This window comes from Hoeflea sp. (assembly GCF_984452065.1).
Genome location: NZ_CFHWAF010000014.1, coordinates 1 through 48,301, shown reverse-complemented (window position 1 = coordinate 48,301; position 48,301 = coordinate 1). Strand labels below are relative to the sequence as shown.

The window sequence follows — 48,301 nt, the reverse complement described above, 5'->3', positions numbered from 1 at the left end:
GCAAAGCAAAAGAAAGCTCGATTGGCCCGCGAACTGGCCGCACGGCCGTTCATTGATCGTGCATACCCTCCGTTTAGGCAAGCGCTTTCCCCCGCTGACGAGACAATTATCTGCCGCTGCGAGGAAGTGACTGCTGGCGACATACGTCGGTATGCCCAAATTGGCTGTCTAGGTCCTAACCAAACAAAGGCCTTCGGGCGTTGTGGCATGGGACCTTGCCAAGGTCGTTACTGTGGCCTTTCGGTGACTGAGCTCCTTGCGGAAGCAAATCAAACCGACCATGATGCAGTTGGATATTATCGCATCCGCGCTCCCCTCAAACCAGTTTCCCTGGGTGAACTCGCTTCACTCACCGAAACAAAAAAGGACTCGGTCTCATGATTGAACGCATGGAAATCAAACGCCGCATGAGCAAGATCGTAAAACACAATGGTGTCGTCTATCTATGCGGCCAGGTCGGTGATGGGGAGACTGTCACGGAACAAACCGAAGACTGTCTGTCGCGCATTGATCAGTTACTACAACAGGCCGGATCATCCCGGAAAAGTATCCTGCAGGCTATCGTTTGGCTCGCCGACATGGGCGATTTCGAAGAAATGAACGCGGTATGGGACGAGTGGATACCGGAGGGTTTTGCTCCAGCAAGAGCGTGTGGCGAGGCAAAAATCGCTCGCCCTGAATTGAAGGTTGAGATCATCATAACTGCCGCGGTCGAATAAGCGGTTTCCTCCCCGACTTGCCGCCAGATCGAATTGATCTGGCGGTTCTTCTTTTTGGTGCTTTCATGTTCGCGCGGGAGCTGGAGCGAGATGAGGTTCGCTTGAAACATTTGATGGCGGAAAATCGGTTCATTCGGCAAGGCGCGTCGCGCGCCGTACAGGATGGTGCGGCCGTGTCGATTCTTGCCGAGACGCGGCGGCCGATTTTCGCTACCATGAGTTCCGCATTGAGCGAATTGGCAGCAAAATATGCGCGAGGAGGCCGCCCAGGTAACACCCGTCGGGTGAAACGGTACGAAGGGAGGCAGCAGATGGGCAAAGACCAAGGAGAAAGTGCACGCGGCAGAGAAACCGGGCCCCGGTGCATAGCAATCGTCGGACCTTTTGGAAGCGGCAAGACAACGCTTCTGGAGGCCATATTGGCGCGCACGGGGGCCGTAGCGAGGCAGGGCAGTGTCGATCAGGGCAATACGGTCGGAGACAGCGTGCCCGAAGCACGCGCCCATGCCATGAGCGTTGAGGCCAATGTCGCCTCGACCGATTATCTGGGCGATCGCTATACATTCATTGATTGTCCGGGATCGGTGGAGTTTCTCAGCGAGGCGAACGGAGTGCTCGCCGGCGCGGATCTGGCGATTGTCGTCGCCGAGGCCGATGAAAAGAAACTTCCGGCCCTGCAGATCATCTTGAAGTCGCTTGAGGACCGTTCGGTCCCGCATTGTCTTTTCATCAACAAGATCGACAAATTCCAGGGCAGCATCCGCAGCCTTCTGAAGTCCGTCCAGCCGGCCTCCGGGGTGCCGCTGGTTGTCCGGCAGATACCCATCTGGAAGGGAGGGATCGCCACCGGATTTATCGATCTCGCTCTCGAGAGGGCCTATGTCTACAAGGAACACGCGACCAGCGAGGTCATTGACATACCGGGCGAGGAGCAGGCGCGCGAGGTGGAAGCCCGCTTTGAAATGCTCGAGCGGATCGCCGACTATGACGATGTGCTGATGGAACAATTGCTCGAGGACATCAATCCGGAGCAGGAGCTGGTGTTTGCCGATCTGGTCAATGAACTGCAGTTGGGCGAAATCTGCCCGGTTTTCATCGGATCGGCACAGCATGCAAACGGCATCTGGCGGCTGCTGAAGGCTTTGCGGCACGAAGCGCCCGGGATTGCGAGCACGCGTGAACGGCTTGGCCTCGACGGGGATGACAAGGGCCGGTCCCGTCTGCAGATACTCAAGACCTACTATACCGCCCATGGCGGCAAGCTCTCCGTGGCGCGCGTCCTGTCGGGACAGGTCGCCGAGGGCGATACCGTCATCCGTCCGGACGGCTCGCAGGCGCGTGTATCGGGCATGTCCGACCTTCTTGGATTGCAGGCCTCCAAACGCGGCCCCGCCGGGCCGGGAGAGACCGTCGCGCTTGCCAAGCTTGAGGGTGTGCTGACCGGCGAGACCGTCACCTCCGATGCCAAGCCGGCGGAAAACCTTATCGCACTGGATGCGCCGCAGCCGGTCATCGCCTTCCGGGTCGCGCCGAAGGAGCGCAAGGACGAAGTCAAGCTTTCAGCAGCCTTGCAAAGGGCTGTCGAGGAAGACCCTTCGCTGCATTTCACGCATAACCAGGACACGGGCGAGACTTTATTGGAAGGGCAGGGCGAGATGCACCTGCGCGTGGTGCTGGAGCGCCTTGAGGGAAAATACGGCATAGCGGCCGAGGCCGGCACGCCGACATTGCCCTATAAGGAGACGATCCGGCAACCCACCAGCGTGCGCGGCCGCCACAAGAAGCAGAGCGGCGGCCATGGCCAGTTCGGCGACGTTGTGGTCGAGATCAGGCCCTTGTCGCGCGGCGAAGGCTTCGTCTTCACCGACACGATCACCGGCGGCGTGGTGCCGAAGCAGTACATCCCGTCGGTTCGCGAGGGCATTCGCGACTATCTGCGCCAAGGTCCGCTGGGCTTCCCGGTCGTCGATGTCGCGGTCAACCTTTCAGACGGATCCTTCCATTCGGTGGACTCCTCCGATCAGGCCTTTCGCACTGCCGGTCAGATCGCCATGCGCGAGGGAATGCCGGCCTGCAAGCCGGTTCTGTTGGAGCCGATGTGCCGGGTGGACATTTTCTGCCCCAACGACACGACGGCGCGGATCAACGCCATTGTTTCGGGCCGGCGCGGCCAGTTGCTCGGCTTTGATGCCCGTCCCGGCTGGGACGGCTGGGATGTCGTCAATGCGGTGATGCCGGAAGCCGAGATGCAGGATCTCATCATCGAGCTGCGTTCGGCGACCGCGGGCGTAGCGACATTCAGCAAGGCCTTTGATCATCTCGCCGAGGTCACCGGCAAACAGGCCGATATGGTGCTGCGCAAGCACGGCTCCCAGGCTGCTTGACCGGTCGTGCGCTACAGCCTTGCAACGGCGTCACTGTGCCGCTTAACGCCAATTTAAGGCGGGATGCGGCAGAATATCCTTTTGCCTTGGCGCCGCATGGTGGGGATGAACCGACCGGTATGAGCATGTCCGAAGAAAAGCCCGGGCCCGATACGGGCATCCGGCCGCTTGAGCCGGACGATATCCCGGCAGTCGCGTCAATGTTTCAGAAGATCATGCTCGGCTCAAGGAAGCCGGCGCCCGCTTCGCTGGGTCAATGTCTTCGCGAAACCTTCCTTGATCACCCGGGGTTCGATCCGGAGCTGCCGTCGCGGGTCTATGTCGATACGACAGGCCGGATTGGCGGCTTTATCGGCGTGCTCGCGTCGCCCATGACCTTCCGGGGCGAACGCTTGCGCGCCGCCATCGCCGGTTCCCTGATGGTCGAAGACCCGGTGCAGAACCCGCTTGCCGGTGCGCGGCTGCTTCGCTCGGTCCGCTCGGGCTCTCAGGACCTGTCCATCAGCGAAACCGCCAATGACGTGTCCATGGGCATGTGGGAGCGGATGGGGGACAGCGCGGTCGCCGGATACAGCCTGCAATGGGTCCGGGTTTTTCGCCCCGCCGCCTTCGCGACGGCCATGGCATCGGACCGCATGGGCGCTGCGCGCCTGCTCGGTCCGGTCGCCGCCGTGACCGATCTCTCCGTGGGCCGCTTTATCGGCATGTCATCGGATAGTGCGCAGGCCAAACCAACGCGCCATAAGACATCGGTTATCAGCGGCAGCGCGCTTGCGGGCCTGATTGCGGAACTGGCGCAGGATTACGCACTGCGTCCCCAGTGGGACGACGACACGCTTGAATGGATGCTCGATCAGGCCGCGACAAAGCCACGCTATGGCGCCATGCGCAGCCACATCGTGCATACGCAAAGCGGCAGGGCGCTCGGATGCTATATCTATTATCTGCGTCCGGGCGGCGTTGCCTGGGTATTGCAGATCCTCGCACGCCCGAAAGCCCACGCGGCCGTGGTGGAAAGCCTGCTGGAGAACGCACGCGAAGCCGGAGCGGCCGCCATCAGGGGGCGCGTGCAGCCCGACACGATCGTTCCATTGATGCGGCGCAAGGCTTTTTTCGTCTGCAACGCATCGATGGTCGTCCACACCGCGCGATCCGACCTGCTTGATGCCGTCCATGCGGGTGACGCGCTGATAACCGGTCTCGCGGGCGAATCCTGGATCCGCCTGATCGGAAACCGGTTTACGTGAACCCGGCCATTCAGGTGAACAGATTGGCAACCTTTTTATGACATGATTTTCAAGGGGCTTCACCGCCGTGCCGTTCTCCCGTCCGGCCGGTGTGTTGTATTGCGTTTTACGGGGCTTGGAGGCGTATATGTGTGGCATAGCCGGGTATTTCGGTACCCCGGACACGCCTGTACCCGCTGAGGCGTTGCTGAAAGACATGATCGGCGCGGTCGCGCATCGCGGCCCGGACGAGCACGCGATCGTCGTCAAGCCCGGCATCGGTTTCGCGCATGCGCGTTTGAGCATCATAGACATTGCCGGCGGCAAGCAGCCCATGTCGAACGCCGACGGCACCGTCTGGCTGATATTCAACGGCGAGATTTTCAACCATATCGAATTGCGCCGGACGCTTGAGGCGCGGGGGCGTCGTTTCCGCACCAGGTCGGACACGGAAGTCATCCTGCATCTCTATGAGGAAAAGGGTCTGGACTGCGTCGACGATCTGAACGGCGATTTCAGTTTTGCGATCTTCGACAGCCGTCGCAACCGTCTGATGCTTGCCCGCGACCGAATGGGTGTGCGGCCGCTCTTCTACACCGGGCACAAGGGCTGTTTCTATTTTGCCTCCGAGGTCAAGGCGCTGCTCAAAGTGCCCGGCGTCAAGGCCGAACTCGACCCCTATGCCCTTGACGAGATTTTCACGCTGTGGTTTCCGCTTTCACCGCGCACGGCCTTCGGGAATGTTCGCGAACTGCCGCCCGGACATGTGCTCACGGCAACGCCTGACGGACAGTGCATCAGACCTTACTGGACGCTCAATTTCCCCGATGCCGACGGTGACGGCCCCCTTGGCGGACGCAGCGAAGCCGACATCGCCGAAGAATTGCGGGCGCTGCTCTTTGACGCGTCCCGCATCCGGTTGCGATCCGATGTGCCGGTCGGCGCTTATCTCAGCGGCGGCCTCGATTCCTCGATCATTACCGCTGCGGTCAAGCAGATTACGCCCGACGCGCTGCGAACCTTTTCCGTGACCTTCGAAAGCGATGAATTCGACGAGCGCGACGAGCAGCAGGAAATGGTGCGCGCGCTCGGAACGCGCCACGAGGAACTGGCGAGCAGCCTTGCCGATATCGGCCGGGATTTTCCCGCCGTCATCGCCCACACCGAAACACCTTTGCTGCGGACCGGCCCGGCGCCGCTCTTCGCGCTGTCCGGACTGGTGAACCGGGCGGGCTTCAAGGTGGTGCTGACCGGCGAGGGCGCCGACGAGGTGTTCGCCGGCTACGACATCTTCAAGGAGGCCAAGCTGCGCCGCTTCTGTGCCGCGCAGCCCGGTTCACGTTTCCGCACATTGCTTTATCGCCGGCTCTATCCCTATCTGCCGCAGTTGCAGAGCCAGTCGCAGTCCTCGCTCGCGGCATTTTTCAGCGCCGGTGGCGCAAGCCTCGACGATCCGCTCTATTCCCACCTGCCGCGTTTTCGCACGACCGCCGGAACGAAGCTCTTTCTGTCCCGTGACATGCGCGACCGGCTGGGCGACTATGACGCGCTGGCGGCGCTGCGCGAGAGCCTGCCGGCCGACTTCAGCCGCTGGCATCCCCTGTCACAGGCGCAATATCTCGAGTCCTCCTATCTTCTCCCGGGCTATATCCTTTCGTCTCAAGGCGACCGGATGTCGATGGCGCACTCGGTTGAAGGGCGCTACCCGTTCCTCGATCACAGGCTGGTGGAGTTCGCGGCGAACATCCCGCCGAAAATGAAGATCCGCGCATTGCGCGAGAAACATATTCTGCGCGAGGCGGTGCGCGATCTGCTGCCGGAAACCATAGCCGACCGTCCGAAGCAGCCCTACCGGGCGCCCGAAAGCCAGTCCTTCGCCGGTCCGCAGGCACCAGCCTATGTGGGCGCGCAATTGAGCCGGACCGCCATTGACGAAAACGGTTATTTCGATGCCGGTGCGGTGGAGAAGCTGCTTGCCAAGTGCCGCAAGCGCCCGCGTGTCGGAACACGGGACAATATGGCGCTTGTCGGCATCGTTTCGACCCAGCTTTGGCACAGCGAGTTTGTTGACGGCGGCAGGGCAAAGGTCGGGCGCGACCCGTCCCGTGCCGCCGCATAAGCACAGGAGCATTAACCATGCAGAACGATGTAACGTCCGAAATTCGCGAATTTGTCGTAGATAACTTCCTGTTTCGGGAAGATATGGACAGCGTGTCGGATTCTGAATCGTTGCTGGAAAACGGCCTGATGGACTCCACCGGGGTCCTCGAACTGGTCGCTTTTCTTGAATCGGATATCGGCATTGACATCCAGGACGATGAAATCGTGCCGGACAATTTCGATTCCATCGAGAAAATCTCCCGATATGCGAACGCCAAACTGGCAAAAAATAGCGGCTGATTGCAGCCGCAGACCGAGAACGAAAGCCCGATGATGCGTGTTGAGCAATATCTGAGGTCAAGCGCCGAGCATGACGAACACAAGGAAGCCGTCATTGCCGGCGCCGTTCGCATGACCTATGGCGAGGTCGATCGCGCCTCCGACCGGCTCGCCGCTGAGATGGCCCGCGCGGGCGTCAAGCGCCACGATCGCGTTCTCGTTTTCATGGACAACAGCTGGGAAGCCGTCGTCGCTTTGTTCGCGGTGTTCAAGGCGGGTGCGGTCCTGTCACCGATCAATCCGTCCACCAAGGCGGACAAGCTGGCCTATATCCTCAACAATTCCGGCGCCACGGCAATCGTCACGCAACGCCGGCTGACCGGCGTGACGGACGAGGCCGCGGAGCAGGCCCCCGCGCTGGCCGTCAGGATCGTGGCCGGTTGCGAGGATGCGGTTCCCGCGGGCTATCTCGGGTTTGAGGGGCTGATCGCGCGCCGGTCGGGCGTCGACCTGCCGTTTGCGGGCATCGTAACCGATCTCGCAATGCTGATTTACACATCCGGGTCGACCGGCTTCCCGAAGGGCGTGATGATGACCCATCAAAACGTCGATGCAGCCGCCGCTTCCATCACGACCTATCTGGAAAACACCGCCGACGACATCATCCTCAACGTGCTGCCGATCTCGTTCGACTATGGCCTCTATCAGGTGCTGATGGCTTTCAGGACAGGCGCGACGCTGGTGCTGGAAAAATCGTTCGCCTTTCCGCACGTGATCCTGAACCGGCTGAACGAAGAAAAGGTGACCGGCTTTCCCATCGTGCCGACCATGGCGGCGCTGATCCTGCGGATGAAGAGCCTCGAACCCGGCATGTTTCCGCATCTGCGCTACATTTCGAGCACCGGCGCGGCGCTTGCGCCGGCCGTCATTGAGAGGCTGCGCGCGCTTTTTCCCGCCGCGAGCATCTATTCGATGTATGGCCTGACCGAGTGCAAACGCTGCACCTGGCTGCCGCCGGACGAACTCGACCGGCGCGCCGGATCGGTGGGCATCGCCATTCCGGGGACCGAAGCCTATGTGGTTGACGACGACGGAGTGCCGCTTCCCGCCGGCAAGGTTGGCGAACTGGTCATTCGCGGCCCGCACGTCATGAAGGGCTACTGGCAGGACCCTGAGGCGACCGCCAGGGCGCTCAGGCCCGGGCGCTTTGACTGGGAGCGTGTGCTCCACACCGGCGATCTGTTCCATGCGGACGGGGACGGGTTTCTCTATTTCGTCGGCCGCAAGGACGACATCATCAAGACGCGTGGAGAAAAGGTCAGCCCCAAAGAGGTGGAAAACGTTCTCTACGCCATGCCGGAAATCAGCGAAGCCGCCGTGCTTGGCGTCTCCGACACCGTGCTGGGAAGCGCATTGAAGGCGATTGTGGTCGCCGCGCCCGGCGCAAACCCGACAGAAAAGGATGTCCTGCGGCATTGCGCCCGGCATCTTGAGGATTTCATGGTCCCGAAGCAGGTGGAGTTCCGGGCATCCTTGCCGAAGACCGATTCCGGCAAGATCAGCCGCCGCCTCCTTCAGGAAACGCTTGAGACAGGGGAATGTTCATGAGGCCGTCCGACCCGGGCATCGAGACACCGAGGGCGGAAGTCGGTGAGCAAAGCATTTCCGCGGGCTTTTCTTCTGCCTCTCTGCAACTGGATGCCGCCGCCGAAACAGACCGGATCGCCGATGCCGTCCGCGAGCAGGTCCTGCGCCGGTTGCGCAAGCGCGGCGTCGTCGTCGGCCTTTCCGGCGGGATCGACAGCTCGGTCACCACGGCTCTTTGCGTGAAGGCGCTGGGCCCGAAAAAGGTCGTCGCCATCCTGATGCCCGAAAAGGACTCCGAAGACGAAAGCCTGACGCTTGGCCGCCTCGTTGCAGCGGAACTCGGCATTGAAAGCGTGGTCGAGGACATCGAACCGATCCTGACGGCGGCCGGCTGCTATCGCCGCCGCGATGCGTTCATTCGCCGTATTGCGCCCGATTTCGGACCCGGCTGGGGCTGCAAGATCGTGGTTGCGAATGCCCTGGAGAGCAAGGGCATCAACCTGTCGTCGCTGGTGGTTCAGTCGCCTGAAGGCGAGCAACAGAAGCTGCGCATGCCGCTGGATGTCTATCAGGGCATTGTCGCCGCCGCGAACATGAAACAGCGGACCCGCAAACAGCTTGAATATTACCACGCCGACAGGCTCAATTACGCGGTCGCGGGAACGCCGAACCTGCTTGAGCTCGATCAGGGCTTCTTCGTCAAGAACGGCGACGGGGCGGCGGATTTCAAGCCGATCGCCCATCTTTACAAGAGCCAGGTCTATCAGCTTGCCGAATATCTCGCGGTTCCCGAAACCATCCGCCAGCGTCCGCCGACCACGGACACCTGGTCGCTGCCGCAGTCGCAGGAAGAGTTCTATTTCGCCTTACCCTACCAGCAAATGGATCTGTGCCTCTTCGGTCTGAACAACGGCGTCGCCAGGGAAGACGTTGCGGCAGCCGCTGGCCTTTCCACAGAGCAGGTCGAGCAGGTCTGGCGCGACATTGCCGCCAAGCGGCGGGTTGCCGACTACCTCCACAAGCCGCCGCTCCTGGTTCAGCCAAAGCCCGGGGGCGACGGATGATAGACAGCAAGGAACGACTGAGGAAACTCGTTTTCAAAGGTCTGAGCCTCAGCCGCCTGCCGCAGCTCCTCAAGCCCTTCCTCGGCGGACGCGGAGCGATCCTGATGCTCCACCGCGTCACCCGCGAACCGGGCACGAAATTCGGCTTCAACGACAATCTCGCCGTCGATCCGGCGTTCCTCGACCGGCTGATCGCCGACATGAAGGCGGACGGCTTCACATTCGTGTCCATCGACGAGGCGATCGCGCGAATGAATGATGAGGCCGATGACGAACGTTTTGCCGTCATCACACTGGACGACGGGTTCAAGGATAATCTGCTTGAGGCGCTGCCGGTCTTCGAGAAGCACCGGACGCCCTTCGTGATCTATGTTGCGCCGGGCTTGACCGACGGTGCCGTCGAGCCCTGGTGGGAGCTTGTCGAGGACTGTGTTGCACAGTGTACCGGCCAGGAGCTGAAAATGACGACGCCGGATGGCGTGCTCACCTTCGACTGCGCGTCCGACGATGCCAAGGTCGACGCCTTCGGCCGGATATGCACCCTGTTGTCCGAGGAAATTGCCGAGGAAGATCAGGCCGCCGCCGTGCGCAGCCTCGCCGACAGCGCGGGCGTCGACTGTGAGCGCTTTCACCGCAAACTGCTGATGGACTGGGATGATATCCGGACCATAGCGGCACATCCGCTGTGCACGATCGGCGCCCATACCGTTAATCACTACAATCTCAAACGCCTTCCGCAGGAGCAGGCCCGCTGGGAGATGGTCCATTCGGCCGATCTCCTGGAGGAGAAACTGGGCAAGCGCCCCAGGCATCTGGCCTATCCGTACGGTTTCGAAAAGGCCGTCGGCGCGCGCGAGGCGAAGATTGCCGAGGACGCCGGTTTCCTCTCGGCGCTGACGACACGGCACGGCATCATCCAAAAACAGCATGCCGGCCATCTGCATGCGCTGCCGCGAATCTCGGTCAATGGCCGCTTCCAGAACCTCGATTATCTCAGGACCATGCTGTCCGGCATCACCACGCCGATGACCAACAGGGGCCGAAAGGTCGTCACCGTCTGACCGGGTCACCGTTTCCGTCATTGGAATCTGCAATCATTCGGTTAATCTGATTGCGGCGATGACGGGAGGGAAGCGATGGCGTTGAGCCTCAGCGAAAGCGACAGGGCATGTCTTGCCGATGAAAACGGCGACATCGGGCGCTTCGCCATGCGGGTTGTCGTCAAGGCCGCCGAAATTCTCGGCGCCCGGCGGCTCATCGATGCGGCCTTCGCTCATGTCGATGCGTGCCATTACTACGGCACCGCGCACCTTGATTTTGTCCGCCGCTTTGCCGAAGCCGGCGCACGCTTTCCGATACCGGTCTGGACAAACACCATCCCCGTCAGCCTGCGCGATCCGGGCAACCGCGCCGACGCCGGCGCGCGCTTCAACGAGGAGGCGAGCCGCGTCGCCGGGCTCTACCGCGATCTCGGCTGCAGGCCGGTATGGACCTGCGCGCCCTACCAGATACCGGGAGGGCCGGGCCTTGGTGATCAGATCATAGGCTCCGAATCCAACGCGGTGGCCTATTACAACTCGGTTGTCGGCGCACGCACGAACAAATATGGCGACTTCCTCGACGTTTGTGCCGCCTATGTCGGCCGGGTGCCGCTCGCCGGCCTGCACACGAGGCAAGGAAGGCGGGGACAAATCGCCTTCGACATCTCCGCTCTGCCGGATGAACTGCGCCATACGGAGATGTTCTGTCATCTCCTCGGATATCTTGTCGGAACGCATGCCGGCTCCCGTATTCCGGTGATCCTCGGGCTGCCGACCGAGACGCCCGCCGACAGCCTCAAGGCGATCAGCGCCGCCGGTGCCGCCTCCGGCGGCGTGAGTATGTTCCACGCCGTCGGCGTCACGCCCGAGGCCGCGGACCGCGACCTGGCGTTTGATGGAAGAGAGCCGGAGGAGACCATCAAGGTGACGCCGGACATGGTGCGCGATGCGCTGCAATCGCTGTCAAGCGGTCGCGACGGGCCGCTCAACATGGTGGCGGTCGGCACGCCGCACTTTTCGGTGACCGAATTCGAACGGCTGGCGGGCCTGATCGACGGACACCGGGTCCATCCGGATGTGACCTTCTATGTCTCGACAAGCCGTTTTGTCGAGGAAGCGGCCGCCAGGAAGGGTTTCTTGGAGCCGCTCGTCGAAGCAGGGGTGGATATTCTGGTGGACACCTGCACCTATTTCTCACCCGCCGTGAAGGCCTGCCGCGGCCGGGTGATGACCAATTCGGCCAAATGGGCCTATTACGCGCCGGGCATGCTGGCGGTTGAAGTCGTGTTCGGCAGTCTTGCCGACTGTGTCCGCTCGGCGGTTGCGGGCGAGGTTGTTCGGGCCGCGCGGTCGGTGGCGGACATATGACGGGCAACGGGGCGACAACCGCGTGCGCCGTCAAGGCCCGTGTGCTGCATTCCGGCGAGGCAAGGGGCGACGTGCTTGTCCTCGACGAGCCCTTGAGCTTCTGGGGCGGTTTTGATCCGGTCAGCGGCAGGATACTTGACAGGCATCATCCGCAGGCCGGACTGTCCGTGACCGGAAAAATCATTGTCATGCCGGCGAGCAGGGGATCGGCCGGAACGCCGGCGGGCGTGGCCGAAAGCATCCGTCTGAAAACCGGCCCCGGCGCGATCGTTTTGCGCCGCCGTGACGTGAACATTGCCGTCGGCGCGCTTGTCGCCTGTGAACTCTATGGGCAATGCGTGCCGGTGCTCGTCGTGTCGGATGAGGACTACGGCCGGTTCATCTCCGGCGCGGTTGCGCATATCGATGCCGGCGGGATGATCAGCATCGGCGATTAAGCCGGGCCGGGGGGCGGTGGTTTGAACCGTATGCCAAGACACATTGCATCATTTTGTGAACGGTGTCCCGCGCCGATTGTGGAGATCGTATCAAGATACTGAAAACAAATCATAATACACATTCACCCGATGCGAATTCGGCGCGCCTCTATCCGATCGTCCGATACCGGCCACAATCCTGACACGTGAAATTTGTTGCATGCCGGCATCAGCGGCCAATGGTTGCAAAACAACGGTTTGTCACTTGAAATTTGCCATTAGGCAATGTATATTAAGCCATATGGCAAGGATTTGATCATGGCACTTCAACCCGTCCAGCAGGAGTTTGCCGGTCCCGGCGCGGGACTGTCCGCCTATGACGACGACCGTATCGCTGGTGTTGCGGCCAAGGCCTACACCCGCATCGTCGTCGCCTGGAAGCTCAACAACAAGAGGGCCGCCGAACTGATCGCGGTGAGCCCGCGCACCTGGGCGCGCATGAAGACGGGCGAGTGGTCCGGCAGGCTGAGCCGGGATCAGTTGCTGCGTGTCAGCGCGATCAGCGGCCTTTACAAGGCGCTTCACCTCTATTTTGGCGATGCGCTGGCCGACCGCTGGATCGGATTGCGCAACACCGGTCCGCTCTTTTCCGGCCAGGCGCCGGTCGAGGCGATGATTGACGGCGGGCTGCCGGCCATCATGGAAACGCGCAACTATGTGGACGCCCTGCGGGGCGGGGCGTGACGCCGCCGCTGACGACGATCTGCCAGCAGGCAACCGTCCGTCTTGTTCCGACCGCCTATTACAAACCGCCCGTTCTCGCGCCGCTTGTCGACGATGAGGAGGAACTGGCGATCCTGGCCGAGATCGAGGGTCTGACCAACCGCAGGCTGCGCGCCCAAAGCACCGGTCTGCCAGGCCTTGACCCGCGCGAACTCGCCTTCAACGTCTGGGGCCAGTCCTATATCAATGCCGCTTTTGCCTATACGCGCACGGGCGGCAACCGCTTTAACGACGCCAGCCGCGGCGCATGGTATTGCGCCTTCGACGATCTGACGGCGATCGAGGAGGTTGCGTTCCACAAGACCCGCGAACTCAAAGCCATCGGCGTCTTTGAGGAGGAAACGGTCTATCAGAGTCTGCTTGCCGGATTTGTCGGCGATTTCCACGATCTCCGCGGATCGGAGGACAAGCCCCCATGCCTGGGAGAGGACCCGGAAACGGCCTATCCCGAGGGACAGGCCTTTGCCGCACGGCTGCGCGAGGGCGGCTCGCGCGGCATCATTTATCCTTCCGTCAGGCAGACGGGCGGAACCTGTCTCGTCGCTTTTCATCCCCATCTCGTCCAGAATGTGCGGCCGGGCGCCCGCTGGCGGTTGATCTGGGACGGCTCGGCGGACTACACGGCCGCCGCCGATTAGAGTACCCGCATCAGCGCCAGCTGGCCTCGGCCGACCGCAGGGCCCCGGCGGGATAATCCCAACCATGTTCAACGCCGGCGATCGAAAGCGGAAAGCGAACGCGTTTTGCCGCGCCCCAGCATGTCGGCTCATCCTGCGGGTCGATGTCGTCAAAGGTTTCCGGTTCTATCGAACCGGTGACGACCGGCCTCTTCGTCCGGCTCAGAAGATGCGCCACACGCGCCAGCGACAGCCGCGCCGACCATAGCTCACCCGTCCGTGTCCGGGCATCCAGCGCGTGCAGCACGGCGGCGGCAAGAAGATAGCCGGTCGCGTGGTCGAGCGCCTGGACCGGCAGCGGGACCGGCTTTTCAGCGCCGCTGACGCTCATTCCGTGGTGGGCGATGCCGCAGCTCATCTGCACAAGGCTGTCGAAACCCCGTCGCCCGGACCAGGGCCCGGACCATCCATAGGCGCAATGGCTGACATCGATCAGCGCCGGATTGATCCGCGACAAGGTTTCCGCGTCATATCCGAGATTGGCGAGCGCGCCCGGCCGGTACCCGTGCAACAGCACATCTGCGCTCGCAAGCAGCGTCTCGAAGATGGCCCGGTCCGCCGTGGATTTCAGATCGAGACCGGCACACCGCTTGCCGAGCGTGACTTCCGGGACAACGCCGGGCTCATCCCAGTCCCCGGGATCGATCCGCAGGACATCCGCGCCATAGGCGGCGAGGAACCGGCCCGCCACCGGGCCTGCCAGAACCCGTGTCAGATCGAGCACCCGCACGCCTGAGAGCGGGCGGCCCGGCATGGGCCGCCGCCTTACGGATGTAGTGCCGCGGCTTTGCCAGATCACCAGCGGCTCGGAGGCGACGGCTTTGCCCTGCGGATGGACCGCCCAATCGTCAAGGCTCCGCATCTCAGCGGCGCAGCCGCCGGCCGCGACAACCGCCGCCTCAAGATCGCCGGCTGTCCAGCCTTCGAGCGCCCGCGCGACGGCGTCGCGGCCTTCACCCGCGCCGAGAACCCGCAGCGCCGCGTTTCGGTGGTGCGGCGCGTTTGTATGCAGGCGGACCCATCCGTCCTTCGCCCTGTAGTCTCCGGCGATCGGATCCCATGGCGACGGCACGGTCCAGCCCTGCGGCCGCAAGGTCATATCGAACCAGAAGGACGCCAGGCGGCGGTCGACAGTGACCGAGGGCGCCATCGCCTCGCCATCAGCCATGAATTGCGCCAGTTTGAGCCCGGCCGCACCGATTGTGGCGACGGCCAGATCGCTGACGGCAAAACACGAGGGCAGTTCGCCGGCTCCGGTGATTGCAATATCCGGCATGTCATCTGGCGGAAAGGCAGTGTGGATCTCGTCGATCAGGGACATGGCCATGAAACACCTCTTTGTTGAATCGGCGCGAATACACGCGTCAATTGACAACGGGTCAATCTTGATCAAGATAATCAATATGAAAAATCTGTCTGACGGCGACTATTGCACGGTCACCGCGCCGCAGGCCTGCGACCGGCTCGCCATCGCGCCCGACACGCTCTATGCATATGTCAGCCGCGGCCTCGTGCGCACCATCGCCCATCCCGAGGACGCCCGCCGAAGCCTCTATGACCGACGTGATATCGAGGCGCTTCTTTTGCGCAAGGGCAGGGGACGCTCGCGCCGGGCGGTTGCCGAATCCACGATCAACTGGGGTGAGCCCGTCCTGACCTCCAGGATCACCCGCATTGCCGACGGACGGTTCTACTATAAGGGGCGGGATGCGGTGGACCTGTCCCGCACGCAAACGCTTGAAGATATTCTGTTTCTCCTCGCGGGCGTGCGCTGCAGGCCGGCAGAGATCGAAACCCGGCGCGGTCCGGAAAAGCTGGCGGACCGGCCGTTCGACCGCATTGTGCAGATGATGTCGTCACAGGTTGTTTCGGGCAAAACAGGCGATGGCAGGCCGCGCGCTGGCGTTGTGATGGGGCAGACCGCACTTGCCGCTGCCGGTACCGCCGCCTCGTCTGGCGGTCCGATCCACGAACTGCTGGCCTCGTTCTGGTCGGCGGAACCTGGCGCGGCCGGCATTCTGAGACGGGCGCTGGTTCTGTGCGCCGATCACGAACTCAACGCATCGGCCTATGCGGCCCGTGTCGCCGCCTCCGCCGGAGCGAGCGTTCCCGCATCGCTGCTTGCCGGCCTTGCGACCTTGTCCGGCACAAGGCATGGCGGTCTGACATTGCGCTGCCATGCCTGGATGGACCGCGTGGAAAGCGACGGGTCGGATTCCACATCGGTCCTCATGCCGAAAGGCCAGCCGCCGCCTGGCTTTTCCCATCCGCTTTATCCCGAAGGCGATCCGCGGGCCGCCGAAATTCTCGCTCACCTGCCGGTTTCGCGGATGTGGCGACGGCGGGTGACGCGCATCGCCGAAGAGTCGGGCGCTCACCCCGGTCTCGATTTCGCGTTGGCGACGCTTGAGCGCCTCCTGCGGTTGCCGGACGGGGCGGCGCTGGCGATTTTCGCCGTCGGAAGGACGGCCGGCTGGCTCGCGCATATCTTCGAGCAACGCCGAAGCGGGCGGCTGATCCGGCCCCGCGCCGCGGATCGCTAGCCGCAGCCCCGGTCAAGGCCCGGTGCTTTACAAAACTTTACGTAGAGGAAAAACAGGCGCAACGCAGGGCGTCTAACCTGTGTCCCGTGATCAATTTCAAATTGCCCGGCCGTGGCCGGCCGCTTTCACGGGAGTGAAGATCATGAACCACAGATTGTCATTGTCCAAAATCCGCCTGATCTGCTTCGGCGGATACTGCCTCATCCTTCTCGTTCTGTATTCCACCGCGGCTCCCGCCCAGGAGCGGCTGGACGCGAGTGGAGGGTTTTCCCATGAGAGGATCGAAATAATGGCGCAGGAACTCGACCTGACCGAAGACCAGCGCAAGGCGCTGTTGCCCATCATGCAGCGTTACGGCGAAGAAACGCGCGCAATGCTCGAGAATTACGGCGTCGATCTGAAAGCCGGCGAGCGCCCGCCGGTCAGAAAACTCATGGCCATGCGCGCCGACGCGAAGAAGAACCGGGCGGCATTTGAACAAAGCGTCGCCGGCGTCCTTTCCACCGCGCAGATGGAAAAGTTCAGGACGTTGCAGGACGAGCAGCGCGCCGACATGCGCGCCCGTCTGAAAACAAGCAAATAACCCGTCGATCGGGTTTTACGTTTCTTTACGTTCCGGAAACACCCCGGAAAACCCGGCACCCCAGATAGCAGGAGAAGCCGACATTCACATCGCTGTCGGCCTCCATGAAGCAAGGAGCAAAACCATGTCTGACAATCAGCACAAACCGAACAACGGCCGCGCAAAAAGAGCCAACCGCATTGCGATCGCCGCCATCGTCGGTGCCGGTCTTACGGCCGGCAGCATTTTCGGCGTCCAGGCCGTTGCCCAGACCAAGACCTATGAACACATCAGGTTGCTGACGGCCGACAGGGGCGAGATGCGCGCGATTTCCTGGCGCGATCACCGCCGCAGCCGCTTCGCCAATATGACCGACACGGAGATCGAGGAGAAGATCACCCGTGCGGTCAAGCACCTCGCCATCGAGATCGATGCGACCCAGGAGCAGCAGGACAAGATCGTTGCCCTGGTGACGCCGGCGGTGATCAATATGAAAACCGTGCGCACCGAGATGCGCGGAACCGGTTGGGAACTCGGTTCGCTTCTGACCGCTGACGATGTCGACCCGCAGGCCATTGAGGAACTGAGGGCCGAAAAACTTGCAGAAGCGAACGAGATCAGCAAAGAGTGGGCCAATGTCGTAACCGAGGTCGCCATGGTGCTGAATGCGGACCAGCGCGAGACGCTGCGTGACCACATGGAGAACTTCCGTTCCAAGCGCGGCTGGTGGCGGCACTGAACGGACCGAATGGACAACCTGAAGAAAGCTCACAACTCGTTCTAGGCATGACCCAGCAGATCCTTCTTATCGAAGACGACAGTCGGCTTGCCGAAATGGTCAAGGACTATCTCGGCGAGTCCGATTTTGACGTCACCATTGCCGGCGCCGGCGCCGAAGGACTGGAACTTCAGCGCCAGCGCGGCTTCGATGCCGTTCTTCTGGATCTGATGCTGCCCGACATGGACGGGCTGGAGGTCTGCCGCGCCCTGCGCGCCGCCGACAAGGTTCCGATCCTCATGCTGACGGCAAAGGGCGAGCCGATGGACCGGATTGTCGGTCTGGAACTCGGTGCCGACGACTACCTGCCAAAACCCTTCGAGCCGCGTGAACTGCTGGCGCGCCTGCGGGCGATCCTGCGGCGCGGCAAGGGTGAGGAGCAGAGCAATGTCCTGCGCTTCGGCACGCTGGAGATCGATCCGCATGCCATGGAGGCACGCGTCGACGGCAAGGTCTGCACGCTGACGCCGCATCAGTTCAAGCTGCTTCACATCATGGCGCAAAGCGCCGGCCGCGTGCTCAGCCGCGACTACATCATGAATGCCCTCAAGGGCGAGGATTTGGCTGCGTTCGATCGCTCCATCGATGTCCATGTCTCGCGTATCCGTGCGGAGATCGAGGAGGACCAGAACCACCCGAGGCGGCTGATTACCGTAAGGGGAGCGGGCTATGTTTTTGCCCGTTCGCAGGACTGATGACGGCGCGTGCAACGGGCAGGCCGAGATGCTGAACCGCCGCCTCTATCTGCAAATCTATCTGACGCTGATCGCCAGCCTGGTGCTGATGGTGATCATTTCGGCCGTCTTGTGGAAGATCTTCGACGGGGATCGGGACGAACGGAGATTTTTTGACGTCGCCAGCGAACTGGTCGCCATGAGCCTTCCGCCCGCCGATACTCCGGCGGAACGGCAGCGCCAGGCCCTCGAGATGCTTGGCAAGGGCTTCAAGTTCGATGTCAGCCTGTATGACGCCGACCATCGCCTGATCGCCGCCTATGGAGAGGCAAAGGCTGTGCCGACGCGCCATGGCGATCAAAGCGGCTGGCGCCGTTCGCCGCATGGCCCGACATTGACCCTGGCTTTGCCCGACGGACGGATCCTTGTTGCCGACCGGCAGGATGAGGAGGACTTCAATCCGCTGCTCAGTCTTCTGGCCTTGCTGGTCATGGTCGCTCTTTGCGTGGGGATCGCGGCCTTTCCCCTGGTGCGCCGGCTGACAAGGCGGCTTGAGAAGCTGCAGCGCGGCGTCGAACGGATCGGCCAGGGCGATTTGAGCGCTCGCGTCGATGTTCGCGGCCGCGACGAGGTCGCCAAACTCGCAAAGAGTTTCAATGAGGCCGCCGAAAAGATCGAGAAGCTCATCGATGCGCACCGGCTGCTTCTGGCCAACGCCTCGCATGAACTGCGCACCCCGCTGTCGCGCATTCGCCTCGGGCTTGAGATGTCGAAGGGCGAACAGGACCCCAGGCGCCGGGCGGACCTGCAGCGCGATATCGCCGAGCTCGACAGCCTGATCGACGAGATTCTGCTGATGAGCCGGCTGGATGCGGGCGCCAATATCAACCTGTCCCAGACCATCGACCTGGTCGCCCTGGCGGCGGAGGAATGCGCGCGTTTTGAGGATTGCGAACTGTCGGGATCGGCACCGGAGATCACGGGCGATCCGCGGCTGCTGCATCGCCTGCTTGCCAATCTCCTGGAAAATGCACACAAGCACGGCGCACCGCCGGTGACCGTCGAGATCGGCCATGACGACACGCAGGTCTTCCTGACGGTCCGCGACACGGGGCCCGGCATTGCCGACAAGGACCGCGAAAAGGTCTTCCAGCCCTTCTACCGCGGTTCCGACAGGCAGAACGTCAACGGCTACGGTCTCGGCCTGCCGCTCGTGCGGCAGATCGCGCTCACCCACGGCGGATCGGTTGAAATCCTGCCACGTTCCGAGGCGCGCTCGGCCATTCGCATAGCCCTTCCGAAAAAATCGCCGGCCGGCTGACGCGAGCACGAAAAGGGCCGCCGAGGCGGCCCGTATCCCGTCAGCCTTTGCCGTATTCGTCCCGCAGCCTTACCCAGTCCATGGGGTAGGGCAGTGCGTCCTCGTTGCGGCCCATGGGGACGATGTCGAGATAGTGGTATGCGGCATTGAGCATGTCCAGCCCGCGCCCATAGGTCGAATAGGTGTGGAACACCCGCCCGTCGTCGCCCTTGTAGAAGACGCTGATGCCGGGGGCTTCATCGGCGGGAAACTGGCTCGGACGGTAATTGTAGCGGATCGTGTCGTTTTCGCGGGCTTCTTCGGTGAAGGAGACGTCGAAATCGTAGTTGAAATCACTCCCCATGGACGAAACCCATTCGAAGCTCCACCCCATGCGTTTCCTGAATGCGGTGAGCGTTTCGAGCGGCGCGCGCGAAACGGCCACGAGCATGACGTCGCGGGCCGCCAGATGCGCGATATTGCGGTCGAAATTATCGGCCCAGAAAGAACAGCTCTTGCAGCCGGCCTGCCAGTCGGGTCCGTACATGAAGTGATAGATGATGAGTTGACGGTGGTCGGCGAACAATTCCGGGAGCGCTTTCGGCCCGTTCTCGGTGATGAAGTCGTAGGGCTTCGTCACTTCCACCCAGGGCAGGTTCCGCCGCTCCTTGCTCAGGGCATCGCGTTCGCGGGTAAATGCCTTCTCCCGCTCCAGCAGCGCGACCCGCGCCTGCAGCCATTCGTCACGATCGACAATTGTGTGGTCCTGCATAACGATCTCCTATGCGAAAAGCGTGTCGAGACAGTTGAAACTCGATTGCCAGCCCATGCCGTGATTGTCGCGTGTCGAGGCTTCGGCAAAGCTGCGCTGATCCAGTGTCATCTTCGTACCGCCCTCCACCGCCTCGAAGGTGACGGTGACCTGTGTTTCCTCACCGCGCGTGCCGTCGGGCTGGCGCCAGGCCCAGGTGAAGACGAGGCGGTTCGGCCGGTCGATGGTCTTATAGACGCCGGAAACGAAATGCTCCCCGCCTTCGGCGTTGCGCATGGTCGTTTCCCATTCGCCGCCTTCGCGGACGTCGAGCACATGTTGGGGAATGGTCATGCCTTCCGGCCCCCACCATTGGACGAGCATGTCGGGATTGACCCATGCGTCGAAGACCTTTTCCGCAGGAGCGGCGATTGTGCGCTCGATTAGCAGTACCTGATCGTCAATCACGGTTGTCATCGTTGCTTTCCTCTTTGTCTTGATTGTCCTTCAGTGCCTTTTCCAGGCGGTCGAAGGATGTTTGCCAGAACCGGCGGTAGCGGCCGACCCAGTCGTCAACGCTGCGCAGGCTTTGCGGGCGAACGCGAAACGAGCGGAACTGCCGGTCGACACGCCTCTCTATGACGCCCGCTTCCTCCAGCACTTTCAGGTGACGGGAGATGGCGGGCTTTGAGATGTCGAACGGCTCCGCCAGCGATCCCGCCGTCTGATCGCCTTTCTCCAGAAGGTGTTCGACGATCGCAAAACGGGTCGGGTCGGACAGGGCGGAGAAGATCGTTTGCACGTTCATTATTTACCTCTTTAGTTAAATAACTATATTGTTAAATTATACGCACTGTCAAGCGGTGTGTTGCTGGTGCGACAATGTAAGGGCTCACGGGCACTGACGCGCTTGGTCAGTGTGTCGCGCCGGGCTTGCGCGTCGACCCGCAGGGTGACATAGGTCGCGCATGTATTCGGGCAATCAAAGCGCGCCGGCCGGCGCGGCTGCATCGGGTGACCGACCCTCCGTCGTCAGGCTCGCCGCAGGCGGCCTCATTGCGATGGCTGCCGCCATGAGCCTCGGGCGGTTTGCCTATACGCCTCTGCTTCCGGATCTGATGAAGGGGCTCAGCCTGACGCCGGCGGACGCCGGATTTATCGCGTCGGCGAATTACACCGGCTATCTGCTCGGCGCCATTCTCGCCGGCTATGGCTGGGCGGCCGGACGCGAGCGGCCCGTCTTCATAGTCGGCCTTTTTGCAACAACTGTTTTGCTTGCCGCGGTTCCCTTTGCCTCGGATGTCCTTGTCATTTCGGCCATTCGCTTTGCGTCGGGCATCGCCAGCGCGTTTGTCATGATTTTTGTCACGACAATCATATTCAGCCATTTTGACAGGGCCGGCCGGCCGGACTTGACGGCAGTGCATTTCGGCGGTGTCGGGCTCGGCATCGCCGTCTCGGCGGTGCTGCTGATGGTCCTGATCGCTTTCCAGACCGACTGGCGTACGGGCTGGTACACGACCGCAGCACTGGCGCTTATCGGATCGGTGGCCGCCATCATGCTCGTTCGCGCCGACCCGGTCAGGGATGCCGGCGACACCCGCGAACCGCCGCTGCAATGGGACCGGCGCCTTGTGGCAATCTCCTTGGCATATGGCCTCTTCGGCGTCGGTTACATCGTCACCGCCACCTTCCTTGTCGCCATTGTCCGTGGCGGCGGCGAGCAGACGATGGTTGAAGGCTGGGTGTGGCTCGTCACCGGCCTGGCCGCCGCGCCCTCGGTGTTTTTGTGGGCCCCGCTCAGTCGCCGGTTCGGTCTGGTGGCGACCTTTTCCGCCGGTTGCCTTGTGGAAGCCTTCGGCGTCGGGGCAAGCGTGTTGATCCCGGCGCCCGTCGGGCCCTTTGTCGGCGGCCTGCTTCTCGGGGCGACCTTCGTCGCCATCACCGCATACGGTCTGCAGATCGGTCGCGTTCTGGCGCCGCGCTCGTCGCGCCGGGCGCTGGCTGTGATGACGGCGGCCTTCGGCACCGGTCAGATTATCGGCCCGATCATTGCCGGTTATCTCGCCGACCTGTCAGGCGACTACACGTCCGGAAGCCTGGTCGCGGCGGCGGCGCTTGTCGCGGCCGCCTGTCTTGCCGTCTTTGCCGGCTCACACGCGCCGGGAACACAAAAGTGATATGTCGTGGCGATACGTCGGCCATATGTACTTGCCACATGCTATTTGTGTTAAGTGCAGCTTAGTTTGTGTGCCAGGCATGTCAAAGCCGCCAAAAGGCCAGTGAAGCGAGAATTAAAGCGTGTTCAGATCATTCTATCCCAATCCGAAAATCTTTTTTCCCGCCGCGGTTGCCTGGGCCCTTTTGTCAGCCCTTGTGTGGTACGTGTATGGTGAGAGTATCGGCAGGGCGATTGGTTTTGAACTGGCGGCGCCGGATGCACCGCCGGTGATTGGCGTACACTATTTCTGGACTTCCGACTTCCTGTGGTTTTATGTCTATTTCTTCGCCACGGCCGGTATATTTGCGGCGTCCTGTTACCGTCTCGCTCCCCATCCATGGTTCATCTGGTCCGTGATCGGTTCCGCACTGCTGATCTTTTCAACCTATTTTTCAGTTCAGGTTTCAGTCGCCCTCAACAATTGGCGTCGACCATTTTTTGATACGGTCCAGGAGGCCCTCAACGGCGGCGGTGACGTGACTGCTGCCGATCTCTTTGGCTTGCTGATGGTTTTTGCCCAGATAGCAAGCATTCACATTGCCGTGGCTGTTCTGACTGCCTATGGCGCCAGCCACTATGTGTTCAGGTGGCGTACGGCAATGAACAGCTATTATCTTCAGAAATGGCAGGATTTGCGACACATTGAAGGAGCCTCCCAGCGCGTTCAAGAGGATACGATGCGCTTCGCAAACATTGTCGAAAGTTTGGGCATCAGGCTGGTTGACGCCGTTATGACCTTGTTCGCTTTTCTTCCGATTTTGTGGGCGCTTTCTGACTATGTGACAGAATTACCCATAATAGGCGTGATACCGCATCCGTTGTTTACCGCCGCTATTTTCTGGTCGCTCTTTGGAACTTTCTTGCTGTTTGTTGTGGGGATACGGCTGCCAGGACTCGAGTTCAAAAACCAACGTGTGGAGGCGGCCTTTCGAAAGGAACTCGTTTACGGAGAAGACGATGAAAATCGCGCAAAACCGCCAACGATGGCACAGCTGTTCAACAATGTTCGCCGCAACTATTTTCGGCTCTACTTCAACTATATGTACTTTAACGTTGCGAGATATATGTATCTGCAGGCAGACAATATATTTGTGCTATGGTTGTTGATACCTACCATTGCAGCTGCCGCTATAACCTGGGGAATATTACAACAGATTATTGCAGCGTTCGGTCAGGTAAGCAATTCGTTTCAGTATCTTGTCAACTCCTGGACAACGATCGTGGACCTTCTGTCCATTCACAAGCGCCTGCAAGCCTTTGAGGCTGCAATTCGCCATCAACCGCTCTCCGAAATTGATGCGGCCTACCTGGCTCGAGTGACCACAAATGAGGACACAATAGCAGCGATCATCGAAGCGGATCGGCCATAGACGACAATCGACTTCTACGCGCCGCCGCCCTTCTTCGCCTCATCGAGCATGGTGAGCGCCGTCTCATAGGAGACGCAGGCGACGTCTTCACGCCCGCAGACTTCCGTCAGCAGCCGCTCGGTGGCCCGCCAATAGGCGCCGCCATTCATCTCGACAAAGTGGAGGCCGATCTGAAACGGCCGGCGTGGTCCGTCATATTCCCGGTCAAACGCCGCGCGGAAGGCGCTGTAGGCTCGCTGCTCGTAGTAGCGGGTGTTCGACGCGTCCTCGACGCCGGCGGAATGGCGCACGAACATGTTGTAGTCCATCGCGATGATGCGCCGGTTTCTGGGGCCCTCGGGAATGAGCGGCAGATCGAATGTGCTGAGCCCTTTGCCGATGCGGGGCGCTGCCGGGCCTTTCGATACGCCGCTGGCGTCATAGCTATAGCCGGCGCTCTTCAGGGCCGGCGTCAGACCGCTGCCGGTCGACAGGTAAGGCGCCCTGAAACCGTTGATGTCGTCGCGCACGAACTGCCGCCAGCCCTTCGGCTCCTCGCTCTTTGCGCCGGCATTTGTCCAGGCGTTTTCCAGAATGGAGGAGAAGGCGGCAAGCTCGACTTTCCAGTCGCTCTCGCTCCACGCGGCGGCGTCGAAATGGCCGCAGGCATGGCTGGCGATTTCATGACCTTCAATGCGTGCGCCCCAGATATGGCCGAGGCGCGTGCGCACCTCCGCGGCGTTGCCCGCGAAGCCGACATTCGAGCGGCCTGCCTTTTGGCCCGGCGCACGATAGGATCGCCGCTGGCTCCGTGTCATCAAAAACGTGCAGGACAGGAAATAGGTGAATGTCGCTCCCGTGCGCGCACCGATCTCGCGGCTCTTTTCCCATAGAGTGTTGTCGTGCGCGCCATCGAAGGAAACAATGACGATTTGCGGCGTCTGAGGCTGTGCCGGCACGGCGGGGCTGGCGATGAGAGCGGCGAAAATCGTGAGGGCGGTTGTTTTACGGAAACGCGGCATAACAATCCTTGAACGACTGGACACAGGATACACGCACGCGCTTGTCCCGAAGGCTGACAATCGCGTGATGTCGTTACAACGCCAAACCCGTTCGGGCAAATCCGGATGACACTGCATTGATGTGGCCTCGGCGAAGGCACAATATAGCAGAACGAGATTAATCCTGCCTTATCGCCCGGCCTGTGAAGCGCAATGTACACATTTTTCGGCCATTGGGTCGATTTCAAGGCGGCCGTCGGGGATTTCCGCGTCACACTCGACGCAATATCCGTAATCTCCGTCCTTTATCCGCCGCTCGGCCATTTCGATTCGCAGAAGATCGCGCTGGCGCTGGCGTTCCTGTGCCTCGGCCATGGCCTGTTGCTGCATGGCATCCATGCGCGACAGGCGGCCGACGGCCTGCTGGTCCAGCATCACCGTGGACCGGGCCTCTTCGGAGAGTTTCGATACCGCTTCCAGTTCGCCCTTTCGCGCCGCCAGACGTTTCCTTGCAATTTCAAGATCGATTGCCATGTCTATATGCTAGCGTGCTATGTGCCGAAACAGAAATCCGGGGCACGCGAAGCCGCATTTCGGCTGGTCTTCCGACGCCGGCACGCAAAAGAGGGGGTGTTCATGCTGATCTTGATCTTGGGGCTGGTGCTTTTTCTCGGCGCGCATTCGGCAAGGATATTTGCTTCGGGTTTTCGCGACCGCATCATTGCGTCGCGCGGTGAAAATGCCTGGAAAGGCCCCTATACTCTGGTGTCCCTCACCGGTTTCGCGCTGATCATCTGGGGCTTCTCGATGGCGCGGTATGAGGGTCCGATCCTCTATACTCCGCCCATCTGGATGCAACATGTCGCGCTGCTGATCATGCTGCTGTCCTTTATCAGCCTCGCGGTCTTCGGCATGCCCGCCGGCAAGCTCAAGGCGATTTTGAAACATCCGATGATCCTGGCGGTCAAACTGTGGGCCTTCGCCCACCTCCTGGCCAATGGCGATCTTGCATCGCTGCTGCTGTTTGGAAGTTTCCTTGTCTGGTCGATTGTCGACCGTATATCGATTGCCCGGCGCGAACGCGCGGGCCAGGCGACGGAGACCGAGACCGGGCCGGTGAGGAACGACATCATCGCGGCGCTTGCAGGTTTCGTGCTCTATCTCCTGTTTGTGTGGAAACTTCACGAATGGCTTATCGGCGTTCCGCCGGTGACGGTCTGACCGGCAAGCCGAAATTGACATTACCCCTTACATGCGGCTCAAAATCGGCTACAAGGCGCGCCAGAACGAAAAAGAAATGACCGCCGGGCCCGCGCCCGCGTCAAGTTGAGGACCGGTTGATCCGGCACATATCATGTCCGACGACAGTTTTATCCGTGAGGTTGACGAGGAACTGCGTTCAGACCGGATGAAGTCCATCTGGAAGCGCTTCGGCAAATACATCATCGCCCTGGCCGTCCTCATTGTTCTGGGCACGGCGGCGGACCGCGGCTACGAATACTGGCAGGAAAGCCAGGCATCGAAGTCCGGAGACGCGTTCCTCGCGGCGCTCAACCTTGCCCGCGAAGGCAGGCAGGACGAAGCGCTTGAGGCGCTTCGCGCTCTCGAGAGCGACGGCTATGGTGCCTATGCGGCCCTGGCGCGCATGCGGGCGGCGACCGTGCTTGCCGACTCAGGCGATTACCAGGCCGCCATTTCCGATTTTTCCACCATCGGCAACGATCGCGGTGTTCCGGCGGCCATCCGCGATATCGCCCGTGTGCGGGCGGCCTATCTGCTGGTCGATCACGGGTCCTATGAGGACGTCGCCGTTCAGGTCGAGGTCCTGAGCGGCGCCGACAACCCCATGCGTCATTCGGCGCGCGAGGCGCTTGGCCTCGCGGCCTGGAAACAGGGAGAGCTGATCCAGGCGAGACAGTGGTTTCAGCAGATAGCCGATGACACGGGCGTTCCCGCCGGCGTGTCTCAGCGCGCGCAGCTCATGCTGGACGTCATCGCCGCAAGCGGGCTGGGCGGACAGCAGTCCTGATGAGCGCGGCTTCGGCCGCGCGGGTAGCGAGACGCAAATGAGCTTTACGGTTGCGATTGTGGGCCGGCCCAATGTCGGCAAGTCGACGCTGTTCAACCGGCTGGCCGGCCGCAAGCTTGCGCTTGTCGACGACACGCCCGGTGTGACCCGCGACCGCCGTCCCGGCGATGCGAAGCTGGTCGACCTGAAATTCGGCATCATCGATACGGCCGGCCTTGAGGAAACCGGTCCCGACACGCTGGAAGGCCGCATGCGCGCCCAGACCGAGGCGGCGATCGACGAGGCCGATATGGCGCTTTTCCTCATTGATGCGAAACTGGGGCTGACACCGGCCGACGAGACCCTGGCGACGATCCTGCGCAAGCGCGGCAAACCGGTCGTCCTGGTCGCCAACAAGGCCGAGGCAAGGGGCGCGCAGGATAGTCTTCTCGACGCCTACCGGCTGGGTCTCGGCGAACCCTGCCCGATTTCCGCCGAACATGGCGAGGGAATGCTCGATCTTCGCGACGCGATCGTCGAAGCGATCGGCGAAGACCGTGCCCTTCCCATTGACGATGAGGACGAAGCGGAAACCGATATCGATATCGCTCCAGTGAGCGATGACGAGGAAGAAGAGGACACCGCCTATGACGAAAGCAAGCCGCTAAGGGTTGCGATTGTCGGGCGGCCGAATGCCGGCAAATCTACGCTGATCAACCGTTTCCTCGGCGAAGACCGGTTGCTGACCGGACCGGAGGCGGGCATCACCCGCGATTCCATTTCCGTGGAATGGCAGTGGAAAGGCCGCCGCATCAAGATGTTCGACACCGCCGGTCTCCGACGCAAGGCAAGGGTTCAGGAGAAGATCGAGAAACTCTCCGTTGCCGATGCCCTGCGCGCCATCCGCTTTGCCGAGGTGGTGGTGATCGTGCTCGATGCCGATGTTCCGTTCGAGAAACAGGACCTTCAGATTGCCGATCTTGTCGTCCGCGAGGGCAGGGCCCCGGTGATCATCTTCAACAAGTGGGACATGATCGAGGATCGCCAGGCGACGCTGTCGGATCTGCGGGAAAAGACCGAGCGCCTTCTGCCTCAGGTGCGCGGCATCAGGGCCGTGCCGGTTTCGGGGCTGACCGGAGCCGGGCTCGACAAGCTGATGCAGGCGGTCGTCGACACGCACAAGGTCTGGAACCGCCGAATGTCGACCTCAAAGCTCAACCGCTGGCTTGAGACGATGCAGGTGCAGCATCCGCCGCCCGCGGTCTCCGGCCGCAGGATCCGGCTGAAATATATGACGCAGATCAAGGCCCGTCCGCCGGGCTTCGTCATCTCCTGTTCCCGCCCCGAATCCTTGCCGGCATCCTATACGCGATATCTCGTCAACGGCCTGCGCCAGGACTTTGATCTGCCGGGCGTTCCGATCCGTGTGTCCTACCGCAAGGGCGACAATCCATACGCGCCGCGCCGCAAGCGTCGCTGACCGCAAGCGGCTTCCGGCACAATGCTACACGCGTGAAATAATTCTTTATCGAACAAGTAAAGAAAAGGGCGCGGCCGCCCGATTAACGCTCCATAAAGGTTAATACACCATCATCCGAACGATAGTGTTCAGTACGGGTGTCGGAGTAGTTAAGTGCGTCATGGATTAGCCGTTTTGGGCCGGCTTGCGTCGATTGACCGGGGCTGGTCAGCTCCCGTCGCTTTCGGGGCGTTGGCGTTTTTCGTTTCGACATCGACAACCGCGTATTCGGACATGGCAAGCGTGATCTCCGGCGCTTCCAGCGGCAATGTGCGTTGGCAGACCTATCTTGTCGATGCGCCCGCAGGATCCATCCACAATGCCGAACTTGTCTTCACCGACCCGATAACGACCGGGTCCACCAGCAGCCCGGTCAGCATGAAGACACCCGATGGCCGCACGATCGCCTTTCGCCACAAATCCGGCGCGACCGACGCCGGACCGGACGAGGACCGGGTCACCCGCGATCAAAAGCGCGGACGTGTGACGACCAGCGTGCCCGTCGCGCCGCCGAAGAATTTTTCCGCCGGCTCCATACTCGAACGCCGCAGCATGGTGATCGGCCCGCCCGAAGCCGATGCGGTGCGGATGGCATTCGTCGATCCCGACATCAGGGGCAGGGAAGTGCAGATCGCAACGGTCTTCCACGCCCGCAGAAAAGCGGCCGAAGCCGGCAATGTGCCGGTCATGCTCGCCGGCCTGGTCACCAACGACAAGCCGGACGTTCTGGCAACGGCCTACGCGCCCGCCAAACCGGACTATGCAAAAGTTTCGCCTTTTGCCTCCGTGCTCGCGGACAACGATGAAGCCGGCCGGTTCTTTCCGCCGGTCCCCAAGAACGACCATGCCTGGGCCGGCCATGCACTTCCCGCGCATGTTTTCTCCAAGGGTGAGCAGCGCTGCCTGACGGCGGGCATTTATTTCGAGGCACGGGGCGAGCCGGTCAAGGGCCAGGCCGCCGTCGCCCAGGTCATATTGAACCGCGTCCGCAATCCGGCCTATCCCAAGACGGTCTGCGGCGTAGTCTACCAGAACAAGCGCTGGCGCAACCGCTGCCAGTTCTCCTTTGCCTGCGACGGTATCCGCGACCGCGTCCGCTCCAAACGCCACTGGAACATTGCCGGCGATGTCGCGATGGCCGTGACGGCGGGCAAGATCTGGCTGGATGAGGTCGGCTCGTCGACCCATTACCATGCCACCTATGTCCGCCCGAAATGGGCCCGCAAGATGAAACGTGTCGGCCGGATCGGTCTGCACATCTTTTACCGCACGCATGGGGGCGGCTGGAGTTAGACCGCCCCGGACTGACAATACGCGGTCCGGTGCTGTTCTTCACGTTCGCACACAAGCTTGTTTTGGCGCTTGCCGCCGCGCGCGGCCACGCCTATTTCATGTCCGCGATTTCAAGGAAGGCGGCGTGAAGGAGTGAGCGATGCCCACCTGCAATATCTGCGGCGGAACGACGTTCCGGCCCGGCCCCTCCGGCAGGCTGGCGAGGAACGGTCAAAAGCCGCGCTGCGTCACCTGCACATCGCTGGAGCGCCATCGGATCATAAGGCAGGTCTATGATGCGCTTCCCGACGAGATGCTGGTTTCGGCCGAAGCGCTGCAGTTCTCCCGTGACATCGCCGCCCCGAGGGAACGCTTCAAACACTTCGAGGTCTCGGTGTTCGAGGAGGAAAACAGCCTCGATCTGAGCGCCATCGAACGGTCCGATGCGAGTTACGACTGGATCATCGCAAATCACGTGCTCGAACATGTCGAGAATGACTTTGCCGGAATGCGTGAACTGCTTCGCATTCTGCGCGCGGACGGCGTTCTGCAGGTCACGGTGCCGGTGACCGCCTTTTGCGTGGAAACCTTCGAGCTCGGCCGCGCAGCGCCGGAGAGCCACTATCACTGGCGCGGTTACGGCAGCGACCTTCCGATGCGGTTCCGAGCCGAACTCGAAGGGGTTTACGGTCTGGCGGTCATCGGCAGCGATGCCATGACCGAACGCTGGGACGTCGTTTACCTTTTCACCCCGTCCCGTGCGCCTATGCTGGCCTTGAGCGAGGCGTTCTTTGCCGCCAACATGCCCGTTCTGCGCTGCTGCTAGTGGCGCCGCCGACAGCGTGCCGGCGTGCGTCGTGCGGTCAAAGTGCCGCAATGCCGCGTGATTCTATGGAGCGAAAGCATCGGGAATCGCCGTATTCTCTATAACCATATGTTTTTACTTGCATAATTTGCAAGTGGAGCGCCGGCGAAGCCGCCTTGACTTGGCATGGGCGGAAAACTATGTTGCGCGCGACTTCGGAACGGTCCCGTTCCAAATTGTCAGGCACCTTGTGGAGCGCGACTTTCATGCGAAAACCAGCGCAAAACAAAGGAACAGATAACACTGCTCCTGGCGATGACGAACGGACCGATCAGACCGATGACCTTGAGGAGCGTCGCAGGCAGCTGGAAGCGGAACTTGCTTCCCGCCGGCCGCAGGACAAACCGGGGAAAGAAGCCGAGTGGGCGGGCAAGTCGTCCTACGCCAAGGCATTTCAACTTTCCACCGAATTTGTCGCAGCGATTTTCGTTGGCACGCTTCTCGGTTATCTGATCGACCGTTTCCTGGGGACGACGCCGTGGGGGATGATCATATTCCTTCTTCTCGGTTTCGTGGCGGGAGTTCTGAATGTCATGCGTTCGGCAGGCCTTGTGGCGGAGAACCGTGCGGGCCGGAAGGACGAAGAGGGCAGCAACCATAACGCCGATGGCTGAACCGGCCGGCGCAAAGAGAGAGGCATCCGGTGGCAAACGATCCGATCCACCAGTTCCAGATCAGCAAGCTCATTCCGATTGAAGTGGGCGGTCTCGACTTCTCATTCACCAACTCGTCGCTGTTCATGGTTGCGACCGTTGCCGTTGCATCCGGCTTCCTGTTCCTCACGACATCCAATCGCGGCATGGTTCCAAGCCGCATGCAGTCGGTGTCGGAGATGTGCTACGAATTCGTGGCCTCGATGCTCAGGGACGGGGCGGGATCCGGGGGGATGCGTTTCTTCCCGATGGTGTTTTCGCTCTTTATGTTCATTCTTGTGGCTAACCTTCTGGGAATGTTTCCTTATTTCTTTACGGTCACCAGCCACATCATCGTCACCTTCGCCCTCGCCATCCTGGTGATCGGCACCGTGGTGATCTACGGTTTCATGAAGCACGGTCTCGGCTTCCTCAACCTCTTTGTGCCGAGCGGCGTGCCGGGCCTGCTTTTGCCGCTGGTGGTCGCCATCGAGGTCATTTCATTTCTTTCGCGCCCGATCAGCCTTTCCGTCCGCCTTTTCGCGAACATGCTGGCCGGGCACATCACGCTCAAGGTTTTCGCCGGGTTCGTCACCTCGCTGGGCGCGCTTGGAGCGCTCGGTATCGGTGGTGCGATCCTCCCACTGATCATGACCGTCGCCCTGACCGGTCTGGAATTTCTGGTGGCCTGCCTGCAGGCCTATGTCTTTGCGGTGCTGACGTGCATGTACCTCAATGACGCCCTGCATCCCGGACACTAGGAGAAGAAACAGGCGGCTCCGCCGCCCGATCAACAGCCGCAATTATCCCATTCGAAGGAGTTCATCATGGAAGCGGAAGCAGCAAAATACATCGGCGCAGGCATTGCATGTCTCGGCATGGGTGGCGCCGGTATCGGCCTCGGCACGATTTTCGGCAACTACCTGTCGGGCGCTCTGCGCAACCCGTCGGCCGCTGATGGCCAGTTCGGCCGTCTCATCTTCGGCTTTGCCGTGACGGAAGCACTGGGCATCTTCTCGCTGCTCGTGGCACTGCTCCTCCTCTTCGCTGTCTGATCTTTCGGGCAGGCGTACCGGCCGCGCTTGACGCGCGGCCTGGAACGGCGCGGCGCCATTTTGGAGGCAACAATGTTCGTCACAGCGGCCTATGCAGCCACTGCCGAGACCGCCGAACATGCGGCGGAGGGGTCATTTCCGCCCTTTGACAGTTCCACATATGCATCCCAGCTTCTGTGGCTCTTCATCACGTTCGGCCTTTTTTACCTGTTCATGTCGCGCGTTGTGCTGCCGCGGATCGCCGGCATTCTCGAAACGCGCCGCGACCGGATCGCCCAGGACCTGAACGAAGCCAACCGGCTTAAGGAAGAGGCCGATCAGGCCTTCGCGGCCTATGAGCAGGAACTGGCGGACGCCAAGTCGAAAGCCCACGAGATCGCCCAGGCCGCCCGTGATTCGGCCAAGGCCGATGCCGATGCGGAGCGCGCCAAGGTCGAGGCCGAGGTGACGCAGAAGCTCGAAAAGGCGGAGGCCGAGATCGCCGGCGTGAAGGAAAAGGCGCTTGCCGGAGTCGACGCAATTGCCGCCGACACGACAGCCGCCATCGTCAGCCAGTTCATCGGCGGAACGGTGACCAAGGCCAAGCTCAGTGCTGCCGTCAAGGCTGCGGCCGAGGGGAGGGACTGATGGATGCTTCATTCTGGGCGCTTGTATCCCTCATTCTCTTTCTTGCCCTGCTCGCCTATCTGAAGGTTCCGGGCATGCTGACAAAGTCGCTCGACGACCGCGCCGACAAGATCCGCGGCGAGCTTGACGAGGCAAGGCGCCTGCGCGAGGAAGCGCAGCAATTGCTCGCCGAATACCAGCGCAAACGCAAGGACGCCGAGAAGGAAGCCAGCGAGGTGATCGCCGCCGCCGAACACGAGGCGGCCGGTCTCGTGGCCGACGCTCGTCAGAAGACCGACGACTACGTGAAACGCCGCACGGCCATGGCCGAGCAGAAGATCGCGCTCGCCGAAGCCGAGGCAATCAACGAGGTCAGGCAATCGGCGGTCGATATTGCCGTCTCTGCCGCGCAGACCATCATTGCCGAAAAGGCCGATGAGAAGACAACGGGCGAGTTGTTCAAATCGTCCGTCGCCGAACTGAAGGAGCGGCTGAACTAAGCCGTGTTCAGATCTGATTTTTGGAAGGCCGGGTTTTCCCGGCCTTTCGTTTTTTCCGCAACTGGTTTATCTATGGCGTTGCAGCGGTGCATCAAGGCACCGCTGCATTCGTTCTCAGGGCGGGGTGGAAGTCCCCACCGGCGGTAACGAAGCCCGGCACAAGCGCCGGAATTCGAAGCCCGCGAGCGCCCGGTCCCAACGATCGGGGTCAGCAGATTCGGTGCAAATCCGAAGCCGACGGTTACAGTCCGGATGGAAGAGAACGGGTTGAGACGCTGGTCATTCCGTGCGCGGAAGGCCCGCATTCACGCCTGTTGCCCTGATTCCTCTAAGGTTCTGGAAGGAACACATGATGAATCAGACAAGATCTCACTCAAACGCCTTCGTGGTCTCGAACAGCAGTGCTGTTGCCGGGGCGCTTTTCATGATTGCCGCGGGCGCCGCCTTTGCGGTGGTCAACACGTCACTCCAGGCCGTGACCATGCGTATCGGCATGGCACCGACCGCAGCGGCGTTCTGGCAATATCTCGTCGCCATGTTGTGCTGTTTGCCGTGGGTCATGCGCACCGGCCTTGGCGTGCTCAAGACCGAATATGCCGGCGCACATGTTTTACGGGTCGCGATGGCGGCGATCGGCGTCCAGCTCTGGGTTGCCGGTCTCGCCCATGTGCCGATATGGCAGGCGATCGCATTGATCATGACATCGCCGTTCTTTGTCACGCTCGGCGCCGGCCTGTTTCTGGGCGAAAGGGTCGGCATCGCCCGATGGACCGCGACCGCCCTCGGGTTTACCGGCGGCATGATCATCCTTGCGCCCTGGTCCGACGCCTTCACGTCCGCCACGCTGCTGCCCGTCGCCGCCGCTGTCTTCTGGGCCGCGACCTCGCTGATGACCAAGCGCCTCACGGCATTTGATTCGACGCGGACCATAACCCTTTACATGCTTGTGCTGCTGACACCGATCAATGCCGGTCTGGCCGCCGGATCGGGCGGATTTGTCGTGCCGGGCCTCACTGCCGCCATGCTCGTGGTTGTCGCCGGCATCATGACGATGGCGGCGCAATGGCTGATCGTGCGGGCCTATGCCAGCGCCGACGCGGCCTATGTCCAGCCGTTCGACCATGTGAAGCTGCCCCTCAACGTCATCGCGGGCTGGATCGTGTTCGGCTTTGTGCCGGGCGGAAATCTCTGGCTTGGATCGGCGTTGATTGTCTCGGCTTCGATCTTCATCGCCCACCGCGAGGCTCGCGGTCAGGCGGTGGAACGCACCGCCTGACCGGCGCAGTGATGCCGTGCAATCAGCCTTCGCCGCGCATGGGTCTGAAGCTCATACGGTGAAGCGGGCAGGGACCGTGTTCGGCTATGGCTTCGCGGTGCGCCGCGGTTCCGTAGCCGGCATGGCGTTCGAAGCCGAAAACGGGAAAGCGCTCGGCTGAGCGCTGCATCATCCGATCCCGCGCGACCTTTGCGACGATGGAGGCGGCCGCGATCGACAGCGAACGCGCATCGCCCTTGATCACCGCGTTGCCCTGGCAGCACAGGCCGGGCGGCACGTCGCGCCCGTCGATGAGCGCGCTGTCGGGCGCACGGGGCAGGGCGTTGACGGCCCTGCGCATCGCATCAAGGCTCGCTTTCAGGATATCGGTCCGGTCGATCCGGGCCGGGCCGGACGAGGCAATGGACACCTCGGCATGCATGAGGATCAGTTCGAAGAGCTCGTCGCGCCGGCGGGCCGTGAGTTTCTTGGAGTCATTGAGACCGAGCGGAACATTGTCCGGGTCGAGGATCACGGCTGCGGCAACGACAGGCCCGGCAAGAGGTCCGCGTCCGGCCTCGTCGGCACCGGCCACCAGCCGCTGCGGCGCGCCGGCAGCACGTTCAAAACTGAAATCCGGTCCGTCGCCCGCCGGAGCGAACAGGTCGGCCTGCGAGCGAGAATCAGGTGGGGTGCGAGACATTGTGCGGCAAACTCGCACGCCCACCCAATCCCCTGCAAGTCCCTCCATTCAGAGCGTGTCTCCGGACGGCAGAAGCCGGAGGTCATTGCTCGGGGATGCCGGATTCCAGTGTGAGGCACAGGTGGCGGGAATCCGGCGGCGGCTTGGTGGAGGGAACCACCGTCATGACCGCAGTCGGGGTACGCGGTCATGGCGAAGCTGCATCAAAGAAGGTTGAGCTGTACTCCCGATCCAAGCGGAGGGGTAAACAGATCGGTGCGCAAGGAGCGCCATCTGCTGTCGAGCCCCAGCCTCTTTGCGGTGATTTCGAAGCGCCGCGCCAACTGCCAGGCATAGGGGCCGCTGCCTTTCATGCGCTTCTTGAATTCGGCGTCATAATCCTTGCCGCCACGCATGGAGCGAACCAGCGACATGACGTGCCTGTAGCGGTCCGGATAGTGGCGCAGGAGCCAGTCGCGGAAAAGCGGACTGACTTCCAGCGGCAGGCGCAGCAGAATATAGCTCGCCGTGCATGCGCCGGCGGCTTTGGCTGAATCCAGGATACGTTCCATTTCATGGTCGTTCAGCCCCGGTATGATCGGCGAGGCCATGACCGCGACCGGAATGCCGGCCTGCGAAAGTCCGCGCATCGCCTCCAGCCGCCGGGCAGGCGCCGATGCCCGCGGCTCCATGGCGCGGGCGAGCTTGCCGTCCAGCGTGGTGACCGACAGGGCCACCTTGGCAAGGCCCTTTTCGGCCATCTGCGACAGGATATCGGTATCACGAAGAATGTTTGCCGACTTCGTCACGATGCCGACCGGATGATTGCAGGCATTCAACACTTCGAGGATCTGCCGCACGATCCGCCATTTCCTCTCGATCGGCTGATAGGGGTCGGTATTGGTGCCAATGGCGATCACGCGCGGCTTGTAACCGGGTTTCGCCAGTTCCTTTTCAAGCAGCCTGGGAGCATCCGGCTTGGCAAACAGGCGCGCTTCAAAATCCAGCCCCGGCGAAAGCCCCATGAAGGCATGGGTCGGCCGCGCGAAGCAGTAGATACAGCCATGCTCGCAGCCGCGATACGGGTTGATCGACCGGTCGAAGGAAATGTCGGGAGACTGATTGCGGGTGATGATGGTGCGTGGCTTTTCCACCTGCACCTCGGTTTTGAAGGCCGGGAGGTCTTCCAGGGTTTCCCATCCGTCATCGAAGATGTGACGGGCATGCTGCTCGAAACGCCCGCTCGGGTTGATGCCCGCGCCGCGCCCGCGCCGCCGCTTCCTGTCAACACGCATGCCCGAATGCGCGGCAAGGGCTTCGGCGATGTCCGGCCTGTTTGCCGGATTGAGGCTGTTTTGCCTGAAATGGTCCAGATCGCTCATTGCAGCACCCTTGCATCCCTGTGTGTTGTGAATTTATTCCTAGCAAACGAATAAGAACATATCAAGAACAAAAATGAGAACAACCGGTTTCGGGGAAGGCGCCGGCAAGGCGGTGCAACTGCAGGGCACAGTGCAGCATCCGCAGCGTTGACCGGACCGGCCTGCGGTGTCAGCATCGCCTGTCAGCGAATGCGAGAAGGGCAGGAGGCGCAAGATGGGCGAATCGGAAGACAAGGTCCTGGTTGAGCGAAGGGATGCGGTCACGATTGTGTCCATCAACCGCCCGGCGAGCCGCAATGCCGTCGATCCGGAGACCGCCGGATTGCTTCTGTCGGCCTTTGAGAATTTCGACAACGACACCAGCCAGTCTGCGGCCGTGCTTTGCGGCAGCGGGGGCACCTTTTGTGCCGGCTTCGACCTGAAAACCGTATCTGAGGGCACGTTTGAATATGAGCCGCTCGGAGAAGGGCCGATGGGGCCGACGCGACGGCTGCTCACCAAGCCGGTGATTGCCGCCGTCGAGGGACATGCCGTGGCCGGCGGGCTTGAACTCGCCCTGTGGTGCGACATGCGTGTCGCCTCTGAAAGCGCGGTCTTCGGCGTGTTTTGCCGCCGTTGGGGCGTGCCGCTGATCGATGGCGGCAATGTGCGCCTGCCACGTCTCATCGGCCACAGCCGGGCGATGGACATGATCCTCACCGGCCGTCCCGTCGCTGCCGGCGAGGCGTTGAGCTTCGGGCTTGCCAACCGGCTGGTTCCGCAGGGAAAGGCGCTTGAAGAAGCGGTGTCGATCGCAGCGGACCTCGCGCGTTTCCCGCAGATATGCCTGCGGACCGACCGTATGACCGCCCACGAACAATGGGGCCTGGACCTCAAAGAGGCGCTCAAACTCGAGGGCATCGAAGGGCAGGTGCCCATCCGCAAGGAAGCTGAAAAGGGCGCGGCCCGTTTTGCGTCGGGCTTCGGGCGCTCGGGCCGGTTCGATTCAATCTGAGGGCGACAGACCCAAACGCTATTTCCTGCGTTTCAGATGTTCATCGAGCCGCGGCATGATCTCGATGAAATTGCACGGCATGTGCCGGTAGTCGAGCTGGTTTTTCAGTATCCCGTCCCAGGCGTCCTTGCAGGCTCCCGGTGAGCCGGGCAGCACAAAGACATAGGTCGCGTTGATAACGCCGCCCGTTGCCCGTGACTGGATGGTGGACGTGCCGATCTTGTCGTAGGAGATGCGGTGAAACACCTCGGAAAAACCGTCCATCTGTTTTTCAAACAGCGGCATCACCGCCTCGGGCGTCACGTCCCGGCCGGTAAATCCGGTGCCGCCGGTCGTGATGACCACATCGATCTGCGGATCCTCCGCCCAGGATTTGACGCGCGCCGCGATCAGGTCGACATCGTCCGTGACAATGTCGCGCGCCGCAAGCACGTGACCGGCATGTTCGATCCGGCCCGCAAGCGTCGAGCCGGATTTGTCGTCTTCCAGGCTGCGTGTGTCCGACACGGTCAGCACGGCGATCCTGACCGAAATGAATGGACGCGATTCATCGATTCGGGACATGAAAAACTCCTACGGCGCACGGTATGTCGTGGCGGCCTGCACCCACCAGTGCGGATATTGATCGCGAAGCGTGTCGCCGGCAAGCCGGGCGGCAACCGGATCGCGGAATATGCCGTAGCAGGTCGCACCGGACCCGGACATGCGCCAGAACAGCGCATCGGTTTTCCCGAGCGCCGCGCCGACCTCAGCGATCGCCGGAACGAAGCGCCTTGCCGGCGTGTCGAGGTCGTTGCCCGTTTGCTTCAGCGCCGCAATGACAGTCTCGATATCGCCGAGCGGTTCCGAAAGCCGCAGGGCTGTGTTGCTCTTCGTTTCAAGCGCGCCGAACACGGCGGGGGTTGATACGGCCTCAAGCGGATTGACGAGGAGGACGGGCAATGCCGCGAGGGTTTCGAGCGGTTCCAGAAGATCGCCGATCCCGCGCGCCAGCAAAGGCTTTGACAAAAGACACATGGGGACGTCCGCCCCCAGCTTCAGCGCTGCTTTCAACAGGTCGGCATCGTCGATGGCGACCGGCCACACCCGGGCAAGACCGCGCAGCGTTGCCGCGGCGTCCGCCGAGCCGCCGCCGATACCCGAAGCGACGGGCAGGTTCTTTTCAAGGTGAATGGCAACCGGCGGGGCCTTGCCGCCTTGCCTGAGGGCAAGATCGCGCAAAAGCACTCGTGCGCGCGCAACAAGATTGTCGTCATCGGCATTCAGATCGCCGGCAAACGGGCCGCTGATCGTCAGCGTGTCGCTGGCGCTTGGTGAGAAGGTCAGACGGTCGCCGAAATCGGCAAAAGTCACGAGGCTGTCGATCAGATGATAGCCATCGTCCCGCAGCCCGGTGACGTGCAAGGCCAGATTGATCTTGGCCCAGGCGGTTTCGGCGGTCTCGCCCATGTGACCCGGACTTCTTTCAGGGCAGGAGGATGATCTGCCCGGGGTGGATCGTATCGGCGCCATTGCGCAGTGACGGGTTGAGCAGAAGGATTTCGCGATAGCGCTGCCCGTCGCCAAGTACCTCGTTGGCAATGGTCCACAAGGTCTGCCCCGGCTTGACCTTATATTCCGTGGTCTGTCTTGCGGGCGCTTCCTTAATCCCGCTCTTGTTGTTCGTCTCGTCCCGCTTGAGCGAGCCGTCAACATCATTCTTCTCGCCATCCGAATTCGAAGCGGACGGCGTTTTCGCCGGCAAATCCGGCAAACCCTTTTCGATCTTTGATTTGATTTTCGGTATCTCGGTGAGCTCCGGCTCCATGGTCAGCGAGCGTTCCCACTGGTAGCGCGCCTCCGTTTTGCGCCCCGCGCGCCAGTAGGCGTCTCCAAGGTGATCGTTGATGGTCGGGTCGCCGGGGCGGATTTCGACCGCCCGCTCCAGTTCCTCGACGGCTCTCTCGAAATCACCGAGACGATAATAGGCCCAGCCGAGCGAATCGACGATATAGCCGTCATTGGGCCTGAGCCGCACCGCTTCGCGGATCAGTTCCATCCCTTCGTCGAGGTTGATATTCATGTCGATCCATGAATATCCGAGATAGTTCATGACCTGTGGCTGGTTCGGATTGAGTTCCAGGGCCCGTTCGAAATTCGGTTCGGCCTTCTCCCACTCCTTCAGGCGCTCATAGGCGATGCCGCGCTGATAGAATATGTTCCAGTGCGACTGGTCGGGAAGAACGCCGATGGCCTGGACCGCCGCATCGTAATTATCCGCCATCTCGCGGTAGGATCTGGCTTCCGACAGCACGCTGCCATAGGCCAGATAGGCACGCATATCGCTCGGATCGTCCTCAATCAGCGCCTGAAGGTGCTCCTTGGCTTCCTCGAGCCGGCCGAGATCGGAGAGATTGAGGCCGAGTTGAAGCTCCGAGACGCGATGGAAGATCGAGTCCTCCGGAACCGCCTCGTAAAGGGCGATGGCCTTTTCGGGCTTGCCCTGATTTTCCTCAAGGCTGCCCAACATGATCAGCGTTGCCGCGTTCCTGGGATCGAGCGCCCGGGCGAAATTCAGATAGAGTGAGACAAAATCCTCCGCGCCGCTGCGGTTGAGCGCGCTGCCGATCGTATAAAGCACCGCGGATGCCCCTTGCGCGGCATTGCGGACGGCTGCCTTTGGCGTCTCGTTTGCCTCGATGCGCTGCTGCAGGGCGCGCAGCGGCGCATAGCCCGGTGCGAAAGCCGTTCCCGTGGCGATCGCATCCCTGGCGCGCTGGGCGTTGCCGAGCCGCATTTCCATCCCGGCGAGCGACATGGAGGCGGCAATATATGTGTCGGGCGCCATGCCGGCGCTGTTCTGGTCGGTGATAACCGATGTGTAAAGGCGGCGGGCCTCGTCCTGATTGCCGAGGGCCTCCTGCAGGACCGCGCTGTGGTAGGTCTTGAAAATCCCGTACCATTCCGGCCCTTCGAGGGCGTCAATCGTCTCCTGCGCCCTGTCACCCTTTCTGTCGCCGAAATAGGCCCAGGCCTGCAGGAGCCCGTGCAGCAGGCGTTCCAGATCGCTGACCCCGGCGTAATCGAGCAGGTTCTGGGCATTCTTGAATTCGCGTTGACGCACCGCGTTGATGCCCAGCGCCAGCCTTGCCGTGCTTTCGATCGTCGGATCGCCCTTCAGCTTTTCAGCCAGCGTGACGCCGTCCTCGAAGTCGCCATTGTTGAAGTGCAGCACCATCAGCCGCTGCTGCAGGTCGGTATTGTCCGCGTCGAACCCGAGCGCCTTGCGGTAGAGTTCAATCGCTGTCTCGGCGTCGCGGTCTATCTCGGCGGTGCGTCCGGCGAGCAATGCGCCGGCAAAGCTGACAACCCTGCCTGAATCAAAACGGTCCCGGTCCGCCTCGTCGTTCGCCGATGCCGGATATGCGGCCAGCAGGCCCGCAACGGCGGCGCTCACCGCCAGTGTGAAGATTCTGGGCCGCATCTTGCCCGCTCCCGTTGCTGTTTTCATCGATAACGAATCCTCATATTTCACCCAAAGCATGGCCTTTTTCGGCCAGCACGGCAAGCAAGAGGCAAGAGCGGCAATGCGCGTCAGTTGATACGGTCGATGCAGAAGTCGATGACTTCCAGCAACGCCGCCTTGGCCTCGGTATCGGCCAGAGGCGCAAGCGCGTCGCGCGCGATCGCGCCGTAATGTTCGGCGCGCGTGATCGTATCGTTCAGGGCATTGGACTTTGCGATCAGCGCAAGCGCCGTTTCGAGCGCGGCATCGTCGTTGTTTCCCTCTTCAATTGCCGAACGCCAGAACGCCCGGTCATTGTCGTCGCCACGGCGGTAAGACAGCACCACCGGCAGCGTTATCTTTCCCTCGCGGAAATCGTCGCCGACATTCTTTCCGAGGTCCTGCGCCCTTCCGCCGTAATCCAGAACGTCGTCGACAAGCTGGAAGGCGAGGCCGAGATTCGTGCCGTAGGACCGCAAGGCATCGCGATCGGCCTTGCCGGCGCCCGCGATGATCGGCCCGACCTCGGCCGCCGCGGAAAACAGGGCGGCGGTTTTGGCCCGGATCACGGCCAGATAGTCGTCCTCGGTCGTTTCCATGTTCTTGGCTACCGAAAGCTGCAAAACCTCGCCTTCGGCGATGATCGAGGCGGCTGTGGACAACACGTCCAGCGCATCGATGGAGCCGACATCGACCATCATCTTGAAGGCCTGCCCGAGAAGGAAATCCCCGACAAGCACGCTGGCCTGGTTACCCCAGATCATCCGTGCCGTCGATTTGCCCCGGCGCAGGTCGCTTTCGTCGACCACGTCGTCGTGAAGCAATGTCGCCGTATGCATGAACTCCACGCTGGTCGCCAGCTTGACATGGCCGTCGCCCTCATAGCCGAACATCGTCGCGGCAGCGAGCGTCAGCATGGGGCGAAGACGCTTGCCGCCCGAGGAAATCAGATGGTTGGCGACCTCCGGGATCATTTCGACATCGGAGCCCGCTTTCTCGAGGATCAGCTGATTGACCCGGCCCATATCGGATTTTGTAAGGTCCACCAGCGGCTTGACCGACGCGGTGTTCCTGTTCTTGTCCTCAAGCGGAATGACAACGCCCAAAATACAGACTCCTTCATATACTTAAAAAGACAATAGAAACTGGCCGGTGGCGGGACAAGTGAAGAATCGACGCACTTAGACCGTATGTTCGCTTAATCGGACGGTCCAAGGTCATTGTTTGATGACATCGGCTCACTTTATCGTGCACAGGGACGGCTGTGATGACAAAACCGCATCCAGTTCGCATATATGGGCAATGGCGCTCGGCGAAGCCGCAGATCGTCTGTCATCGTGCAGCCACAGGTCGGAAAGGTGATTGAGCTTATGGAGGAACTGATCCGCACGAACAATGTTGTCACGCTTTCATTCGTCGGCACGCTCCTGAAGGAGGCCGGGATCCGGTACTTCATCGCCGACGAGAATATGAGCGTGCTCGACGGATCGATCAACGCCCTGTCGCGCCGTCTCATGGTGGACGCGGACCGGGCGGACGAGGCACGCAAACTCGTCGAAGGAGCGGGCCTCGGCGATGAATTGCGCGAGACATGAATGAGCGCCCGGTCCGCTGAGAGCCGGCTGCCGGCAGCGACGGTCGATGCGTTCCACCGCGGCCGTTTTTTCCTGGCACAGCCCAGGGGCAAAGGCCACCGCGCCGGCATCGATGCCATGCTGCTCGCCTCGCTCGTGCCGCCTGATGCAACCGGCCGGCTTGCCGATTTCGGCGCGGGATCGGGCGCTGCCGGCATAGCCGTCGCAAGCAGGACGCCGCATCTCGATGTCCTGTTGATCGAGCGTTCCGGTGAAATGCTGCGCTATGCGCGGCAATCGGCGGAACTGCCTCAGAACAGAGGCTTTGCGGACAGGATAAGCGTTCTCGACGCCGACGTGACCCTGAGCGGGCGCGCGCGCATTGCCGCCGGGCTGGCGGATGCGGCCTTCGATCATGTCATCATGAACCCGCCCTTCAACGATGCGGCGGACCGTACAACGCCCGATCCGCTGAAAGCTGAAGCCCATGCCATGCCGAAGGACATGTGGCCGTTGTGGTTGCGCACGGCGGGGGCGGTTTGCAAGCCGGGCGGTCAATTGTCCCTGATTGCGCGGCCTCAATCGCTTGAAGACATCCTCGCAGCCTGCAAAGGCCGTTTTGGTGCCATTCACATCACTCCGCTCCACCCGCGTGCCGAAGAGAATGCAAACCGGATCCTGATAAGCGCAATCGCCGCAAGCCGTGCCCGGCTGACCATGCGGCCACCCGTGTTCGTTCATGACGATGAAGGCGGGCTTTCGCCCCCGGCCGACGATCTGATCAATGGCCGGACATTCCTCGCGCGTTAAAGCGGGGCACATACTTCAGCATTGCGTTTTGATGGAAAGTACATACATCAGAGATCGTTCGATATTGGATACGGGCTCTCTAGATGGCTTTCTACAAATCTCTGCTACCGCGTCGCTTCAGGTCCAGTGAGACGACGATTCCCGTCGTGCGGCTTCAGGGCGTGATCATGGCGGGCGGGTCGCAGTTTCGCCCGGCGCTCAACATTGCCACGGCCGCGCCTTTGCTGGAAAAAGCCTTTGCCGACAAAAAAACGCCGGCTGTCGCCATACTCGTCAACTCGCCCGGCGGCTCTCCGGTGCAATCGCGGCTGATCTTCCGGCGCATCCGCGATCTTGCGCAGGAGAAGGAAAAGAAGGTCTACGTCTTTGTCGAGGACCTGGCAGCCTCCGGCGGATATATGATTGCCCTTGCCGGTGACGAGATCGTCGCCGATCCCTCGTCCATCGTCGGATCCATCGGCGTGGTTTCGTCAGGTTTCGGTTTTGACGAGATGATCAAGAAGATCGGCGTCGACCGCCGCGTCTACACCGCCGGCAAGAACAAGGCCACGCTCGACCCGTTCCAGCCTGAAAAGAAAGCCGACATAGATCACCTGAAATCGCTTCAGCTTGAGGTGCATCAGATCTTTATCGATATGGTCAAGGAGCGGCGCGGCGACAAGCTCGCCGACAATGACGACCTCTTTACCGGCCTCTTCTGGTCCGGCGTCCGGGGCAAGGAACTGGGTCTCGTCGATTCGCTTGGCGATATGCGTTCCGTTCTCAAGGACCGCTATGGCGATAAGACGAAGTTCAGGCTGATCACCATGCCGCGCGGCCTTTTCGGACGCCGCGTCACCGGGGCCGGAACGGGGGATTTCTCGACCCGCATCGCCGGCGCCGCCGCATCCGGGCTGGTCGAGGCTGTCGAAGATCGCGCCCTATGGTCGCGTTACGGGCTTTGACGACGCGATCTGCTTGCGCGGCGGGGGCACGCCGGCGATAATCGGCGATCGTCGCGGGGAGGCGGAAATAGTCCAGATATTGCTGTTCATAGCCGTGCTGATCGTCGGCTGGATGGGTTACAAGCGCTTCCTCAAGGAAGCCGAGCGCGTCAGCAAATCGGTGCGCCGGCAGGAAAAGGAATCGGAAGCCGGTGCGCAGGGCACGCTGGTCAAGGACCCCAAGACCGGCGAATACCGGGTCGAACGCGACGAAGACGAGCACTGAAACCGCATTCTGACCATCACTCCAAGCTAAAGTCTTGACCGCGCAGGGCGTGCATGGCACCTGTCGCGCGCACTTCAATTCGAACCGGACCGCACCGATGACCACGTCCGCGCGCGCGCAATCGACAAACCTCGACCCGACCAGTTCCTTCCAGGGCCTTATCCTGGCGCTGCACACCTACTGGGCTGAATATGGCTGCGTCATCCTGCAGCCCTATGACATGGAGGTCGGAGCCGGCACGTTCCATCCGGCGACAACGCTGCGTTCCCTGGGTCCGCGCCCGTGGAATGCCGCCTATGTCCAGCCTTCGAGGCGGCCGACGGACGGGCGTTATGGCGAGAATCCGAACCGGCTGCAGCACTATTACCAGTATCAGGTCCTGCTCAAGCCGTCGCCGCCCAACCTGCAGGAGCTTTATCTTGGTTCGCTCGAGGCCATCGGCATCGATCCGAAACTGCACGACCTGCGGTTTGTCGAGGATGACTGGGAGAGCCCGACACTGGGTGCCTGGGGTCTCGGCTGGGAATGCTGGTGCGACGGCATGGAGGTGTCCCAATTCACCTATTTCCAGCAGGTCTGCGGTATAGAGTGCTCGCCTGTAGCCGGTGAACTGACCTATGGCCTTGAGCGCCTCGCCATGTATGTGCAGGGCGTCGACAATGTCTATGACCTGAACTTCAATGGCGGCGGCGACAACGACAAGGTCACCTATGGCGACGTGTTCCTGCAGGCCGAGCAGGAATATTCACGCTACAATTTCGAATTTGCCGACACCGCCTTGCTGCTGCGGCACTTCGACGACGCCGAGGCCGAGTGCCGGTCCCTGCTTGAACGCGGCGCCGCCGATCCGCATCGGCATGAATGCGTGCTGCCGGCCTATGATCAATGCATCAAGGCGTCCCATGTTTTCAACCTGCTGGATGCCCGCGGTGTCATCTCGGTGACGGAACGCCAGAGCTACATCCTGCGGGTGCGCGATCTTTCCAAGATGTGCGGCGAGGCCTTCCTGAAGACCGACGCCGGCGGCCTTGACCCGGCCCGGCCTGATTGAAAACGCCCATCGGTTCCTGAACGCGACGTAAAGACGATGCCCGATCTACTGCTAGAACTTCGATCCGAGGAAATCCCCGCCCGCATGCAGCGCAAGGCGGCGAGCGACCTGAAGAAACTCGTCACCGACGGGCTTGTCGACGCCGGACTGACCTACGAAGCGGCCCGCGAATACTGGACGCCGCGCCGGCTGGCGCTGGATGTGCGCGGCGTCACCGCCCGGTCCGCGGACATACGCGAGGAACGCAAGGGGCCGCGGACGGATGCTCCGGAGAAGGCGGTCGCCGGCTTCCTGCGCGGTGCGGGACTGACCTCCATCGACCAGGCGACGGTCAAATCCGATCCCAAGAAGGGCGATTTCTACATTGCCGTGATCGAAAAGCCCGGCCGCGACGCGGAAAACGTCATCGCCGAGCTCATGTCGGCGGTCATCCGCAATTTCCCCTGGCCGAAATCCATGCGCTGGGGCGAGGCATCGGCCAGGCCGGGCGCTCTGCGCTGGGTCCGGCCGCTGCAGTCGATCGTCTGCACGTTCGGGCCGGAGACGGAAGAGCCCGTCGTCGTGGATTTCGAGATCGACGGATTGACGGCCGGCAATGTCACCTATGGCCACCGCTTCCATGCGCCGGAGCCCATCACCGTGCGGCGTTTTTCCGACTATGTTGAGCAGCTCGAAAAGGCCAAGGTGGTGCTCGATGCCGACCGGCGCCGCGAGATCATCCTGTCCGATGCCCGCAACCTGGCATTTGCCCAGGGCTTCGAGCTGGTCGAGGACGAGGCTCTTCTCGAGGAGGTATCCGGACTGGTGGAGTGGCCGGTGGTCCTGATGGGCGCGTTTGAAGAGGATTTCCTTTCCATCCCGCCCGAAGTCATCCGCCTGACCATCAGGGAGAACCAGAAATGCTTCGTCCTTTGTCCCCAGGGGGAGGAGAACGCGCTGAGCAACAGGTTCATCATCACCGCCAATGTCGAGGCGGTCGACGGCGGCAGGGAGATTGCCCACGGCAACGGCAAGGTCGTCAGGGCCCGGCTCGCCGATGCGCTGCATTTCTGGAAAACCGATCAGACGGACCTGCCTGACATCGAAACGCTCGCCCGCTCGGCGGAGCGTTTCGTGCTCGATCTGTCAAAGCCGCTCGATCAGCGCATGGCGAAGCTCGACGCGCTCGATGTGACGTTCCACGCGAAGCTTGGAACACAGGGGCAGCGGGTGGCGCGCATTCGTGCGCTGGCGCAAACACTCGTGCCCTTTGTCGGCGGTGATGCTGCGCTGGCAAAAAAGGCAGATCGCGCGGCTTTGCTGGCAAAGGCGGATCTGACGACGGAAGCGGTCTTCGAATTTCCCGAACTGCAAGGCACGATGGGCCGCAAATACGCGCTGCTGCAGGGCGAGGCGGAGGATGTCGCCGCCGCGATCGAGGATCACTACAGGCCGCAGGGACCGTCCGACGACGTGCCGACGAGCCCGGTTGCGGTGACGGTCGCGCTTGCGGACAAACTCGATACGCTCACCGGTTTCTGGTCGATCGACGAAAAACCGACCGGATCGAAGGACCCTTACGCCCTGCGCCGTGCTGCCCTGGGCGTTATCCGGCTGGTGCTGGAAAACGACATACGCCTGCCGCTGGCAAGCGCCGGTGTCGGTGACGACTTGCTGTCCTTTTTCCACGACCGGCTCAAGGTCTATCTGCGCGACAACGGAGCGCGCCACGATCTGATCGATGCCGTCATCTCCCCCGACGCCGATGATCTTCTGCTGGTCTTCAAGCGTGTGGAGGCGCTGGGCGAACTGCTCGATACGGATGACGGGCGAAATCTGCTTGCCGGCACAAAGCGGGCCGCCAACATTCTTTCGGCGGAGGAAAAGAAGGACACGCCGATTGCCGGGACCGTCAATCCCGCTCTCCTGAGCGAAACGGCGGAAAAGGAACTGTCCGCGGCGGTCGACAAAGCCGCGGACGGCGCAGCATCGGCCATTGCCGATGAGGATTTCGGCGCGGCAATGCGGGCGCTGGGCGCCCTGCGCAAACCGGTTGACGCATTCTTTGACGAGGTGCTTGTCAATGCCGAGGACAGCGCCGTGCGGGCCAACCGCCTGGCCCTGTTGCGCCGCATCCGCACGGCCACGGAACCGGTCGCGGACTTCTCGAAGATATCCGGATAACCATCTGTATATAAAGAAAAAGGGGTGACTGAACGCCACCCCTTTTGATCATGGCTGCAATCTGCCGAATTTAGTGCGTCGGGCGCAGTTCAATGGTTTCCGGACCCGAATTGTTCTGTTTCTGCGGGCCGGCATTGTCATGCTGCGCGTCATTCATATTGACCGATGAGGTCTGCGAATCGTCGTCGACGCCGTCGCGGCGCGCATTGGCATTGCCCACCCGTTCAACGTTGAATTCTCCGCCGCCGGTAACGGATGTGCCGCCGGCGGTCTGGGTCACGGTCTCGCCCGAATAAGAGCCTTCAGGCGCTGCGGCCCTGACATAGCGAACGGCGCTGCCGCCCATCATATTGTCCGTCTGCACGACCTTGCGGGTGCCGTTGATCGCGATGCCTTCCTCGTCGCCGGTAATCAGCAG

The 48,301-nt window shown here is 61.7% G+C and carries 51 protein-coding genes and 1 riboswitch; of the genes, 38 read left to right on the top strand and 13 right to left on the bottom strand.

What is annotated here, in order from left to right:
- The 13 genes from AC5E6N_RS04835 to AC5E6N_RS04775 all read left to right on the top strand — a co-directional run.
- On the top strand, positions 1 to 381 hold a 381-nt coding region (locus tag AC5E6N_RS04835), incomplete at its 5' end, for a (2Fe-2S)-binding protein (protein WP_491746750.1).
- Entirely contained in the window at positions 378 to 719 is a 342-nt protein-coding gene (locus tag AC5E6N_RS04830) for a RidA family protein (protein WP_491746749.1), read from the top strand. The genes AC5E6N_RS04835 and AC5E6N_RS04830, both read left to right, overlap by 4 nt.
- A 311-nt stretch (positions 720 to 1,030) precedes the next feature.
- Positions 1,031 to 3,103, top strand: coding sequence for an elongation factor G (locus AC5E6N_RS04825; protein ID WP_491746748.1), 2,073 nt, complete (start codon positions 1,031 to 1,033; stop codon positions 3,101 to 3,103).
- A 119-nt stretch (positions 3,104 to 3,222) separates the two neighbouring features.
- Positions 3,223 to 4,350, top strand: coding sequence for a hypothetical protein (locus AC5E6N_RS04820; RefSeq protein WP_491746747.1), 1,128 nt, complete (start codon positions 3,223 to 3,225; stop codon positions 4,348 to 4,350).
- Between the two features lie 127 nt (positions 4,351 to 4,477).
- The gene (asnB, locus tag AC5E6N_RS04815; RefSeq protein WP_491746746.1) at positions 4,478 to 6,448 is read left to right on the top strand and encodes an asparagine synthase (glutamine-hydrolyzing); all 1,971 of its coding nucleotides are present in this window, start codon (positions 4,478 to 4,480) and stop codon (positions 6,446 to 6,448) included.
- Between the two features lie 17 nt (positions 6,449 to 6,465).
- Positions 6,466 to 6,729 carry an acyl carrier protein gene (locus tag AC5E6N_RS04810; RefSeq protein WP_491746745.1) on the top strand — a complete coding sequence of 88 codons (264 nt, stop codon included), beginning with the start codon at positions 6,466 to 6,468 and terminating at the stop codon, positions 6,727 to 6,729.
- 33 nt (positions 6,730 to 6,762) lie between these two features.
- Positions 6,763 to 8,316 carry a class I adenylate-forming enzyme family protein gene (locus AC5E6N_RS04805; protein ID WP_491746755.1) on the top strand — a complete coding sequence of 518 codons (1,554 nt, stop codon included), beginning with the start codon at positions 6,763 to 6,765 and terminating at the stop codon, positions 8,314 to 8,316.
- Entirely contained in the window at positions 8,313 to 9,359 is a 1,047-nt protein-coding gene (gene nadE / locus AC5E6N_RS04800) for an NAD(+) synthase (RefSeq protein WP_491746744.1), read from the top strand. Before AC5E6N_RS04805 ends, nadE begins: the two co-directional genes overlap by 4 nt.
- A complete protein-coding gene (locus AC5E6N_RS04795) occupies positions 9,356 to 10,420 on the top strand; it encodes a polysaccharide deacetylase family protein (protein WP_491746743.1) in 1,065 nt (354 codons plus the stop codon). The genes nadE and AC5E6N_RS04795 overlap by 4 nt, the downstream gene beginning before the upstream one ends.
- A 75-nt stretch (positions 10,421 to 10,495) precedes the next feature.
- Entirely contained in the window at positions 10,496 to 11,767 is a 1,272-nt protein-coding gene (locus AC5E6N_RS04790) for an aconitase X (RefSeq protein ID WP_491746742.1), read from the top strand.
- The gene (locus AC5E6N_RS04785) at positions 11,764 to 12,204 is read left to right on the top strand and encodes an aconitase X swivel domain-containing protein (protein ID WP_491746741.1); all 441 of its coding nucleotides are present in this window, start codon (positions 11,764 to 11,766) and stop codon (positions 12,202 to 12,204) included. The genes AC5E6N_RS04790 and AC5E6N_RS04785 overlap by 4 nt, the downstream gene beginning before the upstream one ends.
- Before the next feature lie 297 nt (positions 12,205 to 12,501).
- Complete coding sequence (locus AC5E6N_RS04780) at positions 12,502 to 12,927, top strand: antitoxin Xre-like helix-turn-helix domain-containing protein (RefSeq protein WP_491746740.1); 426 nt, start codon at positions 12,502 to 12,504, stop codon at positions 12,925 to 12,927.
- Positions 12,924 to 13,604 (top strand): RES family NAD+ phosphorylase, encoded by a 681-nt coding sequence (locus tag AC5E6N_RS04775; RefSeq protein ID WP_491746739.1) that lies wholly within the window; start codon positions 12,924 to 12,926, stop codon positions 13,602 to 13,604. The genes AC5E6N_RS04780 and AC5E6N_RS04775 overlap by 4 nt, the downstream gene beginning before the upstream one ends.
- Before the next feature lie 10 nt (positions 13,605 to 13,614).
- Here the strand turns inward: AC5E6N_RS04775 and AC5E6N_RS04770 are convergent, their stop codons facing one another.
- Entirely contained in the window at positions 13,615 to 14,970 is a 1,356-nt protein-coding gene (locus tag AC5E6N_RS04770; protein ID WP_491746738.1) for a CoA transferase, read from the bottom strand.
- 76 nt (positions 14,971 to 15,046) lie between these two features.
- Here AC5E6N_RS04770 and AC5E6N_RS04765 point away from each other — a divergent pair, with 76 nt between their 5' ends.
- The 5 genes from AC5E6N_RS04765 (at position 15,047) to AC5E6N_RS04745 (ending at position 19,521) form a co-directional block, all read left to right on the top strand.
- On the top strand, positions 15,047 to 16,186 hold the full coding sequence (locus AC5E6N_RS04765) for a citrate synthase (protein WP_491746737.1): 1,140 nt from the start codon (positions 15,047 to 15,049) through the stop codon (positions 16,184 to 16,186).
- 142 nt (positions 16,187 to 16,328) lie between these two features.
- Positions 16,329 to 16,769, top strand: a complete 441-nt coding sequence (locus AC5E6N_RS04760; protein ID WP_491746736.1) for a hypothetical protein — start codon at positions 16,329 to 16,331, stop codon at positions 16,767 to 16,769.
- Positions 16,770 to 16,893: 124 nt separating this feature from the next.
- Entirely contained in the window at positions 16,894 to 17,487 is a 594-nt protein-coding gene (locus tag AC5E6N_RS04755; protein ID WP_491746735.1) for a Spy/CpxP family protein refolding chaperone, read from the top strand.
- 47 nt (positions 17,488 to 17,534) lie between these two features.
- Positions 17,535 to 18,221: a response regulator transcription factor gene (locus tag AC5E6N_RS04750; RefSeq protein WP_491689922.1), complete on the top strand. Its 687-nt coding sequence runs from the start codon at positions 17,535 to 17,537 to the stop codon at positions 18,219 to 18,221.
- Positions 18,196 to 19,521 (top strand): sensor histidine kinase, encoded by a 1,326-nt coding sequence (locus AC5E6N_RS04745; RefSeq protein WP_491746734.1) that lies wholly within the window; start codon positions 18,196 to 18,198, stop codon positions 19,519 to 19,521. Before AC5E6N_RS04750 ends, AC5E6N_RS04745 begins: the two co-directional genes overlap by 26 nt.
- 40 nt (positions 19,522 to 19,561) lie before the next feature.
- Here AC5E6N_RS04745 and AC5E6N_RS04740 read toward each other — a convergent pair whose 3' ends face one another.
- From AC5E6N_RS04740 to AC5E6N_RS04730, 3 genes are read right to left on the bottom strand one after another with little or no spacing between them, the layout of a single operon-like run.
- The gene (locus AC5E6N_RS04740; RefSeq protein WP_491746733.1) at positions 19,562 to 20,272 is read right to left on the bottom strand and encodes a DUF899 domain-containing protein; all 711 of its coding nucleotides are present in this window, start codon (positions 20,270 to 20,272) and stop codon (positions 19,562 to 19,564) included.
- Positions 20,273 to 20,281: 9 nt separating this feature from the next.
- Positions 20,282 to 20,728 carry an SRPBCC family protein gene (locus AC5E6N_RS04735; RefSeq protein ID WP_491746732.1) on the bottom strand — a complete coding sequence of 149 codons (447 nt, stop codon included), beginning with the start codon at positions 20,726 to 20,728 and terminating at the stop codon, positions 20,282 to 20,284.
- Positions 20,712 to 21,059: an ArsR/SmtB family transcription factor gene (locus AC5E6N_RS04730; protein WP_491746731.1), complete on the bottom strand. Its 348-nt coding sequence runs from the start codon at positions 21,057 to 21,059 to the stop codon at positions 20,712 to 20,714. The genes AC5E6N_RS04735 and AC5E6N_RS04730 overlap by 17 nt, the downstream gene beginning before the upstream one ends.
- Before the next feature lie 160 nt (positions 21,060 to 21,219).
- Here AC5E6N_RS04730 and AC5E6N_RS04725 point away from each other — a divergent pair, with 160 nt between their 5' ends.
- Together AC5E6N_RS04725 and sbmA are read left to right on the top strand one after the other, a co-directional pair.
- Complete coding sequence (locus tag AC5E6N_RS04725) at positions 21,220 to 22,431, top strand: YbfB/YjiJ family MFS transporter (protein ID WP_491746730.1); 1,212 nt, start codon at positions 21,220 to 21,222, stop codon at positions 22,429 to 22,431.
- Between the two features lie 121 nt (positions 22,432 to 22,552).
- Positions 22,553 to 23,842 (top strand): peptide antibiotic transporter SbmA, encoded by a 1,290-nt coding sequence (sbmA, locus tag AC5E6N_RS04720; protein WP_491746729.1) that lies wholly within the window; start codon positions 22,553 to 22,555, stop codon positions 23,840 to 23,842.
- A 14-nt stretch (positions 23,843 to 23,856) separates the two neighbouring features.
- On the opposite strand, the gene AC5E6N_RS04715 is transcribed toward sbmA, so the two are convergent.
- On the bottom strand, positions 23,857 to 24,843 hold the full coding sequence (locus AC5E6N_RS04715; RefSeq protein ID WP_491746728.1) for a polysaccharide deacetylase family protein: 987 nt from the start codon (positions 24,841 to 24,843) through the stop codon (positions 23,857 to 23,859).
- A gap of 168 nt (positions 24,844 to 25,011) precedes the next feature.
- Complete coding sequence (locus tag AC5E6N_RS04710; protein WP_491746754.1) at positions 25,012 to 25,146, bottom strand: TraR/DksA family transcriptional regulator; 135 nt, start codon at positions 25,144 to 25,146, stop codon at positions 25,012 to 25,014.
- 312 nt (positions 25,147 to 25,458) lie between these two features.
- On the opposite strand from AC5E6N_RS04710, the gene AC5E6N_RS04705 reads away from it, so the two are divergent.
- The 11 genes from AC5E6N_RS04705 to AC5E6N_RS04655 all read left to right on the top strand — a co-directional run bounded on the left by AC5E6N_RS04705 (position 25,459) and on the right by AC5E6N_RS04655 (position 34,555).
- Positions 25,459 to 26,043 (top strand): NnrU family protein, encoded by a 585-nt coding sequence (locus AC5E6N_RS04705; protein WP_491746727.1) that lies wholly within the window; start codon positions 25,459 to 25,461, stop codon positions 26,041 to 26,043.
- A 133-nt stretch (positions 26,044 to 26,176) separates the two neighbouring features.
- The gene (locus AC5E6N_RS04700) at positions 26,177 to 26,851 is read left to right on the top strand and encodes a tetratricopeptide repeat protein (RefSeq protein ID WP_491746726.1); all 675 of its coding nucleotides are present in this window, start codon (positions 26,177 to 26,179) and stop codon (positions 26,849 to 26,851) included.
- A gap of 37 nt (positions 26,852 to 26,888) precedes the next feature.
- A complete protein-coding gene (gene der / locus AC5E6N_RS04695) occupies positions 26,889 to 28,310 on the top strand; it encodes a ribosome biogenesis GTPase Der (protein ID WP_491746725.1) in 1,422 nt (473 codons plus the stop codon).
- Positions 28,311 to 28,463: 153 nt separating this feature from the next.
- A complete protein-coding gene (locus AC5E6N_RS04690) occupies positions 28,464 to 29,642 on the top strand; it encodes a cell wall hydrolase (protein ID WP_491746724.1) in 1,179 nt (392 codons plus the stop codon).
- Positions 29,643 to 29,781: 139 nt separating this feature from the next.
- Positions 29,782 to 30,447: a class I SAM-dependent methyltransferase gene (locus AC5E6N_RS04685; RefSeq protein ID WP_491746723.1), complete on the top strand. Its 666-nt coding sequence runs from the start codon at positions 29,782 to 29,784 to the stop codon at positions 30,445 to 30,447.
- Positions 30,448 to 30,602: 155 nt separating this feature from the next.
- Positions 30,603 to 31,100, top strand: a complete 498-nt coding sequence (locus tag AC5E6N_RS04680; protein WP_491746722.1) for an AtpZ/AtpI family protein — start codon at positions 30,603 to 30,605, stop codon at positions 31,098 to 31,100.
- 29 nt (positions 31,101 to 31,129) lie between these two features.
- Positions 31,130 to 31,879, top strand: a complete 750-nt coding sequence (locus tag AC5E6N_RS04675; RefSeq protein WP_491746721.1) for a F0F1 ATP synthase subunit A — start codon at positions 31,130 to 31,132, stop codon at positions 31,877 to 31,879.
- Positions 31,880 to 31,945: 66 nt separating this feature from the next.
- A complete protein-coding gene (locus AC5E6N_RS04670) occupies positions 31,946 to 32,173 on the top strand; it encodes a F0F1 ATP synthase subunit C (protein WP_131569648.1) in 228 nt (75 codons plus the stop codon).
- A gap of 72 nt (positions 32,174 to 32,245) precedes the next feature.
- The gene (locus AC5E6N_RS04665) at positions 32,246 to 32,800 is read left to right on the top strand and encodes a F0F1 ATP synthase subunit B (protein ID WP_491746720.1); all 555 of its coding nucleotides are present in this window, start codon (positions 32,246 to 32,248) and stop codon (positions 32,798 to 32,800) included.
- On the top strand, positions 32,800 to 33,279 hold the full coding sequence (locus tag AC5E6N_RS04660; RefSeq protein WP_491689942.1) for a F0F1 ATP synthase subunit B: 480 nt from the start codon (positions 32,800 to 32,802) through the stop codon (positions 33,277 to 33,279). The genes AC5E6N_RS04665 and AC5E6N_RS04660 overlap by 1 nt, the downstream gene beginning before the upstream one ends.
- A gap of 106 nt (positions 33,280 to 33,385) precedes the next feature.
- A riboswitch (FMN riboswitch) is annotated at positions 33,386 to 33,547 on the top strand.
- Positions 33,548 to 33,631: 84 nt separating this feature from the next.
- Positions 33,632 to 34,555, top strand: a complete 924-nt coding sequence (locus AC5E6N_RS04655) for a DMT family transporter (protein WP_491746753.1) — start codon at positions 33,632 to 33,634, stop codon at positions 34,553 to 34,555.
- A 22-nt stretch (positions 34,556 to 34,577) separates the two neighbouring features.
- Here the strand turns inward: AC5E6N_RS04655 and rnhB are convergent, their stop codons facing one another.
- The gene (rnhB, locus tag AC5E6N_RS04650) at positions 34,578 to 35,237 is read right to left on the bottom strand and encodes a ribonuclease HII (RefSeq protein ID WP_491746719.1); all 660 of its coding nucleotides are present in this window, start codon (positions 35,235 to 35,237) and stop codon (positions 34,578 to 34,580) included.
- A gap of 203 nt (positions 35,238 to 35,440) precedes the next feature.
- Positions 35,441 to 36,598, bottom strand: coding sequence for a PA0069 family radical SAM protein (locus AC5E6N_RS04645; RefSeq protein WP_491746718.1), 1,158 nt, complete (start codon positions 36,596 to 36,598; stop codon positions 35,441 to 35,443).
- A gap of 214 nt (positions 36,599 to 36,812) precedes the next feature.
- Between AC5E6N_RS04645 and AC5E6N_RS04640 the strand changes: the two genes are divergently transcribed.
- Entirely contained in the window at positions 36,813 to 37,592 is a 780-nt protein-coding gene (locus AC5E6N_RS04640; protein WP_491746717.1) for a crotonase/enoyl-CoA hydratase family protein, read from the top strand.
- A gap of 18 nt (positions 37,593 to 37,610) precedes the next feature.
- Here AC5E6N_RS04640 and moaB read toward each other — a convergent pair whose 3' ends face one another.
- The 4 genes from moaB to AC5E6N_RS04620 all read right to left on the bottom strand — a co-directional run bounded on the left by moaB (position 37,611) and on the right by AC5E6N_RS04620 (position 42,182).
- Positions 37,611 to 38,156 (bottom strand): molybdenum cofactor biosynthesis protein B, encoded by a 546-nt coding sequence (gene moaB, locus AC5E6N_RS04635; protein WP_491746716.1) that lies wholly within the window; start codon positions 38,154 to 38,156, stop codon positions 37,611 to 37,613.
- A 9-nt stretch (positions 38,157 to 38,165) separates the two neighbouring features.
- Positions 38,166 to 39,041 carry a 4-(cytidine 5'-diphospho)-2-C-methyl-D-erythritol kinase gene (locus AC5E6N_RS04630; RefSeq protein ID WP_491746715.1) on the bottom strand — a complete coding sequence of 292 codons (876 nt, stop codon included), beginning with the start codon at positions 39,039 to 39,041 and terminating at the stop codon, positions 38,166 to 38,168.
- A gap of 16 nt (positions 39,042 to 39,057) precedes the next feature.
- Entirely contained in the window at positions 39,058 to 41,082 is a 2,025-nt protein-coding gene (locus tag AC5E6N_RS04625; protein ID WP_491746714.1) for a tetratricopeptide repeat protein, read from the bottom strand.
- Between the two features lie 83 nt (positions 41,083 to 41,165).
- On the bottom strand, positions 41,166 to 42,182 hold the full coding sequence (locus AC5E6N_RS04620) for a polyprenyl synthetase family protein (RefSeq protein ID WP_491689950.1): 1,017 nt from the start codon (positions 42,180 to 42,182) through the stop codon (positions 41,166 to 41,168).
- Positions 42,183 to 42,446: 264 nt separating this feature from the next.
- Here AC5E6N_RS04620 and AC5E6N_RS04615 point away from each other — a divergent pair, with 264 nt between their 5' ends.
- The 6 genes from AC5E6N_RS04615 to glyS all read left to right on the top strand — a co-directional run bounded on the left by AC5E6N_RS04615 (position 42,447) and on the right by glyS (position 47,883).
- A complete protein-coding gene (locus tag AC5E6N_RS04615; RefSeq protein ID WP_491746752.1) occupies positions 42,447 to 42,671 on the top strand; it encodes a putative signal transducing protein in 225 nt (74 codons plus the stop codon).
- On the top strand, positions 42,672 to 43,460 hold the full coding sequence (locus tag AC5E6N_RS04610) for a tRNA1(Val) (adenine(37)-N6)-methyltransferase (RefSeq protein WP_491746713.1): 789 nt from the start codon (positions 42,672 to 42,674) through the stop codon (positions 43,458 to 43,460). It begins immediately after the preceding gene.
- A gap of 83 nt (positions 43,461 to 43,543) precedes the next feature.
- The gene (locus AC5E6N_RS04605; protein WP_491746712.1) at positions 43,544 to 44,404 is read left to right on the top strand and encodes a S49 family peptidase; all 861 of its coding nucleotides are present in this window, start codon (positions 43,544 to 43,546) and stop codon (positions 44,402 to 44,404) included.
- A 67-nt stretch (positions 44,405 to 44,471) separates the two neighbouring features.
- Entirely contained in the window at positions 44,472 to 44,669 is a 198-nt protein-coding gene (locus AC5E6N_RS04600) for an NfeD family protein (protein WP_491746751.1), read from the top strand.
- 97 nt (positions 44,670 to 44,766) lie between these two features.
- On the top strand, positions 44,767 to 45,720 hold the full coding sequence (locus AC5E6N_RS04595; RefSeq protein ID WP_491746711.1) for a glycine--tRNA ligase subunit alpha: 954 nt from the start codon (positions 44,767 to 44,769) through the stop codon (positions 45,718 to 45,720).
- A gap of 36 nt (positions 45,721 to 45,756) precedes the next feature.
- Entirely contained in the window at positions 45,757 to 47,883 is a 2,127-nt protein-coding gene (gene glyS, locus AC5E6N_RS04590; RefSeq protein WP_491746710.1) for a glycine--tRNA ligase subunit beta, read from the top strand.
- Between the two features lie 70 nt (positions 47,884 to 47,953).
- Here glyS and AC5E6N_RS04585 read toward each other — a convergent pair.
- On the bottom strand, positions 47,954 to 48,301 hold a 348-nt coding region (locus AC5E6N_RS04585), incomplete at its 5' end, for a hypothetical protein (RefSeq protein ID WP_491746709.1).

Bases quoted from the DNA above. Each gene is read 5' to 3' on its own strand.
- AC5E6N_RS04830 (WP_491746749.1), top strand. From the start codon at position 378: ATGATTGAACGCATGGAAATCAAACGCCGCATGAGCAAGATCGTAAAA.
- AC5E6N_RS04825 (WP_491746748.1), top strand. From the start codon at position 1,031: ATGGGCAAAGACCAAGGAGAAAGTGCACGCGGCAGAGAAACCGGGCCC.
- AC5E6N_RS04820 (WP_491746747.1), top strand. From the start codon at position 3,223: ATGAGCATGTCCGAAGAAAAGCCCGGGCCCGATACGGGCATCCGGCCG.
- asnB (WP_491746746.1), top strand. From the start codon at position 4,478: ATGTGTGGCATAGCCGGGTATTTCGGTACCCCGGACACGCCTGTACCC.
- AC5E6N_RS04810 (WP_491746745.1), top strand. From the start codon at position 6,466: ATGCAGAACGATGTAACGTCCGAAATTCGCGAATTTGTCGTAGATAAC.
- AC5E6N_RS04805 (WP_491746755.1), top strand. From the start codon at position 6,763: ATGCGTGTTGAGCAATATCTGAGGTCAAGCGCCGAGCATGACGAACAC.
- nadE (WP_491746744.1), top strand. From the start codon at position 8,313: ATGAGGCCGTCCGACCCGGGCATCGAGACACCGAGGGCGGAAGTCGGT.
- AC5E6N_RS04795 (WP_491746743.1), top strand. From the start codon at position 9,356: ATGATAGACAGCAAGGAACGACTGAGGAAACTCGTTTTCAAAGGTCTG.
- AC5E6N_RS04790 (WP_491746742.1), top strand. From the start codon at position 10,496: ATGGCGTTGAGCCTCAGCGAAAGCGACAGGGCATGTCTTGCCGATGAA.
- AC5E6N_RS04785 (WP_491746741.1), top strand. From the start codon at position 11,764: ATGACGGGCAACGGGGCGACAACCGCGTGCGCCGTCAAGGCCCGTGTG.
- AC5E6N_RS04780 (WP_491746740.1), top strand. From the start codon at position 12,502: ATGGCACTTCAACCCGTCCAGCAGGAGTTTGCCGGTCCCGGCGCGGGA.
- AC5E6N_RS04770 (WP_491746738.1), bottom strand. From the start codon at position 14,970: ATGGCCATGTCCCTGATCGACGAGATCCACACTGCCTTTCCGCCAGAT.
- AC5E6N_RS04765 (WP_491746737.1), top strand. From the start codon at position 15,047: ATGAAAAATCTGTCTGACGGCGACTATTGCACGGTCACCGCGCCGCAG.
- AC5E6N_RS04760 (WP_491746736.1), top strand. From the start codon at position 16,329: ATGAACCACAGATTGTCATTGTCCAAAATCCGCCTGATCTGCTTCGGC.
- AC5E6N_RS04755 (WP_491746735.1), top strand. From the start codon at position 16,894: ATGTCTGACAATCAGCACAAACCGAACAACGGCCGCGCAAAAAGAGCC.
- AC5E6N_RS04750 (WP_491689922.1), top strand. From the start codon at position 17,535: ATGACCCAGCAGATCCTTCTTATCGAAGACGACAGTCGGCTTGCCGAA.
- AC5E6N_RS04745 (WP_491746734.1), top strand. From the start codon at position 18,196: ATGTTTTTGCCCGTTCGCAGGACTGATGACGGCGCGTGCAACGGGCAG.
- AC5E6N_RS04740 (WP_491746733.1), bottom strand. From the start codon at position 20,272: ATGCAGGACCACACAATTGTCGATCGTGACGAATGGCTGCAGGCGCGG.
- AC5E6N_RS04735 (WP_491746732.1), bottom strand. From the start codon at position 20,728: ATGACAACCGTGATTGACGATCAGGTACTGCTAATCGAGCGCACAATC.
- AC5E6N_RS04730 (WP_491746731.1), bottom strand. From the start codon at position 21,059: ATGAACGTGCAAACGATCTTCTCCGCCCTGTCCGACCCGACCCGTTTT.
- AC5E6N_RS04725 (WP_491746730.1), top strand. From the start codon at position 21,220: ATGTATTCGGGCAATCAAAGCGCGCCGGCCGGCGCGGCTGCATCGGGT.
- AC5E6N_RS04715 (WP_491746728.1), bottom strand. From the start codon at position 24,843: ATGCCGCGTTTCCGTAAAACAACCGCCCTCACGATTTTCGCCGCTCTC.
- AC5E6N_RS04710 (WP_491746754.1), bottom strand. From the start codon at position 25,146: ATGGCCGAGCGGCGGATAAAGGACGGAGATTACGGATATTGCGTCGAG.
- AC5E6N_RS04705 (WP_491746727.1), top strand. From the start codon at position 25,459: ATGCTGATCTTGATCTTGGGGCTGGTGCTTTTTCTCGGCGCGCATTCG.
- AC5E6N_RS04700 (WP_491746726.1), top strand. From the start codon at position 26,177: ATGTCCGACGACAGTTTTATCCGTGAGGTTGACGAGGAACTGCGTTCA.
- der (WP_491746725.1), top strand. From the start codon at position 26,889: ATGAGCTTTACGGTTGCGATTGTGGGCCGGCCCAATGTCGGCAAGTCG.
- AC5E6N_RS04685 (WP_491746723.1), top strand. From the start codon at position 29,782: ATGCCCACCTGCAATATCTGCGGCGGAACGACGTTCCGGCCCGGCCCC.
- AC5E6N_RS04670 (WP_131569648.1), top strand. From the start codon at position 31,946: ATGGAAGCGGAAGCAGCAAAATACATCGGCGCAGGCATTGCATGTCTC.
- AC5E6N_RS04665 (WP_491746720.1), top strand. From the start codon at position 32,246: ATGTTCGTCACAGCGGCCTATGCAGCCACTGCCGAGACCGCCGAACAT.
- AC5E6N_RS04660 (WP_491689942.1), top strand. From the start codon at position 32,800: ATGGATGCTTCATTCTGGGCGCTTGTATCCCTCATTCTCTTTCTTGCC.
- AC5E6N_RS04655 (WP_491746753.1), top strand. From the start codon at position 33,632: ATGAATCAGACAAGATCTCACTCAAACGCCTTCGTGGTCTCGAACAGC.
- rnhB (WP_491746719.1), bottom strand. From the start codon at position 35,237: ATGTCTCGCACCCCACCTGATTCTCGCTCGCAGGCCGACCTGTTCGCT.
- AC5E6N_RS04645 (WP_491746718.1), bottom strand. From the start codon at position 36,598: ATGAGCGATCTGGACCATTTCAGGCAAAACAGCCTCAATCCGGCAAAC.
- AC5E6N_RS04640 (WP_491746717.1), top strand. From the start codon at position 36,813: ATGGGCGAATCGGAAGACAAGGTCCTGGTTGAGCGAAGGGATGCGGTC.
- moaB (WP_491746716.1), bottom strand. From the start codon at position 38,156: ATGTCCCGAATCGATGAATCGCGTCCATTCATTTCGGTCAGGATCGCC.
- AC5E6N_RS04630 (WP_491746715.1), bottom strand. From the start codon at position 39,041: ATGGGCGAGACCGCCGAAACCGCCTGGGCCAAGATCAATCTGGCCTTG.
- AC5E6N_RS04625 (WP_491746714.1), bottom strand. From the start codon at position 41,082: ATGAAAACAGCAACGGGAGCGGGCAAGATGCGGCCCAGAATCTTCACA.
- AC5E6N_RS04615 (WP_491746752.1), top strand. From the start codon at position 42,447: ATGGAGGAACTGATCCGCACGAACAATGTTGTCACGCTTTCATTCGTC.
- AC5E6N_RS04610 (WP_491746713.1), top strand. From the start codon at position 42,672: ATGAGCGCCCGGTCCGCTGAGAGCCGGCTGCCGGCAGCGACGGTCGAT.
- AC5E6N_RS04605 (WP_491746712.1), top strand. From the start codon at position 43,544: ATGGCTTTCTACAAATCTCTGCTACCGCGTCGCTTCAGGTCCAGTGAG.
- AC5E6N_RS04595 (WP_491746711.1), top strand. From the start codon at position 44,767: ATGACCACGTCCGCGCGCGCGCAATCGACAAACCTCGACCCGACCAGT.
- glyS (WP_491746710.1), top strand. From the start codon at position 45,757: ATGCCCGATCTACTGCTAGAACTTCGATCCGAGGAAATCCCCGCCCGC.